The sequence below is a fragment of the Alteribacillus iranensis genome (genome assembly GCF_900113025.1).
GTDB lineage: Bacteria > Bacillota > Bacilli > Bacillales > Marinococcaceae > Alteribacillus_A > Alteribacillus_A iranensis.
In genome coordinates this window covers 57,672-115,342 of record NZ_FONT01000006.1, presented here as the reverse complement: position 1 = coordinate 115,342, position 57,671 = coordinate 57,672, and the positions used below count along the sequence as shown (strand labels likewise).

Here is a 57,671-nt window from a genome sequence, read left to right as displayed (position 1 = left end):
AAGAAAAATAATAAACATGTACAAACTCATATCTTGTTTTATAAAAAATAATCCTGTTGCTGCTACACCGTTCCCCGCAAGTATAAGCCATTTCATTCTATTTTTATCTTTCCCAGCCAATTTTCCGCCAAGGTAGGATGCGCCGCATAGAAATAAAAGTGGTATAGCCAGCAGTAATCCTTTGACATACCCATCAATATGATATTGTTCCTCTAATATCGAAGAAAAGTGAAACAAGAAACCAAATAGAATAAACATTAAGATGCCACCGATAAGGAAGACGGACAATAACCAACGTTTATTATATTGAAAGGTTTCTTTTATACCGGCCAAAAATTCCTTGAGGCCTTTTTCATTTTCATCTTTTTGGTCGCCAGGAGGAACTTTCACCAGGAACATGACAAGAGCGGCTGAAATAAAAGACAAAACAGGGATAGCTACAAAAGGCATATACCAAACAATCATAGCTAACAAAGCTCCCAATATAGGGCTTAATACTTTACCAAATGTATTGGATGTCTCTATAATACCTAAACCATGACTTGCTTCTTCTTCCTCCTTGAACATATCCCCTACTGTTGGCAGAACGACGGGAAAAGCGCCAGCTGCTCCTGCCCCTTGAAGAAATCGACCTATCATAATTACTGCATAAGGACTGTTCATCTTCCATGCAGCGATAGCTGAGACAATCCCCCCAATACCAACTAGGATAAGACTAGGAACGATCACTTTTTTTCTTCCAAATTTATCCGATATATATCCCGAGATGGGAATAAGGACAATAGCGATAATTGAATAAATGGTTATCAATAAGCTGGATTGGAAAGGCGTTATTTCAATTTCACGTTCCATGAGCGGAAGAATTGGTATTAACATTGAATTTCCTAATGTCATCATTAGTGGTATAGAAGCTAACGCTGCTAGATCCCATCTCTTTTGTCCCATGTTACCCTCCACTTGTTCCACTTATTGTCTTCTATTTTTTACACGATCGTCTGCTTTTTTTGCTCTTTTTTGGGCTTCCACATCATCCGTGTCAGCAAGCTCTTCAGAATACTCAACATAACGCCCATCTGCTTCTTTTAAAGCTTTCTCTTCAGGCCCCTCACTTTTATAAGACATTTTCTTCCCTCCTTAATTTAAAGTAAAATTAGTATTTGTCTTCCTCTCTGTCCTTATCCGTGGTTTTTACGTGGAGATTTCGTGGGATCAATAATGAAGATCAAAATCAAGCTTATACTGAAGGAGCATGTTACTATGGTACAGATTTAGACCTTGGTATCCGTATTTAAAAAACCCACGATGAAGTGTTTACCTAAAAATAAAATGGAGGCTGGGACAAAACTAGAATAGTCAACTCTAAAGACGAACGATCACATGTTGAAGGAGTCACCCGTTTCATAAACGCAGTGTATCAGCGTAGTCAAAATACGTAGACTCCAGCGGGAACAGCACGAGCTGAAGATCCCGCAAGAAAGCCGTTTTCGCTTTCCGAGGAAGCTGAAGCCGTGCCCGCGGAAAGCGAAGTATTTTGACAAAGCGACAACATAAGTTGTTCGGATTTATCTTTCATTTAAATACTTTTGTCCCAGCCTCTATCAGTGTCTTTCTCTTCATAAGCGATTAAAATGATTTCCTCATTGGAAATATCCTGAATCTCGTTCTCTAAATCTGTAAGCTTTTTCAGTAACTCAGGTCGTAGCGTCGCTGCCTTGTAGCGATTAAAATCATCCGCCTGGTTATGATGCATGTTATCCCTCCTCGTTCTGCTTATTATGTGAGGAGACAACTTTCTCTATTCTGATTCAGATTTAATTTTTCTCATTAAGAAAAGAGAAAGCGTGTAAGATGTTCGACTAAGAAAACGTCACGTCCTGTGACAACATCGAACTGACCCACGTTGTGTGGGCCTCCGAGAAGGCGTGCCGCCACAGTGCGGGTTGAAGCAACCTCGAGCCGATGGCGCCTGAAGCTAGACATCACTCCATGAATGCTTTTTCAACTTAAAAAAAGGCAGGGGGGGTTCCCTGCCCTTCTTTATGCTTTTTCAACAACGTATGCTTTCTTCTCACGGTAATACTTTTCACCGTTGTCCGCTGAATGCTCAAAAAAACCATTAAATTCGTGGGTCACTACATAATGACGATCGGGATCAGTGAAGAGATCATTATCATTTGTGGACAATACAACAGCCTCCGTTGTACTCACAAAGCTGTCGAGATCTCTTGCCGGATACTGGGTGCCCTTTTTTAACGTATTTAATCCTGGTTTGGACATCTGCATCTCCTCCCTTTGTCAAACGTTGTAGTGATCATTCCCATCCTATGATTTCTTAAAAGAAGGTTTTCATCAATTCATAATTAACAGACTGAGGGCCATCACAGCCATTCCACCAATCAGACCATAAATGGATAAGTGAGCTTCATCGTATTTTTGCGCCGCTGGCAGCAATTCATCCAACGAGATAAATACCATAATCCCCGCTACTGCGGCAAAAATAATGCCAAATACCATATCATTCAGAAACGGCATAAGAAGCAAATAAGCCAACACAGCTCCAACAGGTTCAGATAGTCCAGATAAAAAAGACAGGGTAAACGCTTTTTTCTTATCGTTTGTTGCAAAGTATACAGGTACTGACACGGCAATTCCTTCCGGGATATTATGAATGGCGATGGCAACCGCAATAGCGATACCAAGAGCGGGATCTTGCAAAGCAGATGTGAACGTGGCTATACCCTCTGGGAAGTTGTGGATGGCAATAGCTAACGCCGTAAAAGTCCCCATCTTTAATAATTCTGGATCTTTCACTTTTTTGCCAACACTTTTTACTTCCTCTACTTTTTTCACTTCATGAGGATTCCCGCTTTTGGGAATAAATTTATCAATAAGAGCGATGATAAGTATTCCACCGAAAAAACCACCAACTGTCAGCCAATTCCCTGTTCCAGGGCCTGCGTATGACACTAATGCCTCTTCGGCCTTCACGAAAATTTCGATCATAGAGACATAAATCATCACACCAGCAGAAAAGCCAAGCGCGAGTGATAAAAACTTTGTATTCGTGGATGATGTAAAGAAAGCCAATATACTCCCTATCCCTGTGGCTAGTCCAGCTATCAATGTGAGTCCAAATGCGAGTAATAAATTCTCTGTCACTTTCTATTCTCCCCTGGTTTATATCGTTTAAGCGAGAATGCTCCCTCTGTCCTTTTCATTTTATTCAAGTCACTGTCCAAAAATGAGAAGAGAGAGACCCTCTGATTACACAGTATAGTGGTTAGACAATATATTTTCTGTAATGTTGACCCTTTGAAATTAATTCTCAAGGAACGAAGAACCAAGTATTAGACAATTGCGTACATTCCATACCATTAGTACATGCTCCACCCGAGAACAGGGACAGACAGCCAGCTACCGTGTAATTACTGGAAACTGCTTAATTAATCGTTAGCTATGTTGTCTAATTCCTAAAGGTCTTCTCCTACGTTTTTTTCCTTAGGGAAATAATTTATCCTTTAGGAAAACTATACGTCTATTATACCAGTTGTTTGGTTCTCTCCGAAAGAAAAAACAGTGGAGAATCTTCCCCACTGTTTCATTTACACAGTTATAATAGCAGTATTTACATGTTAAAAATTACTATATATTCGTTCGATTCGTTGTTTCAGCTCATTTACTGGTATAAAACGTGCCCCTCGATAAACTTCTTGTCCATTCATAAAGATAAAAATTGCAGGCGCTGTGAATACTTCAAGGTATCCGGCTACTTCGGTTACATGGTTAACATTGGTTTTTCTTGCCTGTACCTTTGGAAATTCTGTTAACATTTCCTCCACCTGAGGAAGTAAACTGTGACAGACTGATCATTGTTCTGCCCCTACAAACAAGAGTGATAACGGTGTATTATTTACAAAAGACCTTAGTTCTTCCATAGATGTTATGTCTTTCACGTCCATCTTCCTTCCTTATTCGTATTGGTGGGTATGACCCGGTTGAGCTTTTTCATCTTTTATCCTAACGTCTACGATAACGGGTTTTACTTCTTTCGAAGCTTTTTCAAATACAGATGACACCTCTTTGTAATGATCTACTCGATAACCTACCCCTCCACAAGCCTCAGCGAACAAAGCAAAATCCATGTTTTCTAAGTTTGTCTCATACGAAGGATTTCCTGCTTCTTCCTGTTCAGATGTAATCATTGCGATTTGTGAGTTATTTAGAATAACTACCATGATAGGTAATTCGTATTTAAGAGCTGTTAGGAAATCATGCATGATCATACTAAAACCACCGTCTCCACATACCGCGATGGACTGGCGATCAGGGTAAGCCAATTTGCCTGCTATCGCTCCAGGTAGTCCGCACCCCATTGTAGCCATCCAACTGGATATGACAAACTTGTGATGTGTAAATGGAAAGTATCTTGCCATCCATACCGTCACATTTCCAACATCAACGGATACAGTAGCATGGTCCTCGATGACTTGTGATAACTGAGATATAACGTAAGGAGCTTTCAAAGGCTCTTTACTATTGTTTACCACTTCCTCAAGATGCCTATCCCACTTCATCTTTTCTCTCTGAGAATGATTAAGAAATTCACTATTACTATTCGTCTGTATCTCCTCTAACAACAAAGTTAACGTTTCCCCTGTGTCCCCCGCTAAACCGATATGAACGGGGTAACGTTTTCCAATCACATCAGGGTTGTTATCGATTTGGATGGCAGGCGTTGACTCCGGTAAATAATCTCGATAAGGATAGGATGTTCCAATCATAATTAATATATCCGCATCTTGAACAGCATGATATGCCGGCTTCGTTCCTAAGTCACCTAACTGGCCTAAATTGTACGGATGAGTGTCTGCTAAGACGCCTTTAGATGGCAAAGTAAAAATGATCGGAGCTTTTATTTTCTCGGCAAATTTTTCTAGTTCTTGTCTCGCCTTTTTTGTACCATTTCCAGCTAAAATGACTGGACGTGTCGCATTTTCAATAGAAGTCACTGCCCTCTTCACATCGCTATCTGCTGGACGAGACATTGGGACAGAGTAAATGGAAGAAGTTTGTTCTGTCTCTTCTTTTACCATATGAGAAGTGATATTATCAGGCAGTACTAAAACAGCTACTCCGTTATAAGTATAGGCACTTCGAATAGCTTGATTCAATAATTTCGGGAAAGAATCGGGCGTCGGGACTCTTTGGTTAAATACAGCTACGTCATCGAATAACCTTGTTAAATCTACTTCTTGGAAAGCATCCATCCCTATCTCTGTCGTCGGCACTTGACCAGCTAAAACAAGAACGGGTGCCCCATCAGCTTTTGCATCATATAGACCATTTAATAAGTGTATCGCTCCTGGGCCGCCAATAGACAAACATGCGCCAATGTTTCCTGTTAGCTTAGCATATGCCGAAGCTGCAAGCGCTCCTACTTCTTCATGCCTCACCTGTATAAAATCTATCTCATTCTTCTCTTGCCTTAAATACTCTACGAACTCATTAATTGAATCACCTGGCATTCCATAAATATGATCAACGTTCCAGTCTTTTAATATCTGAGTTGCTGCTTCACCTGCCATTACATGAGACATGCTCTCTCTCCTTTTCAACCTAATGATAGACATAGCAGGGAACGATTTTCATATCCTGCTTAATAAGCAAATACCCCTCTGTATCACATATATAAACAAAACACACGCATTTTCTTTTGAATAACCTTTTCCTACTTGTATCCGTCTATCGTATGGCTTCTCTTCTATGATTGGCTCAGTGCTCTTTCCTTCACAGAACAAATAAATTTCGTTATCATTACTATAGATTCAATGAAGGGAGAAGATAATATGTCAAAACGAATTGCTGTACTAGTGACTGATATGGTTGAAGAAATAGAATTGACAGATCCTGTAAAAGCATATGAGGATGCTGGCCACAAGGCAGAAATTATTAGTGATGAGGCAGGTAAAACCATAAAAGGAAAAAATGGAGATGAACTAACAGCAGATAAAGGAATAGACGAAGCAAAGGCAAGCGACTATGATGCATTGTTAGTTCCTGGCGGTTTCTCTCCAGACCTTCTCCGGATCAATCCAAAAAACGGCGACTTTGCGAAAGCCTTTATGGAAGCTGAAAAACCAGTTTTCGCCATTTGTCACGGTCCTCAATTCCTAGTAGAGACCGATTTATTAAAAGGAAAAGAAGTAACCAGCTTTGTTTCTGTTAGGAAAGATTTAGAGAATGCAGGGGCAACTGTAAAAGACGAAGAGGTCGTTGTCGATGGTAACCTTGTTACAAGCAGAACACCAGATGACCTTCCTGCTTTTAACCGTGAATCATTAAAGTTATTAAAATAAACGTCTAACAAAAAAGACTGTATGCAAAGGTCATAACTTGATCTTTCCATACAGTCTTTTTTGTTCCTATTCCTCCCTCTAAAATGTTTCACAAAGCACCTTGCCTCTCCCGCCTTGTATTCATAAGGGCTTTGTCACCCTTTTTGAATGGGGTTTTGCCATAAACTAAGTTCTGCAATTAATATAGAGCCAAAAACAATAAGAACGAGCTACAAAAAAAGCATAAAATTTCAAAACGAAATTTTATGCTTTCCTTCTATATAATGATGATGTCTGTACTGTAAGCTATGTATGGTGGAGACGGTGGGAATCGAACCCACGTCCAGAGATATCGGCACTTAAGCTTCTACGAGCGTAGTCACTATATTATCATTCACCGTTACCTTGGCCTAGTGACGGGCCTTGGTAAGGCTAGTCTGATTAATCTCTTCTGCCAGCCTCAGACGGCGGCTGGACAGCGTAGCCCACTCATTAGTGAGACCCCGGTCACTCCACATGGGCGATGGAGAGCGGGATCCGCTAGTAACTACTTACGCAGCTACTGCGAGGTTTTGTTCTGATTTGCCAGTTATTATTGGCGTAGGCCTTTTTCGAGACTGCCTAGCTCGGCTCGCGACTTAAGCTCGACCTATCCCTGTCGAAGCCGTGTCGTCCCCGTATTTTTAGCTGGAATGCTATTATATCACAACAATATAAAAATGCAACCCATGAATTAGCTGGAGTATTAAGCTATATGAAGAATAGTACCTCTACTCCCCACATACATTGAAAACATGGGGAGGATGCCTGTGAGAAAACGTCAATTTCGTGCTCCCGCTCCACGTCCCTTATCTTTTAAAAAAGTGTTATTGATCTCTTTGCTAATATTTGGACTCCTCACCGCGCAAGGAATCTGGTTGGTGAACCAACAGATTGCGGCAACTCTTATGCATATTGCTACAATGGAAACACAAAAAATCGCAACCTCCGCCATCAATCACGCCGTATCGAAAACCGTTGAAGACGTGGACATGAATGAATTAATCGAGATAGAAAAAGATGAAGATGGAGAGATTGTCTCCATCGGATTTGACGGGACCGTGTACAATCGCGTAGTTACCAATGCGGTTAACGAGGCACAGCACTATTTGATGAAAATGGAACGGGGCCAAGTACCAGAAGGGAGCTCAGGGATTGTTGCTCATTCCACTAGTGGTGAAGAAGGTGCTCTCTACAGTATTCCATTAGGCAGAGCAACGAATAACGCATTATTAGCTCAATTAGGACCTTTAATACCTATTCAACTAACTGCCATTGGGGATGTTGATGTAGAATTAAATGAGAGCATAAAAGAAAAAGGTATCAACAATACATGGGTCCGTGTGTCCTTAGATTTAGAAGTCGATGTAGAAGTGATCATCCCCTTTGCGACGAAAACCGATGTCGTCGTGACTACTGTGCCTGTAGGAATGTTATTCATTCCTGGAAAAGTACCTGATATTTACAGCAGCAGCAATAACGAAGGGATGAATCCGGCAGTCATCCATGATGAGAGCGATCCATAGGGTTCCTTTTGGTAAAGTCCCCTGCTTCCTGAGGCGCGGGGACTTTACCTGTCATTGGCACAACCTTGGTTACTCACCTTTCATTTGTCGCCGGATAGCACGATCCATCTCACGTTTCGCGTCTTTTTGCTTTAATGCTTCGCGTTTATCGTGTTTTTTCTTCCCTCTTGCTAGTCCTAGCAGCACTTTTGCTACCCCGTTCTTGATATAGACTTTTAAAGGGACAATGGAATAGCCTGTTTGCTGGCTTTGACCAATAAGCTTATTAATCTCTCGACGATGAAGCAAAAGCTTTCGGGTACGTAGCGGATCGTGATTGTAACGATTTCCTTGTTCATAATGGCCAATGTGTGCGTTATGGAGAAAAATCTCTCCATTCTCCACCCGTGCAAAGCTGTCTTTCAAGTTCATCCTTCCCGCTCGTATCGCTTTGATCTCCGTTCCTTTCAGAACCATCCCTGCTTCAAAAGTTTCTTCAACAAAATAATCATGACGTGCTTTTTTATTTTGTGCGATTACTCTTCCTTCATTTTTTACAGCCACTAGTTCTCTACCCTTTCTTCTCGTCATGAGAAAGACAGTTTCTCCTCTTACATTTCTCTGCTCTGTTTCTACTTCTACTTATACTAGCAAATCAGTTGAAAATACGTCAATGAAGAGTATAAAGCAGGACCTAACGTTTTTTACTTTTTTTCTTTGGAACATTTTCATAAAATGGCTTATTCCGTTTCGTTTTATTGCGTCCTTTCTGACGGCCTTTTTTAGATTTCGGTTGGTTCTGAGAAGCAGATGACTGCCGTTTTCCTCCCTCGATCACTTTTGGCCTATCTTTGCGACGCCGTGTTTTCGATCCTTTCATTCCAACCACTTCAAAGTCTATATCGGCTTCTTCTACGTTAACCTGGATCACACGGACTTCGACTTCATCCCCGATTCGAAACATATTGGCTGTACGTTCTCCAATGAGTGCATAAGCCTTTTCATCGAAATGATAGTAGTCATCTGTTAGATAACTAATGTGAACCATACCTTCAATGGTGTTTTCCAGCTCTACAAACATACCAAAGTTAGTAACTCCGCTTATAAATCCAGTAAATTCTTCGCCAACTTTATCTTCCATGTATTGTGCTTTCTTCAAATCATCGACGTCCCGTTCTGCATCAACCGCTCTTCTTTCTCTTTCTGAGGCATGTCGTGTAATATCGGGGAGTTTTTCTCTCCATGTGGACTGCGTTTTACCATCCATATTATTTTTAATAGCATATTCACGAATGAGACGATGAACGATTAAATCAGGATAACGACGAATGGGAGAGGTAAAATGGGTATAAAAATCTGAGGACAAGCCAAAGTGTCCCACGTTTTCTGGATCATATTTTGCCTGCTGCATGGATCGTAATAGCACTGTACTTATTACTGCCTCTTCCGTTTCTCCTTTTACTTCTTCTAATACTTTCTGAAGGGCACGAGGGTGGACGGTGTTCGCACTTCCTTTTACAACATAACCAAACGTCGTCACAAACTCCAGAAAACGTTCTAGCTTTTCAGGATCCGGGTCTTCGTGGATTCGATAAACAAACGGCAGCTTTAACCAATGAAAGTGCTCTGCCACTGTCTCATTAGCTGCCAGCATAAATTCCTCGATCAATCGTTCTGCAACTGATCGTTCTAATAATTTTACGTCTTCTGGCTTTCCCTCTTCATCAACGATAACCTTGGCTTCTTTAAAGTCAAAATCGATCGCTCCACGTTCAAATCGTTTCTTTCTCAGTATGAGAGCAAGCTCCTCCATTCGTTCAAATAAAGGCACTAGTTCTTTATATTTCTCCCTCGTATCTTCGTCTTTTTCTTCTAAAATTAACCGCACATCTGAATAGGTCATACGTTCGGAAGAGCGAATAACACTTTCAAAAATATCATGATTTACCACTTCACCATCAGGTGTAATTTCCATTTCACATGACATGGTCAGCCGATCCACCTTTGGATTTAAACTGCATATTCCATTGGATAGACGATGAGGTATCATCGGTATTACGCGATCAACCAGGTACACACTCGTAGCACGTTCGAAGGCTTCCTGATCAATAGGTGACCCTTCCTCTACGTAGTAACTTACGTCAGCAATGTGGACACCTAGCAAAAAGTTACCATTTTCTAACCTTTTTACTTGTACGGCATCATCGAGATCTTTTGCATCTGCTCCATCAATAGTAACAATTGTTTCCTCTCTCAAGTCACGTCTCTCAACTAAATCTTTCTCCGTTAATGTGTCTGGAATCTCATTAGCCTGATCAATCACTTCTTGAGGAAACTCTCCAGGCAAACCATGTTTATGAATAATGGATAAAATATCTACACCAGGATCATTTTTATGACCGAGAATGTTAACGACTTTTCCCTCTGCACTGAATCGTCCCTCTGGATACTTAGTAATCTCCACAACTACTTTGTGACCATCTACAGCTCCATTTTCTGCGTCCTGTGGAATAAAGATATCATTTGAGATGTGTTTATCATCCGCTTCAACTAAACCGTAAGATCGATAATCGACATACGTCCCGACAATTTTCTGTGTCCCTCTCTCAAGAATACGGACCACAACGCCTTCTGGCTTAGACCCGGAAGATTTACGTTGAACACGTACTAAAACAATATCTTTGTTCATCGCACCATTTAATTCATTGGCTGGTACAAATATATCGTCCTCTCCCTTGTTTTCTGGAAGAATAAAAGCAAAACCTCGTTGGTGGGCTTGTACTGTTCCTTTTACCAAATTCATTTTCTCAGGAACCCCGTAGCGATTGCTCCGTGTCCGGACTATCTCCCCTTGATCTTCAAGTTCGTTCAACGTTTTCATTAAATCTTTCGTTTCTTCTGCACTATGGGCATCCAATGCATCTTGAATTTCTTCCACAGACATCGGCTTTGCGGCCTCTTCACGCATATACATCATTAAACGTTCCTTCTGTGATTCTTCCATCTTTTCATCTCCTTCCTGTAACGGTCAAACATATCTACTTTTATATTATTTTTCTGTTTCCCATTCGAGTTGTTCTAGAAACTCATAGATATCTTCGTGAAGCTGGTCCTTTTCCGGTCCTATCGTAATCACGTGCGGTGAATCTTCATACCATTTCAGTTCTTTTTGTTCAGATCCAATGGATTCATAAATGATTTCAGCACTTTTTGGATCTACCATCTGGTCTTTTCCCGCTTGAACAACAAGTGCAGGTGCTTCAATATCCTCCAACAAACTTTGGACATCTTCAACCAGCTTGTTCACTGAGTCCAGTGTGTCCAGCGGAAGTTGTTCAAACTCCTCCATCTCTTTTTTTATTTGGTCTTCCTCTTTCTTTTCAAGCTGCTTCTGTTGTTTAGCATATTGGAGAACTCCCTTATGAAGACGTTGTTTATTATTATGGGTCGTCATGGGAGCACACATTGGTATGATCCCCTTTACTTCTTGCTCTTCAGCAAGTTTTAAAGTAAAGGCACCTCCAAGAGATAGTCCGGCTACAGCTATTTCCTCATACCCCTCATTCTTCAGTTTTTGCCAACCATTCTCGACGTCTTGCCACCAGTCTTTATAGCTTGTTTTCATTAATTCCTCTGGAGGTACCCCGTGCCCTTTATATATTGGAGCGTGACACGTGTAACCTCGTTTTTGAAGATAACGCCCTAATTGTCGTACGTCAGCGGAAGACCCAGTAAACGCATGTAATAATAAAACAGCTCGCTTTCCTCCCTCAAAAGTAAATGGTTTCGGTGGTATCACTTTCATTATAATGTCCCCTTTCCCTCTATCTTTTTCTAATCATTACTTTTCCATACGAGTTCCGAAGAAAGGTTCGTTGATAATAAAAAATGTTCTGTGTCCTGTATGACCTGTTCCTTATTCTCTCCATGGTACAAAAAGTGCTTGGACTGCTCGTATAGATATAATTGTTTAACAGGAGCCTCTATTTGTGAGTTTAGAAAATCCGCACTTCGCCTAGGCACAAGCCCATCTTTTACCCCCTGTCCCATAAATACAGGTATCTTTATATTTTTGACAAAAGGAGTTACTTCTTTCACTGCTTTTCTAAATTCTCCGACCGCATGTAAAGGTGTATGTATCTTTTCCTGGAATATCGGATACCAGGGGTGTTCTTTCATGTTTCCTTTTACTCCGTTTTCGATAATCACAGCCATGTCTTTCATTAATTGACCTACACCGATATACTGTGCTGCCGCACTTATTAGTACAAGTTTTTCAATTTGATACCTTGCTGCAATATAACATGCTAGCATTCCTCCCATTGAAAAACCGATAACATACACTTTCTCACACTGGGAGATCATATGCTTGGCAGCCATATCTGCCTTGTAAATCCAAGCTTGATAGGTTGTCTTTTTTAAATCCTCCCCTTGTCCATGCCCCGGTAACACGGGGGTATAAACCAGCCAATTATGATTCTGTTTCAAGCGAGTCGCAATGGGCTCTAATTCCCAAGGCGAGCCAGTAAAACCATGGAGACATAGGCACCCAATCATTTTACTTCATCCTTTACGGTTCCTTATTCTTTTTTCTTCCTCTATCAATATACCCTATTTTTCCCAAGACAAGCCAACAAATAACTTATTCAACGTATTCAAATAAGCGAAGGATAGCACATAAAGAACACAAATTAGTATGGCGTTATAAAGAATCATGCAAAAAAGCAGCGGGTCTTTATAGATCCGCTGCCTTTCTTATTTTTACGTATTATAGGAAATATGCCAGCAAAATAGCTAAGACGAAAAACAGGATAGATAAAATCACTGTCATTCGTGATAAAAACGCCTCAATACCTCGGGCTTTCTGTTTTCCCATTAGCTGTTCTGCTCCACCAGAAATAGCCCCAGACAATCCAGCGCTACGGCCAGATTGGAGTAAAACTACCGTGATTAAACCGATAGCAACTATAATCAATAAAACATAAAGCAAGGTCTCCACTCTTCCACCTCCGCGACCTATTTACATAACGTTAATTTACCATACTCCTCATAAAATGAGCAACAGGCAAAACGTTCAGTTCACATTTTCCACTCTTTTTAGACCCATCCATGTGTTTATAAAAATCTCCCTAATATAAGACACGTGCTTTATTTACGGAGGTTATAAAAAGCTGTCGCACCTGGATATACAGAGGTTGTCCCTAATTCATCTTCAATTCGAAGAAGCTGGTTGTACTTTGCTACACGATCTGTTCGCGAAGGAGCACCCGTTTTGATTTGACCCGCATTGACTGCCACCGCAATATCAGCAATGGTTGCATCTTCTGTCTCACCGGAACGATGTGAGATAACAGCAGTGTATCCTGCTCTTTTAGCCATTTCAATCGCATCAAATGTTTCTGTCAGAGTACCGATTTGGTTCACTTTAATAAGAATAGAATTCCCTACGCCTTTCTCAATTCCTTGGGACAATTTATTCGTATTCGTTACAAACAAATCATCGCCAACTAATTGAACTTGGTCACCTATCGAATCGGTTAATTTTTTCCATCCATCCCAGTCATTTTCGTCTAAACCGTCTTCAATGGAAACAATCGGATATTTTTCGGTTAATTGTTTATAAAACTCGATCATTTCATCTGCAGATTTGGTGACACCTTCACCTTTCAAGTGATACTTTCCGTTCTCATACATTTCGGAAGCTGCTGCATCCATAGCCAGCATTACTTCTTCGCCAGGCTTATAACCCGCTTTTTCGATAGCTTCCACTAAAGTTTGCAATGCTTCTTCGTTCGAGCCTAAGTTAGGGGCAAATCCGCCTTCATCACCAACAGCTGTGTTATACCCTTTATCCTTTAATACTTTTTTCAAGTGATGAAAAATCTCAGTTCCCATCCGAATGGCTTGCGGAAAGTTTTCAGCTCCCACTGGCATAACCATAAATTCTTGAATATCTACATTATTGTCTGCGTGTTCGCCACCGTTTAAAATATTCATCATAGGAACTGGAAGCGTTTTTGCATTAAACCCTCCTAAGTATTCGTACAAAGAAACACCGACTTCATCAGCGGCTGCATGAGCTATCGCCATCGATACACCCAATATTGCATTGGCTCCTAAATTTTCTTTGTTGTCTGTACCATCCAATTGGATAAGCATCTCATCAATACCGGTTTGATCCGTCACATCCATCCCTACTACTTCTGGGGCCACTTCTTCGTTTACATTTTCAACAGCCTGTAACACACCTTTTCCCATAAAGCGGTCTCCGCCATCTCGTAACTCAACGGCCTCGTATTCTCCTGTAGAGGCACCACTTGGAACTAACGCACGTCCAAAAGCCCCCGTTTCTGTGTATACCTCGACCTCGACAGTAGGATTGCCTCTTGAATCTAATACTTCGCGTGCATAAACATCCGTTATCATACCCATTTCATCTAGTCTCCTTTTTGTTGTTATATCTTTATTTTGCGCTATCTTCCTTAATTAAACTTGTACCTGTCATCTCTTTAGGTTTTCTTATCCTCAGCAAATCTAGAGCCGTTGGTGAAAGATCGGCCAAGATACCATGATCTCTCAATTCTATATTGTCTTTTGTCACAATAACCGGCACAGGGTTCGTTGTATGTGCTGTCATTGGTTCATCGTCAGGTGTGATCACTTCGTCTGCATTCCCATGATCGGCTGTTATAATCGCATATCCGTTTTTTTCTTTGAGAGCAGCCACTACTTTTCCCAGGCACTCATCCACCGCTTCTACCGCTTCTATCGTTGCTGATAGCTTCCCGGAGTGACCAACCATATCCGGGTTAGCAAAATTTAATACGATAAAATCGTGTGTATCTGTCGCTATTTCCTTTAATAAAGCGTCAGTCACTTCATAGGCACTCATTTCTGGTTTTAAGTCATAGGTGGCCACTTTGGGAGAATCGATCAAAACCCGCGTTTCCCCGGAAAACTCTTGCTCCTGTCCTCCACTGAAAAAATATGTGACATGGGGGTACTTTTCGGTTTCCGCAATACGAAGCTGCCGTAAGCCTGTATTTGAAACAACTTCCCCCATTGTTTCACTTAAATCCTGAGGCGGAAATGCTACATTGGCCTGTATAGAATCACTATATGAGGTCATCGTTACATAATAGAGATTTTGTGGTTTATCTCCTACATCGAACCCATCAAATTCATTTTTTGTGAATACTTCAGATAATTGTATCGCTCGGTCTGGGCGAAAATTGAAGAAAACGACAGCATCGTTGTCTTTAATTGTTGCCATAGGATTACCATTCTCATCCTTTAATACAGAAGGGATAATAAATTCATCTGAAATATCCTCTGTATAAGAATGCTCAATCATTTCTTCAGGGCTGTTAAATGCAGGACCTTCTCCAAAAACCATAGCTCGGTATGACTTTTCCACACGCTCCCACCGGCGATCTCGGTCCATGGAATAGTAACGTCCATGAAGCGTAGCAAGACTTCCAATTTGCAGCTCTTCCATTCGGTTCTGCAATGCTTCGGTATAAGTTTTAGCGGTGGTTGGACCCACATCCCTTCCATCAAGGAACCCGTGGACGTATACCCTCTCTATTCCCTGGTTCTTCGCTAACTCTAAAAGCGCGAATAAGTGATTGATATGACTATGAACTCCTCCATCAGATAATAAACCATACACATGCAAGTCGCTATTATGTTTTTTTACATGGGCACATGCTTCTACAAGAGCATCATTGTCAAAGAATGTCCCCTCTTTGATACTTTTATTAATTCGTGTCAAACTCTGATCGACGATTCTGCCCGCTCCAATATTTAAATGACCAACTTCAGAGTTTCCCATTTGTCCTTCTGGTAACCCCACTGCTTCCCCACATGCTGTTAACGTAGTATGTGGGTACTGTTCCCAATACTGATCAAAGTTAGGGGTTGCTGCCTGAGCCACTGCGTTTCCTTTAGACTCTTCACGAAGGGCAAAACCATCTAGGATAATTAATGCGATTGGTGACTTACTCATACTTTTGCCCCCTCAATAATTGCAAGAAAAGAATCTGCTTGTAGGCTGGCACCACCGACCAAAGCGCCATCAATGTGCTCTTTTTCCATTAAACTGCTAATATTTTCTGGTTTCACACTACCGCCATATTGAATGCGAACCGATTGAGCAGTTTCATTATCATAAAGCTGCTCTATCACTTGACGAATAAGTCCGCATGTTTTATTCGCATCCTCTGGGGAGGAAGTTCGTCCTGTACCAATAGCCCATATCGGCTCATACGCAACGATGGCACGCTTTGCTTGTTCTTTAGACAGCCCGTTAAATCCTTTTGTCACTTGTTCACTCACTACTTTTTCTGTGAAACCCTCTTCTTTTTGGTTCAACGTTTCTCCGCAACACATAATTGGAGTAAGATCTTCCCTAAAAGCAGCATGCATTTTCTTGTTTACTGTTTCGTCTGTTTCATTAAACATTTCTCGACGCTCCGAATGCCCTATAATGACAAATGATATCCCTATGTCTGCTAACGACTTGGGGCTGATTTCTCCTGTAAACGCTCCACTATTTTCAAAATGCATCGTTTGCGCACCCATTTGAAGCGGGGTATCTTCGGCCCTCTCCTCCATACCTTTTAGAAAAATGGCAGGTGCACAGATTACTGTATCCATAACATCTTCAGAGGGAATTTTTTGGTTCACTTCTCTTGTAAATGTCATAGCTTCCGAGTATGATTTGTTCATTTTCCAATTACCCGCGATAATTGGTTTACGCATCATTTTTCACCTCATGACTGTTCCATCCATAATTTACTTATCATCTAATACGGCAATACCAGGGAGAGTTTTCCCTTCCATAAACTCAAGAGAGGCTCCTCCTCCCGTCGAAATATGATCCATCTTATCCGCTAAGCCAAATGCCTCTACAGCTGCCGCGGAATCTCCTCCACCGATAATCGAATAAGCATCTGCCGCTTCTGCAAGTGCTTCACTTATCCCTCGCGTTCCATCAGCGAATGCTTCAAACTCAAATACACCCATAGGCCCATTCCAAATGACGAGCTTCGAATCATAAATAACCTTTTTGTATGTACTAATTGTTTTCGGGCCAATATCCAATGCCTGCCAAGTCTCTGGTATGCTGTCAATATCAGTGACCTTTTTATTAGCATCACGACTGAATTGATCAGCAAGAGCTGCGTCCTCTGGTATGTATAAATGAACGCCTCTTTTTTGCGCTTTATCCATAAATCGTTTTGCAGTAGAAATTTTATCCTTTTCTAAGAGCGAGTTCCCAATATCGTACCCTTGCGCTTTGACGAAAGTAAAAGCTAGACCTCCACCAATAATTAAATTATCCACTTTATCTAGTAGATTATCAATAACATCAATTTTGTCTTTCACTTTTGCTCCGCCTATAATTGCAGTGAAGGGGCGTTCAGGATTAGACAATGCCTTTCCTAATACGTTTAACTCACTTTCCATGAGCAAACCAGCTGCAGATGGCAGGTGATGGCCAATACCTTCTGTAGATGCATGAGCGCGGTGAGCGGTCCCAAAAGCATCGTTTACATAAAAATCCACTAAAGAAGCCATATTTTTTGCAAGAGTGACGTCATTTTTCTCTTCTCCCGGATCAAATCGGAGATTTTCTAACAGCAGTACCTCACCCTCTTTTAAGTCATTTGCCTTCCGCTTTGCTTCTTCACCATATACTTCCTGCGTTCTCTTCACCGGAATCGATAAAATTTCACTAAGTCGATCTGCGACGGGAGCTAGACGAAGTTCTTCCACTACCTTTCCTTTCGGTCGGCCTAGATGACTGCCAAGAACTACTTTCGCCCCTCGTTCCATTAAATATTTGATAGTAGGTAAAGAGGCTTTTATACGTGTGTCATCCGTTACTTTTCCCTCTTCCATAGGTACATTAAAATCAACGCGGACAAATACTCTTTTTCCATTTACATCCACGTCACGTATAGAACGCTTATTCATCCTAGTCTAGTCCTCCTTGTGCAAATACATTCTGTTTGTTTTACTCTCGATATATTCATCATACATCGAGCAGCTTCTTTGTCATTCCTTAACAGCATAAAAAGGGGGAAAGAAATATTAGTGTTTCTCCCCCTTTTTAGCATGTGATCACTTTTTTCATCCCTTGTCAGCCATGTAGGCTGCAAGTTCAGTGACACGGTTGGAGTAAGCATATTCATTATCATACCAAGCAATCACTTTTATGAGATTATCCTCCAAGACCATCGTGGAGAGCCCATCTACAATACTAGAGCGGGTATCGTCATTATAATCGCCTGACACCAAAGGCTCCTCGCTGTAACCTAAGATGCCTTGTAAGTCTTGCTCAGAAGCCTTTTGAAAAGCCGAATTCACCGCTTCTACACTTACATTTGTTTGTAACTCTGCTGTTAAATCGATTAACGAAACATTCGGTGTCGGTACGCGAACTGCCCCACCAGTTAATTTCCCTTCTAACTCGGGAAGGACAAGGGCTACTGCTTTTGCAGCTCCCGTGGAAGTCGGAATGATATTTTCGGCTGCCGCTCTGGCTCGACGATAATCTTTGTGGGGAAGATCTAAAATTTGCTGGTCGTTCGTGTAGGAATGAACCGTTGTCATCATCCCTCTTTTTAGGCCAAACTCTTCATGTAATACTTTTGCGACAGGTGCTAAACAATTTGTTGTACAGGAAGCGTTTGATACGATATGGTGATGGTCCGGTTGATACTCTTTGTGGTTCACTCCCATTACAAATGTAGCGTCTACTTCTTTCCCTGGCGCCGAAATGATTACTTTCTCGGCTCCCGAGACGAAGTGTTTTGAAGCATCATTCCTTCGTGTAAATCTTCCTGTTGCCTCCACCACAGTTTGTACTCCAGCATCCTTCCAGTTAATATCTTCCGGGTTTCTTTCCTGTGTGACTCTAATTTTTTTATCCCCGACTATGAGGCTGTTGCCTTCCACAGAGACACCTTCTTCTAGTTTACCGTGTACCGAATCGTACTTCAATAAGTGCGCAAGCATTTGAGCGTCAGTTAAATCATTTATTGCTGTTATCTCTACATCATTGCGGTGAAGAGAAGCTCTCAACACAAGTCGGCCAATTCTTCCAAAACCATTTATTCCTACGTTTACAGTCAATGAGTAACCCCCTTTTCAATACTTAATAAAAACATCCTTATAAAAGTTACTCTCTTTTACAGGTAATACCTCTTTTTTATGTTTTCTAAAATATTAGTTTAAACTTTATTGTTTCATTTATTCTGTTTGTTAATTTTTAAGGAAGAAGAAAAAGCGCAGCTATGGGAGACAATGCCTGGAAAGCTGTCGAAGAGAATGGGGGGCAGGTAAGGGGAAGCGTCCATAAACAAGCGACCGACGTCCTCTCTTTATCTCTATCATTTAGTACCACCCTGATTTATCAAAAAAACCTGATTTTCCTTCGTTACGTGGAAAATCAGGCTTATTGTTTACACTGTTTAGAAATGTATTAGTTTTTTAAGGTTAACAATATTAGCAAAGGTGCTGTACAAGACGAAACTTGGTATATTGTCATGTACTCCTATTAATTATAACGTTTCCGTTTCGATGAAGAAGGGATTTGTAATTCCCCTCTGTATTTTGCAATAGCACGCCGTGAAATCGAAATGCCGTGCTCTTTTTTTAAATGGTCCACTATCTTCTGATCAGAGAGCGGCTTTTTCTTGTCCTCATTATCCACAAGTTCTTTAATGATAGATTTAACTACGAAAGTAGAGGTTTGTTCACCTGAGTTCGTATTCATCCCTGCAGAGAAGAAGTATTTTAACTCAAATAAACCATGTGGAGTCTGCACGTACTTTTGGTTGGTTGTTCTCGACACAGTAGATTCATGAACACCCGCGGCTTCCGCTACATCCTTTAAAGTTAGCGGCTTCATTGCAGAAGGCCCCTTTTCAAAAAAGCCGTACTGAAACTCTACAATAGCTTCTGTAATACTGCGAATCGTTTGTTGACGCTGATCAATGCTCTTTAAGAGCCAAACCAATTGTTTATATTTTTGCTTTGCATACTCAGTCGCTTCTCCATCTTCATTTCTTTCAAGAAGATGACGGTATTGGCGGTTCATTCGAATTTTCGGAAGCCCATCGTCATTAAGGCGAACGATGAATTGATCACTATCTTTTTCTACATAAACATCAGGAAGAATATGTCCTGGGTGATCATTTCCAAAGTGAACTCCCGGATAAGGATCAAGGCATTGGACTTGATCATATGCATGTTGTATATCTTCCACTGAGACATCTAACTTTTTTGCTAATTCCTTCCACTTTCTAGATGCTAGTTCTTCCAAATACTCAGCGACAATGACTTCGATAAAAGGTTGCCGGGGTGACTGACGCTCTAATTGTAAGAGCAGACATTCTTGCAATGATCGGGCACCAATTCCCGCCGGCTCCAAACTTTGTATTTTACGTATACAAGATTCATAATCTTCCTCAGTTATGTCAAACAGGACAGCCATTTCCTCATATGTTCCCGTTATATAGCCGTCGTCCCCAACGTTTCCAACAATGTGCTCTAACACCCGTTTCTCCTTCTCATCGCATGGAAATAAACGGATCTGCTGGGCTAAATAATCGGTTACTCGTTCTCGGTCATCTTTAATGCGATCAAAAGGAGAAAAGCCTTCCTGCTCTTCCTGGTTATGAATCTCGTTCGAAGGTTCATCGTGCCACATAACTGGCATTTCGTACTTTGGCTCTTCTTTATGAAATAACTCTGGTTCTTCCATATCAATAAGTGGATTTTCCAATGCTTGTTCTTCTAAATACTCGGACAATTCTTGGGTGGAATATTGTAGCAAGGAAATCGCCTGGCGCAGCTCCTGAGTCATGACAAGCTTAATCGTCTGCTGTTGGTAAAGTCCCATCTCCAGATTCACGGCGTTTTCCCCCTCTCCTTGTAAGCGGTTACTCTATTCATTATACCATATGAGCAAACGCCTGTACTTTTTCATTTATTCTTTTTCTTTCCAAGATAAAATAAATGCCGTTTGATATTCCTTGCCTTGCTTTATATATTCTATTTGCAGCTGAACATTCTCAGCTGGAGTTATCGTGGTCTCTCCTTCTTGGTTTGCAACCCTACACTCTCCCTTGCTTCGAAGCATGGAAGCCAAAGTTTCTAACTTTTCGGCAGCGTCTTTTAGTCTAAGCTCTTCTTCATCCTCAAATCTCACATCTTTTCCTAAACGCTCCTGACCAAACACAATTGACGCCCCCTTTACTTAGGAACTGAACACTTGTCACTAATTTGTGATAATTTCATTATAGCCAAGTTCTCCAGTTTTGTAAAAAGTAATTTTAGAGATTTGTCCTCAATGCTTCTTTATTGCTTAAAAATCGTTAGTTTGAAATAATAAAAAAAAGGAAATGATACTTGCAGGGTTTTGCCTTTTATACAGCGAATGCTCTATTTATTGGCCGATGTAGAAAGCTTATCAATTGACCTTTTTTGACCATTGGGGTATGATAAAAAAACAGCATAGATACCGTCACCATTATTATAATAATAGGAGGAATTGAGATGAATTTAGTCCCAACAGTTATTGAACAAACAAACCGAGGTGAGCGTGCTTATGACATTTACTCACGTCTGTTAAAAGATCGAATTATTATGCTTGGCTCCGGGATTGACGATAATGTGGCAAATTCCATCGTCGCTCAATTGTTGTTCCTTGCCGCAGACGATCCGGAAAAAGATATCTCTTTATATATCAACAGTCCGGGTGGATCTATTACAGCGGGAATGGCAATTTATGATACGATGCAGCATATTAAACCTAAAGTATCAACCATTTGTATCGGTATGGCAGCATCCATGGGTGCCTTTTTACTAAATGCCGGTGAACCAGGCAAGCGGTACGCCCTTCCAAATAGTGAGGTTATGATTCACCAACCACTCGGCGGAACGCAAGGACAAGCAGCGGACATTGAGATCCATGCTCGCCGTATCATCCAAATGCGCGAGAAACTTAATAAGATTTTATCTGAGCGTACTGGTCAGCCTCTGGAAGTTATCGAAAGAGATACAGACAGAGATAACTTTATGTCAGCGGAGGACGCGAAAACATACGGTTTAATTGATGAAGTGTTATATAAGTAAGAATAAAACTCCGGTTCCAAAAATGGTGCCGGAGTCTTTATGTGTATGATCATTTAAAAATCTGTATCCACTTAAAACTTATTTATTCTTCTTTTTCCACGAACGCTGCTAATGCCTCTACTGCTTCCTCTTCATCTGAACCTTCCGCACTAATATGAATAGTCGTACCTGGACGAACAGCGAGACTCATAATTCCCATAATACTTTTGGCATTAATTTTCTTTTCCTCTCGTTCAATAAATATATCGGATTGAAAACGATTGGCTTCTTGAACGAACAGAGCTGCCGGCCTTGCCTGTAAACCTGTACTGATTCTTACTTCCACTGTTTTCTCGACCACTTCTATCTCCTCCATTGCAAGATATATTACACTGTCATCACGTTTTTTCTGACAGAACAGCTTCCCCTTTTCGGACTTTCTCAGCCAACTGGTCAATTTTACGTAATCGATGGTTGACACCTGACTTACTTACAGGCCCGCTAGGTATCATTTCACCCAGCTCCTTTAAAGTGACATCTTGATGATGCAAGCGTAGTTCCGCTATTTCTCTCACTTTTTCTGGAAGCTGTTCTAAGCCGATCTCTTGTTGGACTAATTTTATGTTTTCAATTTGCCGCATCGCTGCTCCTACCGTTTTATTTAAGTTCGCCGTTTCACAATTAACGAGGCGGTTCACTGAGTTACGCATATCTTTCATAATACGGACATCTTCAAAATAGAGAAGCGCTTGATGAGCTCCGATAACGTTTAGAAATTCAGTTATCTTTTCACTTTCTTTGATATAGAGAATAAATCCTTTTTTCCGTTCTAAAATCTTCGTAGAAAGCTGAAATTCTTCTAGTAGCTGTTGCAGCGCTTTCGTATGTTCCTCATAAAAAGAAAATACTTCTAGGTGGTAGGAAGAAGTCTCAGGGTGGTTTACCGATCCTCCCGCTAAGAAAGCACCGCGTAAGTATGCTCGCTTACAACACACCTTTTCTGTTATGGCAGAAGAAATATTCCGGTTAAACTGGTAACCCTCTTCCATAATGTGAAGGTCTTCTAAAAGTCTCTGTGCTTCCTCTGCAATGCGTACTAAGTAGACATTATTTTTCTTGAGACGCATTTTTTTTCTAACCATTAGTTCAACGTTTGTACTTTTGTACACTCGTTTAATGAGCATATATATCCGTCGTGCAATGGCTGCGTTCTCCGTCGATACCTCTAAATTTATGCGGCCTTCTCCAAATGAAATAGAACCGTTCATACGGATTAATGCTGCGAGCTCCGCTTTTGCACAACAGTCATCCACATCTAGTTGAGTTAATTCTTTTTTTGTCATTGCTGCAAAGGATGACATTGCCATCACCGCCTTTCCCCCGGCACTCTGTCCTATCGATTGGTTAATCGGTTCCGCCGTTCTTCTTTCAATTCCTCTAGTATGGCTTCTGAAACTTTTACTGCATCGTGGCGCAGTAACATGTCTCTAAAATGCATGAATGCTCCTAACTTCACATGACAACCTAGTTCCTGGAGTCTTTTCTCGTCGGCCACCACTGGTACAGCCTGCTCTCTTTCATATCGGTCAAGGACAGAATCAGGAATAGGTCCGTTATTCACTAATACAGTATCTATCACGCCAGAGCCGGCATGGGCATATATAGCTTCAACGTGATGAGAAGCAGCATAGGAATCGGTCTCCCCTTTTTGAGTCATGCCATTACAGACATATAACTTGCGGGCATTAGATTCCCGTATCGCTTCCGCAATACCGGGAACGAGCAAATTAGGAATAACACTTGTATACAAACTTCCTGGCCCTAGCACAATAAGATCGGCCTCTTGAATAGCAGTAATACTTTCCTGAAGTGGCTTTACCGTATTAGGTGATAAAAAAACTCTTCTTATACGTTTTCCCGACTCCGGTATGCTTGATTCCCCTTCAATGATAGAACCGTCCATCATCTCCGCATTCAAGATAATACTTTGGTTAGCAGCAGGTAACACCTTGCCACGTACATTCAAAACCGTACTCAGTTCACTGATCCCCCGCGCAAAATCTCCAGTAATGGAGGTCATTCCAGCAAGAAGTAAATTACCTAACGAATGGCCTGATAAGCCATTCCCATTCTCAAACCGATGCTGGAATAACTGTTCGATCATTGGCTCTACCTCAGCCAACGCAACGAGAACATTACGAACGTCACCGGGAGGAGGGATGTTTAATTCCTTTCTAAGTCTTCCTGAACTTCCACCGTCATCTGCAACGGTAACGATTGCCGTTATATTAACCGGGAATGTTTTTAACCCCTTTAAAAGTACCGATAACCCCGTTCCGCCTCCAATTGTAATGATATTTGCTTTGCTCACAGTTCTATTTCCTTTCCTTTACGTATATCCCGGTGACTTCGATGTACGGAATATTCATTAGAATAATATTCAGCGATCGTTTCTGTTAACGTAACAGAACGATGTTTCCCTCCTGTACAACCAATTGCAATGATTAACTGGCTTTTTCCTTCTCGTTTATACTGCGGTAACATATAATCAAGTAAACCATATAGCTTTTCAAGAAATTCTTTTGTCTCTATCCATTTTAACACATAGGAAGACACTTCTTCTTCTAATCCTGTTTTTGGCTGCAACGCAGCTACGTAATGTGGGTTAGGTAAAAAACGAACATCGAAGACTAAATCAGCATCAATAGGAATACCGTACTTAAAACCAAAAGACATAACATGCACGACAAACGTATCCTGAGATTTACCTGAAAAGTACTGAATAAGCGTTTCGCGTAGCTGTTTTGGTTTTAAGTCACTTGTATCTATAATTTGGCGGGCATGACCTTTTAAGTCTTCAAGCATCTCTCTTTCTTGGCGAATCCCTTCAAGCGGTGCTTCTGCACTGGCAAGTGGATGAGACCTGCGCGTTTCTTTATACCGCTGAACTAAAACGTTATCGCGTGCGTCTAAAAATAAAATATGACTGCTTAAATTAGATTTTAATCGTAAATAATCTACTGCCTCAAAGAGCTGGTCAAAAAACTCACGACCTCTTAAGTCTATGACTAAAGCTACTTTGTTCATCTTACCGCCTGAATTCTCGATCAGCTCTATAAACGTAGGAATTAATGCGGGGGGCAAGTTATCTACACAGTAATAGCCTAAATCTTCGAAGCTTTGAACGGCCACTGTTTTCCCTGCCCCAGACATACCTGTTATAATGACAACTTGAATATCTTCATGCTGATGCCCCACTATACGTCATCTCCCTCTCTCTTAGAAACGTCAGGAGTGTCGCTACTCAACTCGCATGAAATAAGCTTATATTCACTTGTGTAACGAAAAGTACCGTATAGTACACCATCCTCTTGTGAAATATGCTCAAAAATCCGACGGTCTCCCTCTGCCATGTCCAAACCCGTCACTGTACTTTCAGGCTGCCATGCCAATATTCCCTCCGGCGATTGCTCGAGAAGCGTGCCTTTCCAATTTTTTGCTAGAAACGTAAACATCATCCACTCTGATATGATCTTCTCTTGTTCCGTTATCAGAAACGTAAAAATCCCTCTAATGGAAGGGTTGATCACCGTTAGGCCTGTTTCTTCCCGGAACTCTCTTACAACTGCTTCGCGAACAGATTCTCCAGGTTCCATCTTTCCACCTGGAGCAACCCACCAGTTACGACTAGGTTTTTGGAGAAGAAGCAGGTTCCCTTTATGTTGTAATACACAATTCGTTACACGTTGCATAAACGACACCTCACAATTCATCTCCCCTTAGTATACATTTGCTGTTAAGATTGCTCAATTTTTAAAGCATATTCGCCAAACAAAATAGCAGAAATCTCAGAGAAGTTTAGATTCATCTTACACTTATTGGGAGAGTAAAGAATGACGAGACGAGAATAATAACGATATTCTTCAATTAGTAATTCTAATTGGCGCATAAAAAAAAGCACAGGTAAGGAACTACCTGTGCGAATCAGAACTATATAAAAAAGGGGGTCAATTACTTATCTTCATCATACGGCAAATTCATTTCATTTCCGTTACAATCATGTTAAAAATGGTTAAATTTTAGGCGTTTACTGCGTTTTTTAGTTCTTCTACATATTTTTGGGCGGTTTCTGCTGCTAAAGAACCGTCTCCTGTAGCTGTAACAATTTGACGTAAAGATTTATCCCTTACATCCCCCGCAGCAAAAATGCCTGGTACGCTCGTTTCCATTTCCTCATTTGTCACAATATAACCTTCATCATTTAAGATTCCAAGGTCTTTTACAGCTGCATTAAGTGGTAGCATTCCTATATAAATAAACGCACCTTCTGTTTCAAACTCATAATCTTCTCCAGCTTTTAAGTCGGTCAACGTTACGCTGCCTACTTTTCCATCCTTTTGATTTATTTCTTTAACTACGTGACTCCATTTAAATTCAATTTTGTCATTAACAAAGGCGCGCTGTTGAAGAATTTTTTGCGCTCTCAATTCATCACGACGGTGGATAATCGTCACTTTTGATGCAAAGCGCGTTAAATACACTGCTTCTTCTACGGCGGAATCTCCTCCACCTACGACAACAATCTCTTTGTCTCGGAAGAAAGCTCCGTCACAAACCGCACAGTAAGAAACGCCTTTACCGCCTAGTTCACTTTCACCAGGCACACCAAGTTTTTTATATTCGGCGCCTGTCGTAACGATAACAGCACGAGCTTTATATTCTTTTCCGCCCGCTTTCACAGTTTTATACTCTTTTCCGTCAATAATTTCTTGGACATCACCATAAGCGTATTCAGCACCAAATTTTCGAGAGTGCTCGAACATTTTGTTGGATAAATCAGGACCTAAGATATGATCAAACCCTGGATAGTTTTCGATATCTTCTGTGTTGGCCATTTGACCGCCTGGAACACCACGCTCGAGCATCAATGTGTCTAATTCAGCGCGAGACGTATATACAGCAGCTGTCATACCAGCAGGGCCGGCTCCAGCAATTATTACATCATATATTTTTTCTTCTGACATTGGTTTCACTCCTCTTTCTTAACCATAATATCCCCGAGAGTCTTTTTGTGATACATGCTTACTTTTTCTTTTCTGTCTTTATCCTAAGAAATATGAGAGGCGAAGTCCACCAATCTGCTCAGTAAGATATAAATGGTTAAGAAACAGCAGAAGAATCATCTTTCTTTATAAAACGTTGAAAGAGCCATTTCCATATCTTGTGAATCCAAACTACCGTTTTGATGTTTTAATAAGAGATCTTTGGCTTCTTGATGCATATTGTCTGCAGCAATTTCCCACCATTTCAATGCCTCTTGTAATCGTCCTGTATGATACGCTGCTGCTCCTGCGTTCACAAAGAAATCTTCATCCGGCATGGCTCTACGGGAAAGATACATCTTAAAAAATAGATAGGCTTCTTCATGTTCACCTATATGATTAAGAGCAGTGGCGACATGGTAAATATGCGATTCGTCCATCGGAACGAGTCGCTTTAGAACTTCTGCTGTTTCTGATGACTCCTTTTCCCGACCTTGTTCATAATAAAACACTGCTAATTGGCAGGCGGACGGCAAATAATGGGATTCTTTCCATAATTGCTCTGTCAGTATAATCGCTTTCTCTGTTTCTCCTTCCCAATACACCATTCGTGCTTTTTCATTTTGTGCCGGCCAATAAGAAGGATAATCAGCAATAATTTTTTCCAGTAAACTACGAGCTTCTCTATATTTTTTCCTTTTTCTCAGAAGAGTTGCTTGATCATACATCAGTATTAACTCATCTTCATATTTAGGATTTTCTGTGTCTTCGTCCTCTAAGTGTAGGATATCCAGTAATTCGTAGGTGTCAAGTGCAAACTCACCTTCTGGCTCATAATGAAGATAAAGAGTAGCCATTTCGGTGGCTTTTTCGAAAAGTCCCAGATAAGCATAGTTATTTGCAAGTAAAAAATAAGATTCATAGAGCGTGTTATCTAAATTCTTTAGAACGTGCTGCAGCAATTCATTAGAACGCTCATACTCTGCCAAGTCAGTATAAACGAGCGCAAGCTGACAATAATAAATAGCTTCCTCAGGGTTTAATTGAACAGCTTTTTCTATATATTTCGCCGCTTTGTTAAGTTCTTTCTTTTGGTAAGCATGAACTCCACGTTTGAAAAAGTGATGGTCACTCTGTGAAAACGCAATTACACCCTCGTGACTATTTTCCATTCTCATATGTTGTGATTTCCTTCCCCTCGGTGTAATCTTTTGCAGTAAGGACAGTATACCACCATAAAGAAAGGAGGAAAAGTTACTTACCATGTCGTTCTTCCAATACAGATAGAATCTCACTGAATGGAAGTTTCTGCTCTCTTAATAATACAAGGAGATGGTATAGAAGATCAGCGCTTTCCCACTTCAATTCTTCCGGGTCGCGGTTTTTTGCAGCGATAATTACTTCGCTGGCTTCTTCACCAACTTTTTTAAGGATTTTATCTACCCCTTCTTGGAACAAGTAAGTAGTATAAGCTCCCTCTGGCATTTCAGATTCCCGCTTTGCAATAATCTCTTCTAACTTATTCAGGATCGCGAACTTCTCGCTATTGGTATTCTTCTGTTCTACTGATGAATTCGAGAAGCAAGAATACGTTCCCTTATGACACGCTGGCCCGGCAGGATGTACTAGGACTAGAATTGCATCTTCGTCACAATCCAATCGTATATCAACGACTGCCTGAGTATTCCCGGATGTTTCACCTTTGTGCCACAATGTTTGGCGAGAACGGCTGTAAAACCATGTTTCTTTTGTATCTACCGTTTTTTGAAGAGATTCTCTATTCATATAAGCAAGTGTTAGAACTTCTTTACTAACAGCATCTTGTACAATGGCAGGAACTAGACCTTTTTCATCAAATTTGACTTCATCCATGTTCATCTTACGTTGACCCCCTGCTCTCTCAGATAGGATTTGACTTCTTCTACCGACGTTTCTTTGTAGTGGAAAATAGAAGCCGCCAAAGCTGCGTCAGCCCCCGCTTCTTCAAACACTTCCACAAAGTGGGATTTCTCTCCAGCCCCTCCTGAAGCTATCACTGGTACTGTAACAACTTCGTTCACTCTTTTTATGAGCGGCAAGTCGTAGCCATTTTTTGCTCCATCTTGATCCATACTCGTTAACAATATCTCGCCGGCACCTCTAGAAGTCACTTCTTTTGCCCACTCCGTCACTTCCCAATCGGTTTCCGTACGTCCACCATGAGTATACACTCTCCACGACCCAAGTGAATCATCATATTTAGCATCGATTGCAACTACGATACATTGAGAACCAAAGTAGTCTGCACCTTCCGTAATCAGTTCAGGGGATGTAACAGCAGCTGTGTTTAAAGATACCTTGTCAGCACCTGCTCTTAAAATTCGCTTCATGTCTTCGAGCGTATTAATTCCACCACCGACGGTAAATGGAATAGCCAAAGTACCTGCCACTTCATTCACTACTTCCACCATCGTTTTACGTCCCTCGTGCGAAGCCGATATATCAAGAAATACTAATTCATCAGCTCCTTGGTTATCATAAAAAGACGCAAGTTCTACAGGGTCACCAGCATCCCGTAAGTCCACAAATTGAACGCCTTTTACAACCCTGCCTTCTTTAACATCCAAACAAGGTATGATTCGTTTCGTCACCATTCGCTTAAACCTCCCGTACAGCTTGCATTAAGTCTACTTTCCCTGTATAAAGCGCTTTACCAATAATAACACCGCTGACTCCTTTGTTTTGATGCTTAGCTAATTCTTTTACATCATCCAACTTGCTCACACCACCAGAGGCTATCACGTTTTTCCCGGTAGCTTCGGCTAATTCTGAAATTGCTTTTATATTGGGACCTTCGAGCATACCGTCTTTTGCAATATCTGTGAAAATAAATGTCTCCGCACCAAAATCAGCCATTTTCTTTCCAAGTTCAACTGCGGTTACATCTGAGGTCTCTAACCACCCGTTCACAGCTACCCGTCCATCTCTTGCATCTAATCCGATAGCAATTTTTTCCTTATATTTTTCGAGCATTTCTTTTGCAAACTCCGGATGCTGAACAGCTACACTGCCTAAGATGACACGTTGAATTCCATTTTCTATGTAGTAGGCGATATCCTCTTCCGAACGGATCCCTCCCCCTACCTGAATATTTACGGAAAGCTGTTTAGCAGTTTCCACTATGACACGATCATTTATCCGTTTCTTTTCTTTTGCTCCATCAAGGTCTACCATATGTATCCAAGAGACCCCCGCCTCTTCAAACTTGGCCGCCATATCAAAGGGAGAGTCTCCGTAAACTGTTTCTTTATTATAATCACCTTGAAGAAGGCGCACACACTTTCCTCCCCGAATATCAATGGCTGGATATAACTCAAATTTGCTCACGTATTGTCCTCCTACCCGTAACTATTTTCCCGAAATTCTCTAAGACCTGTAACCCTAGCTGTCCGCTTTTCTCAGGATGGAATTGAGCCCCCATCGTAAGCCCTTGACCAACAACAGCTGGCACTTCGCCGAAATAATCACTCGAAGCTATAACAACATCTTTTTTTTCTGTCTCCACGACGTAGGAATGAACAAAATAGACATGTCCTTCCTCCGTACCCTTCAAAATTTGGTGGTTTGGTTGGTTAAAGGTGAGTTTATTCCATCCCATGTGTGGAACTTTATATCCTACTCCTTCGTCCGACACACCTTTAAACCTCTTCGCATAGCCTGAAAGCAATTTTAAGCCTTCTGTGTTTCCATTTTCCTCACTGCCTTCAAATAGAAGCTGCATTCCGAGGCAAATGCCAAGCAACGGTCGCCCATCTTTCGACCACGTTTTTATAAATCCATCTTGGCGATTATCTTTCAGTATAGTCATAGCATCCCGGAACGAGCCAACACCCGGGAGTATGAGACCTTCTGCTTTAATTAATTTTTCCGGTTCAGACGCTAAAAAATAGGGTAGTCCCAGTCGTTCTAATGCTTTACTTACGCTATGTAAGTTTCCCATTCCATAATCTATAATTCCAATCATTCCATCCCCGCCCTTCCAGCCGCTTATATCTGCCATCTATTTAACTTGATATAGAATTTGTATTTGAGTCTATTACATCATAGCATTCCTTTTGTGGAGGGTACACCTTTTACCCGATTGTCATGCTGTGTCGCTTCATCGAGAGCCCGGGCCAACGCTTTGAAAATAGCCTCAATCATATGATGCGTATTTGTTCCATAATGGACAATGACATGTAAGTTTATCCGAGCTTCAATGGCAAACTTGGAAAGAAACTCCTCTACTAACTCTGTATCAAACGTTCCTACCTTTTCTCTCGGAAACTCAGCCCTGTATTCTAAATGAGGTCGATTACTTAAATCGACAACCACTTGTGCCAACGTTTCATCCATAGGAACAAATGCATTTCCATAACGTCGTATTCCTTTTTTATCACCAATTGCCTCTTTAAAAACATGCCCTAAACATATTCCTATGTCTTCTGTAGTGTGGTGATCGTCGATTTCGGTATCGCCGTTTGCTTTTACTGTTAAATCGAACAGACCATGTTTTGTAAACAAATCCAACATGTGGTCCATAAATGGAACACCTGTTGAAATTTGGCTGTTTCCTTCTCCGTCTACATTCAACTCCAACCTTATTTCTGTTTCTTTTGTCTGCCTCTCAACTGACCCTTTACGGCTCATTTTCTTCTCTCCTCTAATATTTTATTTAAGTTATATGAACGACATATTAAGGCAACCAGTACTTCCGGTATCCCTCGTTTCAATCACTCGTCCATTTTACTCAACAAGCAGAAAAGATTACCAACATTATCAAATATGGAGGTACTATCGCTCATTCTGTTATTTTTTATTTGTCACTCTCTTTTCATTACCATCGCCAGCGGGGGGTTATTCGCAATGATAATCTTTAGAAAACCATGACTCCAAGGCGTCGTGAACCTTGCCTGTTTATTCATCGTCCGACTTTTTCTTTCGTATATCAATGGCACGTGCATGAGCTTCTAACCCTTCTAGTCTCGCAATGGCTGCCACGTCATTAGCATCTCTCATAAACGCTTCCTTACTATATGAAATAATGCTTGATTTTTTTGTGAAGTCATCCACATTTAACGGACTAGAAAAACGGGCAGTCCCATTGGTGGGTAAGACATGATTGGGTCCTGCAAAATAGTCTCCAATCGGTTCAGGACTATATGGGCCTATAAAAATAGCTCCGGCGTGGCGGATACTGCCTAGTAAAGAGTGGGGATTCTTGGTAATGATCTCTAAGTGTTCAGGTGCTAGTTTATTTACTGCTTCGACCGCGTCTTGCATCGTCTCAGCAACGTAGATCGCTCCGTAATCAGCAATCGAAGCAGATGCTATCTCTTTTCGCGGCAAACGAGATAGTTGTTTCTCTATCTCCAATTTCGTGCGTTCTGCTATCTCAGCGGAAGTAGTAACCATAACGGCAGAAGCCATCTCATCATGTTCGGCTTGCGAAAGAAGATCAGCAGCTACATATTCAGGGTTCGCTGTGTCATCCGTAAGTACGACGATCTCACTTGGACCGGCTATCATATCTATAGCTACATCCCCAAATACAGCTTGTTTTGCAAGAGCAACAAAAATATTGCCGGGACCGGTAATCTTATCTACTGCAGGCACCGTTTCTGTACCATAAGCTAATGCAGTTATCGCCTGCGCGCCCCCCACTTTCAGGATATGTTCCACACCTAGTTCGGCAGCTGTGACAAGTACAACCGGTGAAAGATTTCCTTCTTGATCTGGAGGAGACGCCATAATAATCTTTTCGACTTCCGCTACTTGGGCGGGTATCACATTCATCATAATGGTAGAAGGATAAGCTGCTTTACCACCGGGCACGTATACACCTGCTGAATCGAGAGGAGTAATTTTCTGACCGAGCATGGTACCATCATGATGAGTAGTAATCCATGATTCACGTTTTTGTTTGTAGTGAAAGGTACGTATGTTTTCAATCGCTTTTCGAAGTGCTTTTAAAGTAGTTTCATCTATGTGATCATATGCATTTTCCAACTCAGCTTCTGACACGAATAAACGGTCCAATACCGCTCCATCAAACTGCTTGGTTAAATCACGTAATGCACGGTCACCTTCTTCTCGGACCTTTCGAATAATAGTATGAACCGATTCTTTCTGGCTTTCCGTGCCTGTTTCAATATCCCGGGCTAAACTAACCTCGTTTGTCAGCTTGATGATCTTCACGCTTCTTCCTCCTCCACGACTTTAGCTAAACGTTCTATCAGGTTATCAATACGGACATCTTTCATGCGATAGCTGACAGGATTAACAATGAGCCGAGATGTAATCGGTACAATAGTTTCCAGCTCAACAAGTCCATTCTCTCGAAGCGTGCGCCCTGTTGAAACAATATCTACAATACGATCTGCTAAACCTACTAATGGGGCTAATTCAATAGAACCATTTAATTTAATGATCTCTACTTGCTCCCCTTGTTCCTTAAAATATTGGGTTGCCAGGTTCGGATATTTAGAAGCGACTTTTGGGTTAATGTCTGTTTTTTTATAGTCCGGTAATGCCGCTACAGCCAAATAACACTCACTTATTTTCAAATCTAGCACTTCATAGACATCTCTTGCTTCCTCAATCATCGTGTCTTTCCCGGCAACACCTAAGTCAGCAACGCCATGTTCAACGTATGTAGGAACATCCATTGGCTTCGCTAATATAAATCGGAGATCAGCTTCCGGTACATCTACAATTAATTTACGGGAATCGTCAAACTCCGGAGGTAAAGGAAAACCAGCTTCCCGAAGTAGATCAGCCGCTTCATCAAATATTCTTCCTTTTGGCATTGCCATGGTCAAAGGCTCACTCATCAATCTTTCCTCCTTGCTTATTTCCAATATAATATTGAACATCCGCAAATGCCTTGCTCAGTTCATCTATATTATCTACACCTTGTAAATCCTGAAGAACCACTCTCTTTCCTTCTTTTCTTAACTGACGTGCTTTTTCAATCGCTTCTAAACGCCTTTCTTTGCTAAATAAAATACAAGTCTGCTCTGGTAAAGCTTCAGTCTGGCCGAGTGCTTCTACTAATAAGTCAAGTCGGATACCAAACCCTGTAGCTTGGGCAGGACGGTTAAACCTTTGAAGTAATTCGTCATAACGGCCTCCACTGGATAGGGGCACACCAAGCCGGCTTCCATACCCTTCAAAAACAACGCCCGTATAGTAACTCATGTGCATAACTAAATTAAGATCGAGTTTAATGTGATGACTGACTCCATAGCCATCTAATACCTCCCATAGCTGTTCTAAATCTTCAAGAGCTTTCGAGGCTTCACCATTGGAAACAAGCGTTTTAGCGTCTTCTAATTTCTCTCGTCCCCCTCTTAGAGACAGCAGATCCATCAAGCGTTTTTCATCAATGGAAGAAAGAGGAAGACTTTTTACATGCTGTTTAAAACCTACGTAATTTTTCTCATATAAGTAACGCCGCAAAACATTTGCTCTTTCTTCACTTCCTACTACATCTAGTAAAAGAGCATTTACATAGCCAATATGGCCGATTGCTATTTGAAAGTCATCTAACCCGGATTCTTTTAACGTCTCTACCATTAAAGCAATAACTTCACCGTCAGCACTAGAGGTCCCGTCTCCAACTAGTTCCACACCTACTTGTTCAAATTCTGCAGGGCGACCTCCTTCACGCTGCTGGGCTCGAAATAATGAGCTGTGGTAGGAGAGACGCAGAGGAAACATTTGGTCTTTTAGACTTGAAGCCGCCACACGAGCAATGGGAGCAGTCATATCCGGCCGTAATACAAGAGTGTTTCCATTTTGATCTAACAGCTTAAATAGCTGTCTATCCAAAATAGCCGAAGCCATCCCTACGGTGTCGTAATACTCAAGAGCAGGGGTTTGAATAGGAAGGTATCCCCAGCTTTCAATCACCTTTTCCATAGTTTGTTTCACTGTATTTTTGGTCTGATAGAATGATGGCAATGTATCCCGCATACCTACTGGTTTTTCAAACATAAAGGGTGTACTCATATCCTACTGCTCTCCTTTTCATACATATATTTATGTATCTTACTAACTTTTACTTTAGTGTGCTAATGTGATAGTGTAGTAAAGAATATATCGTGTAGTCTACACCTGATTTACTTCACAGTCAACGTTTCTCTTCATAAAATAAAGCCTGCTGCAGAGAAACTCTACACCAGGAAACATTAATTTTCTTTATTGTTGTCACGAATGATCCGTAATGGATTTCCACCGACGACCGTGTTGGGTAAAACATCTTTATGAACAACGGAACCAGCTGCGACCGTTGCTTTATCCCCTATAGTAACTCCCGGTAAAATCGTTGTGTTAGCTCCTATCAATACATCATCACCTATAACGACTTCTCCAATCCGGTATTCTTTTATTAAATATTCATGAGCGAGAATCGTTGTATTATAACCGATCACACTATTGCTACCTACTTTTATCTTTTCCGGAAACATAATATCGGGCATTACCATTAAGGCAAAAGCTGTTTTATCTCCAATCTTCATATGTAGAAAACTTCGATACAAGCGGTTTTTCAATGGTAGAAAGGGGGTGTACCGAGCCACTTGAATAACGATGAAGTTTTTTACTACTTTCCAAAATGGAACTGTCTTGTACATATTCCAAAGTGAGTTAGCTGAAGAAACTTTATAACGCTCTGTTCTCCTCACGATGTCCTCACTCCGAGAAAATCAAGCAAGTCGGGCATCGTATCCAAAATAATGGTTGGTTCCAAAGAACGAAGATAATCTTCCCCTTTAATAGACCAGCCTACTCCCGCCGTCTTCACACCTGCATTTTTACCGCCTAAGATATCATATTGACTATCTCCTACCATGATCGTTTGGTCAGGAGAAGAGCCGGTTTGTTGTATTGCTTTTTCGATGGGCTCCGGGTGAGGCTTCACATTTTCTACGTCATCAAACGTGATGATGGTGGCGAAATAAGATAATAAGCCAGCTTCTTCTAATCCGGTATGAGCACTTTTCTTTCGTTTGGTAGTCACGACACCAAGCCGAAACCCACGTTCATGCAACACAGCAACTGTTTCTTTTACTCCCTCATACTCCTCCAAAAGTGTCGTATGGTTGGCAAGATTATGTTTCTGGTATAATTCGATCATTTCCTCTGCTCTGTCCGGATCGATTTTCCTGAAACTTTCATCCAATGGAGGACCGATGAACTGAATAATATCTTCTCGGTTATAAGAGCCAGGTGCATAGGTCTCCAGCACATGTTCAAAGGATGCAATAATTAATTCATTGGTGTTTATTAATGTACCGTCTAAATCAAATAGAACCGTATCAATAGTCATAGGTGGCCTCCTTGCGGACATATTGTCTCTTCTCCGCTCTTTTCCAAATGAATGCAATCAGCATGGTTAACAGCACAGCTGTTACCAAACGAATGAATAACAATGGCAAGACAGGAATACCGAGTGGGATGAAAATTAATGTGTCTTCTATAACCGCGTGACAAGCAACAAGAAATATAAATACTAGATACAGATCTTTCTTCTTAACATTATCTTCTTTCACCGCTTGAATCATAACACCTGCTCCAAAAGCAAGACCAAATACCAATCCGGAAGCTAAAGTGGTAGACGTATTTTCTCGAATGCCAAGCAATCGTGTAAACGGAGACATCCACTTAGAAAATACTTGAAGCCAGTTTAAATCTTTCATTACTTGAATAAAGACCATAATGGGGATAACAACTAAAGCAATCTGTAAGACTCCGATAAATGCACTGGAAAGTCCATCCCAAACGATGCCGCCCCAACTACTCGCTTGGGTCTCACCGCCGGATGATACGAAGCCATACTGGGCTTGCTGCTGCCCTCCTTGCCATATCCAATGTATGAATAAAGCAGATAGAAAAGCAAGGCCAAGCCGAACGGCCAAAATGACAGACATTCGAATACCAACCTTCATTGCTACTGCAGACTCCACAAATAAATTATGGGAAAAAGAGAGCATGACAGCTAGTATGAAAACCTCTTTAACGGCTAGATCCATGGAGAGAATAGCCCCTATTGCAGCATAGAGGTTTAAAACATTTCCTAAAACAAGTGGAATGGCAGCCTCTCCGGGAAGTCCAATCCATCCCATCAATGGGGAAAGAACATCAGCAACCCATTCAAGAACAGGAGTGTAACTTAATATTGTAATGATGAGAGTAATCGGAAATATTATTTTCCCCAATGTCCATGTCGTTTGCAAGCCAACAAGGAGACCTTTTTTCAGTGTTCCCATATGTTCCTCTCCTCCCGCATGACACACTTTCACTTTTTCTTAGTGTTCTTTTTCTTATGATTTGGCCGGTTTCGTTTGTCTCCCGGCAGTCCCGCCCCATCTTCATCTAAATAATGTGCGTGTGCTAAATCTGTTTTTCTTCTATATATCCACAAGACGATAGCACCGATAATTAGGACTAGCGACATTACCTGGGCAGCTCGCAGTACTTCTCCGATCATCAGACTGTCGGTACGTAATCCTTCAATAAAGAATCTTCCGAATGAGTACCAGATAACATAGCTTAAGAAAAGTTCCCCGCGGCGTAAGTTAACACGGCGCAAGAGGATCAACAATATAAACCCTGCTATGTTCCATAATGACTCATATAAGAAAGTGGGATGATAATACACACCGTCAATATACATCTGATTAATTATAAATTCAGGCAGCTGCAGGCTTTCTAAAAACTCTCTTGTAACAGGACCTCCATGAGCTTCCTGATTCATAAAATTGCCCCAACGACCGATCGCTTGACCGAGAATAATGCTTGGAGCCGCAATGTCAGCAAGCTTCCAAAACGATATCCTGCGGACCCGGCAGAAAATAATGGCAGTGATCACAGCACCGATTAATCCACCATGAATAGCCAGACCACCTTCCCAAACCGCCAGTATCTGGCTTGGGTTCTGTGAATAATACTCCCAGCGAAACAGGACATAATAGAGCCTTGCGCATAGAATAGAAATCGGGATCGCAAAAATAAGCAAATCAGCAAAAATATCTTTGGGCATCCCGCGTTTATTGGCTTCACGATTGGCTATAAGAAATCCAAGTAAGGCACCGATGCCAATTAGAACCCCATACCAATAAATGGGAATAGTACCGAGTTGAAATGCAACACGGTCTAAAGGCTGTATTGTGTAGACCATGAAAGTAATCGCTCCAATCCTTCTAAACCAGAATATTAGTATTCATCACGGTCTCCGTCTTCAATGACATTTGTTAACCGTTCTGAAAATTCTTGTGCGGCGTTAATCCCCAAGCGCTTCAAACGGAAATTCATGGCTGCTACTTCTACAAGAACAGCAAGGTTCCGACCGGGGCGAACAGGGAGAGTGTACTTTGGAATATCCGTATCTAAAATGGTGATTGTCTCTTCTTCAATACCTAATCGGTCATATGCTTTATTTTCATCCCATAATTCTAATTGAATAGACATGGAGATCTTATTATACGGACGTACGGCCCCTGCTCCGAATAACGTCATCACATCAATAATACCAAGACCTCTAATCTCCAATAAGTGTTTCAACAATTCGGGAGGGCTCCCTACTAGTGAGTCTTCCTGCTGCCTTATCTCAACCGAGTCATCTGCCACTAGCCGGTGTCCTCTTCTGACTAAGTCCAGAGCGGTTTCACTTTTACCAACCCCACTTGCTCCTGTTAAAAGTACCCCTATTCCATAAATATCTACAAGAACACCGTGAACTGCAGTGATCTTCGCTAATTTTGCCTCGAGGTACGTTGTCAGCTGACTAATGAGACGGGTCGTCGTATTTTCCGACCGGAGAATAGGAACACCGTTTCGTTCCGCGCTTTTCATTAACTCTGGGGGCGGGATAAGACCACGCGAAAGGATAATTCCAGGCGTATCATATGTACATAATTTTTCCATTCTTTCTCTCTTATCTTTATCGTTTAACTGGTGAAAAAATGAGAGTTCTGTTCTTCCTAGCAGCTGTAATCGTCTAGCCGGATAATACGTAAAAAAACCCGCCATTTCTATACCAGGCCGTGATATATCGCTCATCGTGATTGGCCGATAAATACCTTCTTCCCCTGCTAATATTTCTAAATTAAATTGCTTAATTAAATCGTTCGCTGTTACTTTTGGCATACTATTCCCTCCAACCTTTCCATCAACAGACATAACGCCCGGTTGGAATCTTCTAATTTTCACACTCCTCCATTGTAGCACGAAATGGGTAGGATGTGGATCGCACAACAAAAGCGCTCCTTTTAAGAGGAACGCTTTTCCATCCTTTTCAATTCCGTACTCAATCACTTCTTCCGCGGAGGGGATGAAGAATAAAGTTATGAAGCAGCATATTGACACCGGCAATAATAATAGATGCCAACAAGGCCATACCAAATCCTGATATCTCAAAGGCACTTCCCATTAATTCTGCCGTTAACATAAGTAACGCGGCATTAATGATAAAAATAAATAACCCTAGTGTAAAGACAGTGATAGGAAGAGTGAATAATATGAGCAATGGCCTAATGAGTAAATTTATAACAGTAAGAATAAAACCGGCCATAATCGCTGCACCTATCCCATCTAGCTGAAAACTAGAAAAAAATCCAGCAACAACCATAAGAGCAATGGAATTGATGAGAAGGGAAGCTATACATCCCATTACTCTGTTATATCTCCCTCATTAGGCATGATGAAAGCAAGAACTATATAAGCGATTAATATCGGGAAGCCGGATGTAATAAAACCTAATAAGACCGTTACTATTCGTACCAAAGTCGGATCTACGTTAAAGTAATCCGCTATTCCTGCACAAACTCCTGCAAGCATACGGTTTGTTTGACTACGTTTCAAGAGTTTCATTCGAGCACCTTCCTTTAGTTAGGCTTGACAGTGATTGAGCCTGTTTTTGTATCTGCGTCTACTCTCAAACGCGGAGAAGCAGTTGGGTTTGAAACAAACTTTAATGATTTCTGGATAAAATCTTTCTTTTCTTCTGCAACCTCTGTCTTGTCTAGCGTACAGTTGTAATTACCAACGTTTGTCTTCAACATTCCTTCGATCCTTAGATGATCCGGCACGGTAACATAAATACTACCCGTGGCTGCAGTTAGCTCTGCGCGCCCATCTTGGTTTGCTGTAAGGGAGCATTCTATGGTTCCATTCAATGACTCAGCTTCTAAATCTCTTATTTGCGAGTGAATATCGATGGACCCGTTCATTGTTTTAATATCAGCGATATCTAGATGGCTGTATTTCATTTGGATAGGTCCATTTACAGTTTCTGCTTCAAATTTTTTGACGTCCAGCCCATTCATTGTGATACTTCCATTGACAGCCTTAACGGAAAAGCGGTCCGAAGTTACTTGATCAGCTTGCAAATGGCCGTTGAAAGTATACAAGTGAATTTTTTCATATTCTTCCCGCGGAATATATATCACCGTATTTACTTTCACTGATTTTGTTTTTGTATAAAACCGCAATTCATCTTCGCCTGCTTCAAATACAGTATTGTCCAGGAAAGTTCGGCGAGCTTCCTCTGTCGTCCTCCCTCGGTAAACTCGTGCGTCACATACTACTTTCACGTCTGATTCTTCCCAAAGCTTCATTTCTACCGAACCATTTTCCAAGGATATATCAAGAGCTTTCTGCCGCATATCTTTATGTTGAAAAGTATGGTGAACCTCTTGATAGGTACCAAAATTAAAATCTAGATCCATATCCTTTATTTTCTTGATCGCACTATCTATAAAATCCGTAAAAGTAGTAGTGAAATCTGTTTTGCCTGTTTTCTCCCGGCTCCACTCGTCATCAAACCTTTTATTGCCTTCTTCCCAATTCACTTTCGTAGAGAGACTTTTTTTATCTGAGGGTTGTGACGAATCCTCTGAACGATTTTCAGAGGGTTCGGTATCTTGATGTTCGAACTCAAGCCGACCTTTCGTCTTGTCCTCTTTCGGAGGTTTAAGCGCTTCTAATAATTTAGCGCCATCCTCCGCCGAGATCTTGCCCTCTTCGATCATTTTCAAAATCATTTTCCGCTCTTCCATCGCCGATCCCTTCCTTTTGTAAAATGACTTACATACATACTAATCACCTGACAGGTTATATTTTCCTTAGTACTTAAATATAGTATCGGAATAAGATAAGAAGATCGGTCGCACTTATGCTTGTGACTCAGCTACTTTTTCTGCTTGATTGTAGCGCTCCACTGTACGCTTGTGGTCCCGTTCAAGTATAGGCCTTAAATAGCAGCCTGTATGAGAATGTTCCACTTGTGCTACTTCCTCTGGTGTTCCGCATGCTATGATCTTCCCACCTTTGTTACCACCTTCCGGACCAAGATCGATGATGTGGTCTACGGTTTTAATGACATCTAAATTGTGTTCAATTACTACAACAGTGTCACCATTTTCTACCAGGCGTTGAAGCACTCTAAGAAGCCTGTCAATATCATCAACGTGGAGTCCTGTTGTTGGTTCATCCAAAATATAAAGTGTTTTTCCGTTCGACCGCTTATGCAACTGACTCGCCAATTTCACGCGCTGTGCTTCTCCTCCTGACAGAGTCGTGGCAGGCTGTCCCAGTTTTAGATAGCTCAAACCAACATCGTATAATGTTTGCAGCTTACGCTTGATTTTCGGAATATTTTCGAAGAATTTCAAAGACTCTTCTACATTCATCTCAAGGACGTCGGCTATATTTTTTCCTTTGTAATGTATGTCAAGGGTATCTCTGTTATACCGCTTACCTCCACACTGTTCACAAGGAACATACACGTCTGGCAGGAAGTGCATTTCAATTTTAATGATTCCGTCCCCTTTACAGGCTTCACAGCGACCTCCTTTTACATTAAAGCTGAATCGCCCCTTTTTGTAACCACGCATTTTCGCTTCATTTGTCATCGCAAAGACGTCGCGTATATCGTCAAAAACGTTTGTATACGTGGCAGGGTTGGAGCGCGGCGTTCTCCCGATTGGAGACTGATCGATATTAATCACTTTTTCTAAATGTTCAATTCCCTGAATTTCTTTGTGTTCACCTGGCTTTTCTTTCGCACGGTGCAGTTTTAGAGACAGCGACTTGCGAAGAATGTCATTTATGAGAGTACTCTTTCCTGACCCTGACACGCCCGTGACGGCAGTAAACAGCCCAAGGGGTATGTCAGCATTTGTATTTTTTAAATTATTTTCTTTCGCGCCTTTAATTTTTAACCATCTCTTATCCGGCTTGCGTCTTTCCGCTGGAAGAGGGATAAATTTTTCTCCCTTTAAATACTGACCGGTTAAGGAATGAGGGTTTTCTTTAATTTCTTCAGGGGTGCCTTCCGCTGTAATATACCCTCCATGATGGCCCGCTCCTGGTCCAATGTCTACGATATGGTCGGCCGCAAGCATCGTATCCTCATCATGCTCAACTACAATAAGAGTATTACCCAGATCCCTCATTCTTTCCAATGTTTGGATAAGAAGATTGTTATCCCTCTGGTGAAGACCAATAGAAGGCTCATCCAAGATATACAATACTCCCATTAAAGAAGAACCAATCTGAGTTGCAAGTCTTATTCTCTGCGCTTCTCCACCGGAAAGGGTCCCGGCTGACCGGCTTAACGTTAAATAATCAAGCCCCACGTTTGCTAAAAATCCAAGACGTTCTTCTATTTCACGTAAAATTAAATTTGCAATTGCTTGCTCTTTATCAGTCAATTCTAAGTGCGAAAAGAAAGTTTTTGCTTCTTTTATCGATAAATGGGTTGTTTCTCCAATGTGCACGCCTCCAACTTTTACGGAGAGGCTTTCTTTTTTCAATCGGTGGCCTTTGCAAGTAGGGCAGCTTTTGCTAACCATATATTGTTCCATTTGCTCACGTATATAGTCAGACGAGGTTTCATGATAACGTCTCGAAATATTATTTAAGACACCTTCAAAATAGATGTTGCGCTTCCTTACCATCCCGCGGTCATTTTCATAACGAAACTCTATTTTTTCTTTGTTATTACCTCTAAGGATGATGTCCATTTGTTCTTTGGGTAGATGTTTGACTGGGGTCTCCATGTCAATATGGAAGTGACGGCAGACAGAAGCAAGAAGCTGAGGGTAGTATTGAGAACTTGTCGGTTCCCAAGCTGCGATCGCATGTTCTTTTAGCGTTCTTTCCCAATCTGGAACTACTAATTCCTCGTCGACTTCAAGCCGGCTGCCCAGCCCGTCACAGGTAGGACAAGCCCCAAATGGACTGTTAAATGAAAACAGGCGGGGTTCGAGTTCGCCAATGGAAAAACCGCAGTACGGACAGGAGTGATGCTGATTAAATAACAATTCTTCCCCATCTATTACATCTAGCAACACACGGCCGCCGCTCAACTCTAGAGCCGTTTCTAGTGAATCGGTTAAGCGGGTCTCTACCCCTTCTTTTATTACCACTCTATCTACTACAACTTCAATATTATGTTTTTTATTTTTTTCTAATGTAATTTCTTCATGAAACTCTCTCATTTCTCCATCGACTCGTACTCTGACGTATCCTTTTTTCTTCAAGTCTTCAAGTACTTTGGTGTGCTCACCTTTTCTTCCTGAGATGATTGGAGAAAGAATTTGCATTTTTGTACGCTCTGGAAACTCTAACATACGGTCCACCATTTGCTGAACGGTTTGGGAAGAAATTTCTATTCCATGCACAGGGCACACTGGCTTACCTATCCTTGCGAATAATAGACGTAAATAGTCATAAATCTCTGTTACTGTTCCTACCGTAGACCGTGGATTACGGCTTGTCGTCTTTTGATCAATAGAAATAGCCGGAGAAAGTCCTTCAATGGAATCAACATCCGGCTTGTCCATCTGGCCCAAAAATTGACGTGCATACGCAGACAAAGACTCTACGTAACGCCGCTGCCCTTCGGCATAAATCGTATCAAACGCGAGAGATGATTTACCAGACCCAGAGAGTCCGGTAAATACAATGAGCTTATCGCGCGGGATTGTTACATCTACATTTTTTAAATTATGCGATCGCGCACCTTTGATTTGTAAGTTTTCTAAAGCCATCAAGGTCATCCTTCCGCTTTAATTTCCAACAGCATATCGCGAAGTTCTGCAGCACGCTCAAACTGTAAATCCCTTGCCGCTTGCTTCATTTCTGATTCTAATTCATCGATCACTTTCTGACGTTCTTTCTTGCTCATTTTATCTAGAGCCGGTTTATCAAAATCTCCTTCATCCTCCGATGAAATAGTCGCTTGAATAACTTGCGGAATTGCTTTTTGAATAGTTTTTGGAGTAATGCCATGTTTTTCATTATATGCTTCCTGAATCTCACGCCGACGATTCGTTTCGCGGATAGCTGTGTCCATAGAATCAGTAATTCGGTCTGCATACATAACGACATGACCATTCGAATGACGCGCTGCCCTTCCCATTGTCTGTATAAGAGATCGTTCTGCACGAAGAAACCCTTCTTTATCCGCATCTAAAATCGCTACAAGTGACACTTCCGGAATATCAAGACCTTCTCTCAATAAATTGATTCCGACGAGGACATCAAACTCTCCTAACCTCAATTGCCGAACAATATCTATCCGTTCTAATGTCTTAATATCCGAGTGCAAATATTTCACGCGGATCCCTACTTCTTTTAAGTAAGCCGTTAAGTCTTCCGCCATCTTTTTAGTTAATGTCGTAACAAGTACGCGTTCACTTTTCTCTTTACGTTCATTAATTTCACCGATTAGATCATCAATTTGGCCTTCAATAGGGCGCACATCAATGGTAGGATCTAACAACCCGGTTGGTCGGATGATTTGTTCAACCATATCTGGCGTATGTTCGATTTCGTAAGGTCCCGGTGTAGCCGATACAAAAATAGCTTGATTTACTCGTTCTTCAAATTCTTCAAATCTCAGCGGGCGGTTATCAAGTGCTGAAGGCAGCCGAAACCCATGATCAACGAGTACTTGTTTACGGGCCTGGTCTCCATTAAACATTCCTCTGATCTGGGGCAGCGTCACATGCGACTCATCTACAACAATTAAAAAATCATCCGGAAAATAGTCTAAAAGAGTGTAGGGAGAATCTCCAGGCTTACGAAATGTTAAATGACGGGAGTAGTTCTCGATACCTGAACAAAACCCCATCTCCTTCATCATTTCAAGGTCATAGTTTGTTCGTTGCTCTAGCCGTTGAGCCTCCAACTCTCTGCCTTTCTCACGAAAACGAGCCAGCTGTTCTTCAAGCTCTTTTTCGATGTTTTTTATCGCTCGATTTAATTTATCTTCCCTTGTAACAAAGTGAGACGCCGGAAAAATGGCGACGTGATTTCGTTGCCCTAGAATTTCTCCCGTCAAAGCATCTACTTCCGTAATTCGGTCAATTTCATCACCAAAAAACTCGACTCTAATACAATGCTCGTCTCGTGATGCCGGAAATATCTCCACGACATCTCCGCGCACTCGAAAGGTTCCGCGAACAAAATTTATATCATTCCGTTCGTATTGAATATCTACTAACTCCCTTAGGACAGTATCTCTTTCTATTTGCATTCCTGTCCGAAGAGAGAGTACTAAGTCTCTATATTCTTCAGGAGAACCTAAACCATATATACAAGAAACACTGGCAACAATAATAACGTCGTTCCGCTCAAATAAAGCACTTGTAGCAGAATGGCGGAGCTTATCAATTTCATCATTAATGCTGGCATCTTTTTCAATATACATATCAGTCTGGGGAACATAAGCCTCAGGCTGATAAAAGTCATAATAACTGACAAAATACTCTACAGCATTATTAGGAAAAAATTCCTTAAACTCGCTATAAAGCTGACCAGCTAACGTTTTATTATGCGCTATAACAAGAGTCGGCTTAGTAACTTCCTTTATTACATTGGAAACAGTGAAGGTTTTTCCGGTTCCTGTTGCGCCTAAAAGTGTTTGGTGCTTCCTGCCTTCTCTCAACCCTTCTGTGAGCGCTTCAATCGCTTTAGGTTGATCCCCCTCAGGCTTATATTTGGAGACTAAATCAAATGTTTCACTCATCAACCATCCCTCACTTTTCCATTCCATTACAGTAGGATCTTCTATATACTACTGTACTATTATACCACACATTCTTGCGAATCAAACGGTTTTACGAATGAATGTTCGTAACAGTGACATGATTAACTTATGAAAAAAACAGCGGCATATCACCGCTGTTAAGGACCTTTCTTCTTTTTTTTAGCTATATTCCAAATAACCGGTATGGATAACAGTAACGATAACATAGTGACGACGCCTGTCCAAAGACTAATATCCCAAGGCTTGGTACCAATTGTTACTATAACTGTAACTAATATTCCGCCTAAAAAGCTATGTGTTAGTCGAACTGAAATATATAACATCAGGAATGGAAGAATAGCAGCTCCAATAATCGTCACGTAAGAACTCCTTCTTTCTCCGCTTACCCTTCTCTTGACATAGTAAAGGGGTAATCTTTTTCTTTTACTAACAAGACACCTATCTCGTGATGTTCATTATCATAAACAGTTGATTGGGTGTGTCGAACTTCTCCATTCATGTCTCTCACTTCCACTTTACTATACGCCGAGTTTTTTTGAAGAGCATGATAAAATTCTCTTTCATTATTCACAGGTAAACCATTCACTTTTATAATTGTTTCTCCAGGAAGCAATCCCATTTTTTCAGCAGGCGAACTTGGGAGCACCCCCAGTATTTTTACACCTTTACGCTGAAGTGTAAAAAGAGGGGGATTCCCTCGTTCCTGTCTTTTCACAAACAGCTGTAAAAACAGCCTGCCAGCTACTGCGAAAATAGTTACATAAAGAAGAATACCAGGATAGAAATAAGCTAAAATTGTTCCTGCCCCAACTATTATGGCTAGCATACAAATATATTGTCCAATGCGAGTAAATGCTTGTTGCGGCAAAGTATGATAAATAGTAAACCGAGAACCGATGGCCACCGGGACTAGAAATAGAGACAAGCCCCCATCCTCAAATGGCACAATTGGCCACACGCTAAACCCCTCCAACGGCCCTCCAGGAATAAATAGAAAGAGAGGTACAAACCATACTCGTTGGAGCCGGTGAGCGCCAACCCATTTGCCACGTGGGCTTTTGGATATCAGAGGGGAAGTGTGACGAGGACCATCCTTCCACACTAATATCGCTTCTCCAAACAGAAGAACCGTCATAACTGTCATTACAGCAAGAATATCCCCTTGGCCCAATCCTGTAATTTGAGAAGATATCCACGGTACTTCTGCTCCTGTAACCGTGATAAAATAAACAATCAGTATGCTTACACCTAGCGTCAAAGCAGGAGAGAGTAAGTTAGCCCTGCCAGTTATAGAAAACAAGAGAGTAAGAATACCTATAAGAAACAGGAATATAACAGAAATCACAGGTGCCAATATAACGGTTATAACTGACAAAACTATCCCTGCCAATAAACCTGGTAATATAGGAGCAGTAACATCAAACACTGCTTGTTGTACTTTCATATGAAAGTCAGCGCGTTCTCTTTTCACTCGAAAGTAACCGAGCATAAACATGACAAGTGGAAGAATATATGTAAGGGGATGTGTAAAAAAACGCCCGACACTTTTCAGCAATTCCCAGCCCAGTATTTCCATGAACGCCGCTCCTTTTCCTTATATATGCTATCAGGCTGTTTCCTTATCGGATGCTTTGATAAGAAACAGCCCATATTTGTTAAGCATCACTTAAGGTTATTGAGTTGAGATTAAATCAAGTGCTGCATCTAATTGCTTGTCATTAGAAGGATCTTGAATGAGTTCTAACAGGGCTTGGTTCATTTCACCAGCTGTGTTTTCATCAATTACACCACTAGTTTCCAAACCCTCCGTACTTTGTTGAAACGCGCGAACAGCATCCTCCGTTGCTTGATCAAAATATCCATCGGTTCGGCCAGGGTTATAACCTAGTCCTTCTAACATCTTTTGGGCTATACCGACCTGTTCCCCTATGTCATCCTTCGAAAGTTCATCCTCCGGGGACAACACGGCAGAATAAAAGTAATCAGGCTGCTTCACTTCAACAGTCGGACTCACACCTTCCTCATTTATCCAGTTGCCATCGGATGTTAACCATTTAAACATGGAAAGTTTCAGCTCACTGCCATCTCCTAATTGCACAGACTGTTGAACAGTTCCCTTGCCATACGTCGTCTCTCCCACGAGTTCATAACCACCAGCCTCTTTCAAAGCTGCTGCCAGAATTTCTGAAGCCGATACGCTTCCTTGATCAATCAGCCCTACAATGGGATAAGTCTTCTTCTCATGCAAAGCGGATACAGAACGAACGATTTCACCATTCGGATCTTCAATTTGAACAACCGTTTCTTGACCAGGTATAACTAAATCACCTATTTCTTCTACACTGGTGAGAAAACCTCCCGGATTCCCTCTTACATCAATAATTAAACCATCAATTCCTTTATCTTCAAGTTCATTTAAATGTGTCTCAAACTCAGAAGCTGTTTCCTCAGCAAAAGAGGTTAGCTCCAAATAACCAATCTTCTTACCATTTTCCTGGTATATGTCGGAATAAACGGTTTCTACCGGGATTTCATCACGCTCTACCTCAACTTTAAAAGGCTGCTCTGTACCTTGTCGTCGTACCGTTAGAACTACAGTAGTACCTTTTTCACCTCTAATTTTTAGTACCGTGTCATGTAATGAATCACCTTCTGTACTCTCCCCATCGACTTCCAAGATTTGATCGTTCGGACGGAGACCTGCTTCTTCTGCAGGAGAATCCTTAAAAGGCGAAACAATCGTTACCGTATCATCCACCATACTGACTTCTGCTCCAATACCTTCAAAAGAAGACTCTAGAGACTGAGTAAATTCTTCTGTCGTCTCTCTATCCATATAGGCTGAGTGAGGGTCTTCTAATTCGTCCACCATCCCCTCCAATGCCCCTTTGATCAATTCTTGTTCATCTACATCTTCCATATATTTTTCATTGATTATTTGATAAACCTGTTCTACTTTATCTAACCCGTCTGCTTCCGGCTCACTCTCTATCTCCGATTGTGAGCCTGAAGTGCTGGCCTCTTCATTCATACCCATGCCGGCAAAAACGCCGCCTGTCCCTGCAATCAAGGCAGCACCGACTACTGCAGCTGCAGCTTTTGGTTTCCATCTCATCTATGTACCACCTTTACACTTTCACTTATCTATTTCATTCTACCATGAAATGATAATTATCTTAAACTACTCTTACTCATCTACAACAGAAGCGGGGGATTTTTTGAAGCTTATCTACTTCAGCAGAGATAAATAAAAAAATCTCAAAGCTTCTAGATTGTTTAAAAAGTTTCCTCTCATATGCTTTCACCTCCTCTTATATAATGTATAAATTATAAGAAATTTAATTATTTGAAAATTTTGTATGTTATCCAGTCGGTTTTTTGTTATAATAAACTTACGTTTAAAAAATTTAAAACGGAGGTTTGTTATGAGTAAATTAAAAGAAAAAAGGAGAAACCAAATATTGATAGCTTCATTACAAGCTATAGCTGAAAAAGGATTTCATTCACTCACCTTACAAGACATAGCTGACTACGCTGGAGTTAGTAAAGGTGTAACCAATTATCATTTTAAAAATAAAGAAGATGTATTGCGTCATTTGCTAGAATGGGTTACTGATAAAATTTATGAAAACGAATACAATGCTATTCAACAAGAACACACAGCTATAGGTAAATTGACAGCTTATGTAGAGGCTGCTTTCTCTACTCCAGCCGAGAACAAGAGATTTTTTAGAGTTTATATAGACTTTTTAGGGCAAGTTCGTCATAATAGCAATTTCAAGGAAATCAATGATAAGTTTTATGATAATTGCTGGTCTATTGGGAGAGAAATTGTATCATTAGGACAAGAAGAAGGAATATTTCCAAGCAACATGGATATTGAAAAAGCTTCCATATCTATAAGGTCATTAATTGATGGCTGCTTAATACAATGGTTAATGAGAGAACAAGAGGACCTACATGACTACTATAAAACCATCTGCCTAGAGACTCTTATTGCCTCTTTGACAAATAATAATGTAGTTAATCAATAAAAATAGGCTGCTCAACATGATTTGTCCATGTTGAGCGACCTATCAAAATAAATTTATTCGGAGTTAAATCTAAATAAGGAATGAAATTATTGAGCAGTCTTTCTTACCTTTACTTTCGCGTCTCTTTCAAAGCTTTTGAATTTGATCATAGAGACAATTCCTAATATTGGTCCTATGCTTAAGAGAACAAACACCCATTCCCATCCGACCCATCTTTGAAACATTGGAATAATATTTATAGATACTATTGTTATAAGAAATCCTATACACATTTGAAAAGTTAGTGCTGTTCCTACATATTCTACTTCTGCAAACTCTGATACTGCCACTGAAAATTGTGCAGAATCAGCAATCACTGCCATTCCCCATATCAGCGCTAATACGATGGTTAACCATAATAGATGACCAAACACCATCCCTATTCCTATGGCACAAAAAGCACTAATAGCCATCGCAATAACAGTTAGATTAGAACGCCCTATCTTATCTGCTACTATCCCTCCTAATATACATCCTATTCCTCCTGCCACACCAATCGATAAAAAAGACACGAGTGTACCCATCCATGGCTCACTACTTGATTTTGTGAAGCTGGCTGTTAGAAAGACGGGAAGCCAAGTCCACATTGCGTAAAGTTCCCACATATGTCCAAAATATCCGTAATTCGCCAACATGACTGGTTTGTTTCGAAAAACTTGTACTAGCATCCCCATTGAAAAAGGGGTCCTTTTCGAAGAGACTGGGGCATCTTTGAGAAGTATAAATATCATGGCAGCTGCGATAATGGATAGCATGGAACTAACTGCAAGCACTAGTATATTATTAGTTGTTGGGATAAGTATTGTAATAAGATGAGGTAGAGCAGTTCCTAAAGTTAGAGCTGCAATAATAATACCTGTAGCAATTCCCCTTTGTTTAGGAAACCATTGCGCTATGAGTTTAATAGCAGGTGGATAAACCCCAGCAAGTGTAATCCCGGTTAGAATCCGAAGAGCTATTCCAAAAATAGCTTGATCCGAAAAAATAATTAGAAAGTTGAAGAGTGCTCCTAGAAGAGCGCTAAGAGCAAAAAGCTTTCTGACATTAAAACGATCGGCTATACCAAAATAAGCACTAATAAATGCTCCTATTACAAATCCAGTTGGTATGGATGCAGATAACCAAGCCTCAGTCAGCGGAGTAACATTCCAAATCACTTTCAATTGAGAGGTTATTACAGAAGCGCTGAACCACAAGCTTAGTGAAAAAAATACTGAAATTCCAATTACACATAGAGCAAACCACCGATTTTGTTTCATTTCCCCAAAAATCATTCTTCCTCCCTTCGCTGATGTGTAAACGACGGAGCTGGATCAAAGGGTGTTATTCAGTTGAAAAACATCCCGCTTTCACCAGAGGCACAAGTGCGACATCAGTTCAAACTACGTGCGCTTGCTCTTTCTCTGTGTGGTGCACCTATAGAATAAGAGCAACATCTGCTTGAACTTCACTTCGTTCTCGCAGTGTTTCTTTTACCGCAGAGAGGAGTCTCCAGTTTTATCAACTAAAGGCTTATAGATGTGTCGATGCTTTTGAATACCTCCATTTTCTGGAAAGTAACCATTCGATCATGTCTATAGCATTTGAAAACACTAATCATGATGACAATTGTATTTTAGCTCCTTATAGTTTCATACAAAGGTATTAAACTTCATTTTAAAGAGATGGGGTTTTCATTAGTCAATAAACGGACTTATAGCCAATTTGTTAATTGGTACTCCATAAGGACAAGGGATAGTTGGACTATTTTTATATTCGTGCAGTCCTAATTTTTGCGCTATCTCCTTGTAATTAATGTCTAGTCGGGGGTGGTAATATATTTGCGCCAACTTCACGAAAAATAGTGGACCTGCATTTTGATATCGGTTTTCATGGGAGTATATGTCAGATGAAGAGAGACAAGCTTGACAATCAGTACACTTAACAACTGCCATATACTCATCTGATACTAGTATAGAGGCTTCACCCTCTTTAACAGTAGGTATCAACTCCAAATCTCTAATCATTTTGGTAATATAGGAGCGTTCCACAATAAGGTCTTGAACGATTGGCACATGATCCAAGGGTTCCACTAACATTTCATTCTTTGCATTTGTTACACACGCCATTTTTTCTTTTCCATTGACTTTAACAGCACACAAACCACAATCCTTAAATCTACAGCCATATCTAATACCCAAGGTAGGTTCTTGCTTTTCTTGAATCTTTTTGAGTGCTTCTAACAACGTCATTCTTTCCTCAAAGGTGTTAACTAGATATGTTACCACTTCGTTAATTTCATCGGTTTTTCTTTTCACGTTGATTCTAATAACACACATTCTAATCCCTTCCAATTATGAAATACTTTTATCATATTTTTTAGCCTGAACTTCCCCATCCTTTAAATCAACTTTTACGTTATAATCTTCTGAATTATTTTCCGAAGGATAATCAAGTCTGTAATGACTCCCTCTCGATTCTCTTCTTATTAAACTACTAACTATGATTGCTTTCGAAGTAGTGACCATCATTTTTAACTCAATTGTATTTAAAATTAATTGGCGTTGCTCCGATTTTTTCCAATTTACAAATAATTCTTTTGATAATTTTTCAATCTTCTTAATTTGTTCCATGGCCCTGAGTAAACTTTTTTCCGTTTTGATAAGTCCAACATCTTTCCACATTACCTCTGCAAGTTTTTTCTTTAATAAGAACGGTGAATTTGAGCCTTTCCCATTACTTATTGTCTTCTTATATTCGTTAATGATCAGGTCAGATTCTTTTATAGGGAATGGATTATCTTTTGTTTTATCTATTTGTTCTGCTGCAATCTTTCCTACCTTCCGACCGAATACCAACCCCTCAAACAGAGACATTGAGCCAAGACGTCCTGACCCATGAACGCCACCAGCCGCCTCACCAGCTACCAACAACCCATCGACTTCTGTACAGCCTTGTTGATCTACTAACACTCCTCCCATGATATAATGAACTGTTGGAATTACTGAAAAAGGTTCTTCCCATTTATAACTTTTAACACCATAAGCATATTTAACGGCCTCTAAGGAACCTGAGTTGTTTGTATTTACCCAAGCTTCTTTTCCATCTTGTTTATTAATGTTAGCAGTAGGGTCTAACTTCACATTGTCTTTCAATTCCGTGCTTCCTCTACTCATTGCTAAAGCTATTTTACGACTTACCTCTTCCCTCGTTAATGATGGGATATTTCCTAAAATAAGTTTGCCATCTTCAGTTATTAACTTCCCATATGGCCCTGCGGCTGCTGTGTCTCCTATCTCTAACCCTGTCATCCCTTGTGGGTACGCTACACCAAATGGAATAAATTGTATTTGTTCCATGTCTATTAAAGAAGCTCCACACTGTAACGCTAGAGAATAACTATCACCAGTGGAACTTCTCATATTATCGGTGTGGGGATCATAAAGCATGCCTCCCCCGCCCGTCGCTAGGATTATTTGTTTTGCATAAATGATATACCAAGTATCTTTTATCCAGTTATAACATATTGCGCCATATACTCGAGAGTCATGAGTTAGTATTTTACATACTATCGTTTCTTCTATTATTTTTACATTCGTCTCCTCAAGTAAGCGCATCCTTAACACATTGCCTAGTGAAATACCTTTATAGGAGGATATATACGTACGCGCCTCAGAATGACCTCCTGGCTTAATTTTAATTTTTTTGTTGCCATTTCTTCTGTAAATGTGACCCCAACTTTCAACGGTTTCATGTATGTTTTCACTGTCGTTTAGTAATGTTTCTACCAATTCACTAGAATTTAATCTTCTACCTGCGTTTAATATATCAATGTCGAGAGAAGAGTCCTGATTGCTAGCAATAACCCCTCCTGAAATACGGGTATTTCCCCAGGAAAACGGATCTTTCGATACAATACAGATGTCTTTGTGCTCTTCTGAAGCAGCTATAGATGCCATTAATCCTGAGACACCACTTCCTATACAGAGAATGTCAAATTCATAAGTTCTCACTTTAAACCCCCAAGTACCCTTGTACAACATCGTCGCTATTCATTAATTCAGAGGAGCTGCCCTCTTTTATGATTTTCCCATTACTTAACATATAAGCTCTATCGGCAATTTTTAGAGATTGCTTGACATTCTGTTCAATGAGTAACACAGTTATTCTCATTGCTCTGAATTCCTCTATAATACCAAAAATTCTTTTTACTATGAGAGGAGCTAAACCGAGAGTGGGTTCATCGAGCATAATAAGTCTGGGATTAGACATCAACCCTCTTCCTATTGCGCACATTTGTTGTTCTCCCCCTGACATAGTGCCGGCTAATTGTTTCTCTTTATTTTTCATCTCAGGAAACAACGCAAAAACCCTTTCTAAGTTTTCATTTAACTTAGATCTAGCCTCTTTGGTAAACGCGCCCATTTCTAAATTTTCTCGTACTGTTAAAAAGGGAAATAATTGTCTCCCTTCAGGTACTTGTATCAAACCCATTTCTGTTCTTTGGTTTGGTGGAATGTCATTAATTAACTCTTTATTATAATAGATTTCACCTTCCATCCTATCTATTAATCCTGAAATAGCACGAACGGTGGTTGACTTCCCTGAAGCATTCACACCCAAAAGTGCAACGATTTCACCGTGTCCTACTTCCAAGGAGACATCCCTTATAGCTTGAAGATCTCCATAATATGCATTCAGACTTTTAATTTTCAGCATCATCATCGCTCCCTAAATAAGCTTCAATCACTTCCTGATTTGAAGATATTTCATCAGTTGTTCCATCAGCTAGTTTTTTACCATAACACAAAACAACTACTCTCTCAGATAATGACATCAAAGCATGCATATTGTGTTCTATCAATAAGATTGTTAACCCCTTGTTATGCAATGTCTTTACGAGGTTCATCATCTCGGCTGTCTCATCATCATTCAAACCACCCATCACTTCATCAAGCATGATCACTTCAGGATCTGTTGCTAGAGCTCTAGCCATTTCAAGTCTTTTTCGATGTCCCAGTGGAAGGGAACTTGCAGTTGTATCCATATATTTCTCTAAACCTACCAATTTCACTTTTTCCCGAGCAATTTCTTTCGCTTTATTCACATCTCTCTCGTATCTTAATACCCCTATGGTCACGTTTTCTAATACCGATAAGTTTCCAAATGGCTTAACAATCTGGAAGGTCCTTGCTATCCCTATATTACATATATTATGAGGTTTTAAATTAGCGATGTCTTTGTCTTTAAACCTTATTATACCTTCTGTAGGCTTTAGGAAACCTGTCACCATGTTAAATAATGTCGTTTTTCCGGCCCCATTTGGTCCTATGATGCCAAGTAACTCTCCCTTTCGAACTGTAATGTCCACTCCTTTAATAGCCCAGTTTCCTCCAAAACTTTTTCCCAAGTTATTTATTTCAAGAAGCTTTGATTTGCTTACCATCTGGATCTCCTCCTGTGAGGGCTTTTTTCTTCATAAATTTCGGCATTTTAAACCCTTCTACTAATCCATTAGGCTTGTACAGAACAACCAAAATTAAAATTAGACCAAAAAACATAAGATGAAGTCCTGCTACTTGCGTAGCGTAACCTCTTAAAATTATTTCTAAAGGAGTTAATAGTATAGAACCAATGATAGGTCCAGCAGGAGAGTTCATTCCTCCTACAATTGCAATCATTGCAATGTGAATGGATATCTGTAACTCTAAGACATTTTCTGGTTCAATAAATAGTAGATAGTTAGCTAACAATGTACCACCAATTGCTGTAAAAAAAGCACTTATACATGCACTTGTTGATTTAATTTTCTTGATATTAATACCAAGTGACTGTGCAGCGTCAGGATCTTCCTTAACCGCTGTTAAGTAAAATCCCATTTTTGAACGCTTAATATATGATGATAGAAGATAAACAATAATCATGAAGATAAACATAATAATCGCGTATGTTTTAGTTTCTACGAATATCATATTTGCAAAGCCTGGCTCATACGGAATGCTCATCCCCATTGAGCCTTGTGTTACTCCTCTTAATTGGGTGGCCGAAATGAATATTAGTTCAGCAAAGGCTATTGTAGCAAGTGTGAAAAAAGGTCCTTTTAAACGCAAACATAAAATGCTTATTACATAAGCTAATGCCGCCGCAATTATTCCTCCTATTAACATTCCTACCCAAGGAGAAATCCCAAAATTTACATATAATATTGTAGACGTGTAAGCACCTAGCCCTAAAAATCCTGCGTGCCCCAGTGAGAACTGTCCTGCATAGCCACCTGTAATATTCCATGCACTGGCTATTGCCGCCCAAATAAAAGTCATCACTAACATATCAAGAAAAAATCTTTCTTGAAAAATTATAGTTAGTAAAAATAGTCCTACAAATACCCATGTGAATTTAGGGATTTTGTTTAACATCTTTATCACAGCTCCTCAGCTCCGATTTGACCAAAGAAACCTTGTGGCCGTATGAGAAGAATTAATATGAAGATTACGAAATAAAATGCTTCTTTCCAGCCCGGATCAAAGTAAAAAGCACTAACCGTTTCAATTACTCCTATGATTATTCCACCAATCATGGCTCCGGGTATACTGCCTAGTCCTCCCATAACGACTACTACAAATGTCATTAATACAAAACCAAGTCCAATAGTAGGATAAGCAGGGTAAATAGGAAGTAAGATTGCTGCACATAACCCCGTTAAACCTGTTCCTATCGCAAACGTTAAAGCATATATTTTTTTTACATCTACTCCCATAAGAGTAGCTGAGCTTCTATTCTGTGTAGTTGCTCGAATCGCCTTGCCGATAAAAGTCTTCTTAAGAAATAAATAAATAATCACACTCACCATCATTGATATGATAAAGGCAATCACCTGTGGTACACCTAAGAGCACACCAACATCCAACACTTGTGTAGTAAGTGGACTACGTACACTTAAGTAATCAGCTCCAAAAATAATCAAAGCTAAACTCATAAGCAACATACTGAGACCAACTGTTACAAAAATTTGTGTTACATGAGGAGCTCCTATTAACCTTTTAATTAACAGACCATTCAACATCCAGCCTAATAAAAACATGAACGGAGTTACTATTAATACAGAAAGATATGGATCAATTCCTAATGAAGCGTAAAGAATAAAAGTTAAATACATACCTACCATGACAAACTCTCCGTGTGCAAAATTAACAATCCTCATAACTCCAAATATGAGTGTTAAACCTACAGCCATTAATGCATAAACCCCACCGATTAATATTCCTCCTGCAATTAATTGGAGAATCACTTTTGACACCCCCAAGTATTTGTGTTGATAAGAGGAGAAATTCTCTCCTCTTATGGGTTATCTTCTATTTCGAAAAGAGTAGGCTGTTGTCGGCTTTCTCTGTTGCAAAGTCACCCGGCCATACAAGGTTTAAATCTTCATTTTGCCATTGCATCATTACTATCTCCGCCCTGCTATTTTGCCCCGGCTGGCCATCTATTTCGTT

The 57,671-nt window shown here is 40.6% G+C and carries 58 protein-coding genes, 1 other RNA gene and 1 pseudogene (2 of these 60 cut by a window edge); 4 read left to right on the top strand and 56 right to left on the bottom strand.

Going from position 1 to position 57,671, the window contains the following annotated elements:
• From BM095_RS13350 to BM095_RS13325, 7 genes and pseudogenes are all read right to left on the bottom strand, one after another.
• Nucleotides 1-945: the 5' portion of an MFS transporter gene (locus BM095_RS13350; protein ID WP_091662819.1), read on the bottom strand. It extends 297 nt beyond the left edge of the window; only the first 945 of its 1,242 coding nucleotides appear in the window; the start codon lies at nt 943-945; the stop codon falls past the left edge of the window.
• A 21-nt stretch (nt 946-966) separates the two neighbouring features.
• The gene (locus BM095_RS13345) at nt 967-1,122 is read right to left on the bottom strand and encodes a YfhD family protein (protein WP_091662817.1); all 156 of its coding nucleotides are present in this window, start codon (nt 1,120-1,122) and stop codon (nt 967-969) included.
• 451 nt (nt 1,123-1,573) lie between these two features.
• The gene (locus BM095_RS16635; RefSeq protein WP_177194825.1) at nt 1,574-1,750 is read right to left on the bottom strand and encodes a hypothetical protein; all 177 of its coding nucleotides are present in this window, start codon (nt 1,748-1,750) and stop codon (nt 1,574-1,576) included.
• A gap of 287 nt (nt 1,751-2,037) precedes the next feature.
• Nucleotides 2,038-2,277, bottom strand: coding sequence for a hypothetical protein (locus BM095_RS13340; RefSeq protein ID WP_091662814.1), 240 nt, complete (start codon nt 2,275-2,277; stop codon nt 2,038-2,040).
• A gap of 72 nt (nt 2,278-2,349) precedes the next feature.
• Entirely contained in the window at nt 2,350-3,159 is an 810-nt protein-coding gene (gene zupT / locus BM095_RS13335; protein WP_091662812.1) for a zinc transporter ZupT, read from the bottom strand.
• Between the two features lie 473 nt (nt 3,160-3,632).
• A pseudogene (locus tag BM095_RS13330) lies at nt 3,633-3,848 on the bottom strand (thioredoxin family protein); the annotation flags it as partial.
• Nucleotides 3,849-3,968: 120 nt separating this feature from the next.
• Nucleotides 3,969-5,597, bottom strand: coding sequence for a pyruvate oxidase (locus BM095_RS13325; protein ID WP_091662807.1), 1,629 nt, complete (start codon nt 5,595-5,597; stop codon nt 3,969-3,971).
• Between the two features lie 249 nt (nt 5,598-5,846).
• Between BM095_RS13325 and BM095_RS13320 the strand changes: the two genes are divergently transcribed.
• The gene (locus BM095_RS13320; RefSeq protein WP_091662804.1) at nt 5,847-6,356 is read left to right on the top strand and encodes a type 1 glutamine amidotransferase domain-containing protein; all 510 of its coding nucleotides are present in this window, start codon (nt 5,847-5,849) and stop codon (nt 6,354-6,356) included.
• Nucleotides 6,357-6,648: 292 nt separating this feature from the next.
• Here the strand turns inward: BM095_RS13320 and ssrA are convergent.
• Nucleotides 6,649-7,012, bottom strand: a transfer-messenger RNA (tmRNA) gene (ssrA, locus tag BM095_RS13315).
• Between the two features lie 132 nt (nt 7,013-7,144).
• On the opposite strand from ssrA, the gene yunB reads away from it, so the two are divergent.
• Nucleotides 7,145-7,900 (top strand): sporulation protein YunB, encoded by a 756-nt coding sequence (gene yunB, locus BM095_RS13310; protein ID WP_245757909.1) that lies wholly within the window; start codon nt 7,145-7,147, stop codon nt 7,898-7,900.
• Between the two features lie 69 nt (nt 7,901-7,969).
• On the opposite strand, the gene smpB is transcribed toward yunB, so the two are convergent.
• The 12 genes from smpB to BM095_RS13245 form a co-directional block, all read right to left on the bottom strand.
• Nucleotides 7,970-8,470, bottom strand: a complete 501-nt coding sequence (smpB, locus tag BM095_RS13305) for an SsrA-binding protein SmpB (RefSeq protein WP_091662799.1) — start codon at nt 8,468-8,470, stop codon at nt 7,970-7,972.
• 103 nt (nt 8,471-8,573) lie between these two features.
• On the bottom strand, nt 8,574-10,883 hold the full coding sequence (gene rnr, locus BM095_RS13300) for a ribonuclease R (RefSeq protein WP_091662796.1): 2,310 nt from the start codon (nt 10,881-10,883) through the stop codon (nt 8,574-8,576).
• 45 nt (nt 10,884-10,928) lie between these two features.
• Nucleotides 10,929-11,684 (bottom strand): alpha/beta hydrolase, encoded by a 756-nt coding sequence (locus BM095_RS13295; RefSeq protein ID WP_091662793.1) that lies wholly within the window; start codon nt 11,682-11,684, stop codon nt 10,929-10,931.
• A gap of 29 nt (nt 11,685-11,713) precedes the next feature.
• Entirely contained in the window at nt 11,714-12,436 is a 723-nt protein-coding gene (locus tag BM095_RS13290) for an alpha/beta hydrolase (protein ID WP_091662791.1), read from the bottom strand.
• Nucleotides 12,437-12,647: 211 nt separating this feature from the next.
• Nucleotides 12,648-12,878 (bottom strand): preprotein translocase subunit SecG, encoded by a 231-nt coding sequence (gene secG, locus BM095_RS13285; RefSeq protein ID WP_091662790.1) that lies wholly within the window; start codon nt 12,876-12,878, stop codon nt 12,648-12,650.
• Nucleotides 12,879-13,027: 149 nt separating this feature from the next.
• Nucleotides 13,028-14,311: a phosphopyruvate hydratase gene (eno, locus tag BM095_RS13280; protein WP_091662788.1), complete on the bottom strand. Its 1,284-nt coding sequence runs from the start codon at nt 14,309-14,311 to the stop codon at nt 13,028-13,030.
• 31 nt (nt 14,312-14,342) lie between these two features.
• Entirely contained in the window at nt 14,343-15,887 is a 1,545-nt protein-coding gene (gpmI, locus tag BM095_RS13275; RefSeq protein WP_091662786.1) for a 2,3-bisphosphoglycerate-independent phosphoglycerate mutase, read from the bottom strand.
• On the bottom strand, nt 15,884-16,642 hold the full coding sequence (tpiA, locus tag BM095_RS13270) for a triose-phosphate isomerase (protein WP_091662783.1): 759 nt from the start codon (nt 16,640-16,642) through the stop codon (nt 15,884-15,886). Before tpiA ends, gpmI begins: the two co-directional genes overlap by 4 nt.
• Nucleotides 16,643-16,675: 33 nt before the next feature.
• Nucleotides 16,676-17,860 carry a phosphoglycerate kinase gene (locus BM095_RS13265; protein WP_091662781.1) on the bottom strand — a complete coding sequence of 395 codons (1,185 nt, stop codon included), beginning with the start codon at nt 17,858-17,860 and terminating at the stop codon, nt 16,676-16,678.
• A gap of 156 nt (nt 17,861-18,016) precedes the next feature.
• Nucleotides 18,017-19,021, bottom strand: a complete 1,005-nt coding sequence (gene gap, locus BM095_RS13260) for a type I glyceraldehyde-3-phosphate dehydrogenase (RefSeq protein WP_091662778.1) — start codon at nt 19,019-19,021, stop codon at nt 18,017-18,019.
• 424 nt (nt 19,022-19,445) lie between these two features.
• Nucleotides 19,446-20,804: an RNA polymerase factor sigma-54 gene (rpoN, locus tag BM095_RS13250; protein ID WP_245757908.1), complete on the bottom strand. Its 1,359-nt coding sequence runs from the start codon at nt 20,802-20,804 to the stop codon at nt 19,446-19,448.
• Between the two features lie 75 nt (nt 20,805-20,879).
• Nucleotides 20,880-21,131, bottom strand: coding sequence for an amphi-Trp domain-containing protein (locus BM095_RS13245; RefSeq protein WP_177194824.1), 252 nt, complete (start codon nt 21,129-21,131; stop codon nt 20,880-20,882).
• Nucleotides 21,132-21,448: 317 nt separating this feature from the next.
• Between BM095_RS13245 and clpP the strand changes: the two genes are divergently transcribed.
• Nucleotides 21,449-22,027 (top strand): ATP-dependent Clp endopeptidase proteolytic subunit ClpP, encoded by a 579-nt coding sequence (gene clpP, locus BM095_RS13240; RefSeq protein ID WP_091662770.1) that lies wholly within the window; start codon nt 21,449-21,451, stop codon nt 22,025-22,027.
• An 82-nt stretch (nt 22,028-22,109) separates the two neighbouring features.
• On the opposite strand, the gene BM095_RS13235 is transcribed toward clpP, so the two are convergent.
• The 28 genes from BM095_RS13235 to BM095_RS13100 all read right to left on the bottom strand — a co-directional run bounded on the left by BM095_RS13235 (nt 22,110) and on the right by BM095_RS13100 (nt 49,241).
• Entirely contained in the window at nt 22,110-22,367 is a 258-nt protein-coding gene (locus BM095_RS13235; protein ID WP_091662767.1) for an HPr family phosphocarrier protein, read from the bottom strand.
• Nucleotides 22,368-22,404: 37 nt separating this feature from the next.
• On the bottom strand, nt 22,405-23,367 hold the full coding sequence (gene whiA, locus BM095_RS13230; RefSeq protein WP_091662764.1) for a DNA-binding protein WhiA: 963 nt from the start codon (nt 23,365-23,367) through the stop codon (nt 22,405-22,407).
• A 32-nt stretch (nt 23,368-23,399) separates the two neighbouring features.
• Nucleotides 23,400-24,377, bottom strand: coding sequence for a gluconeogenesis factor YvcK family protein (locus BM095_RS13225; protein WP_091662761.1), 978 nt, complete (start codon nt 24,375-24,377; stop codon nt 23,400-23,402).
• Complete coding sequence (gene rapZ / locus BM095_RS13220) at nt 24,374-25,264, bottom strand: RNase adapter RapZ (RefSeq protein WP_091662759.1); 891 nt, start codon at nt 25,262-25,264, stop codon at nt 24,374-24,376. The genes BM095_RS13225 and rapZ overlap by 4 nt, the downstream gene beginning before the upstream one ends.
• Complete coding sequence (locus BM095_RS13215) at nt 25,264-25,758, bottom strand: NUDIX hydrolase (protein ID WP_091662756.1); 495 nt, start codon at nt 25,756-25,758, stop codon at nt 25,264-25,266. The genes rapZ and BM095_RS13215 overlap by 1 nt, the downstream gene beginning before the upstream one ends.
• A gap of 327 nt (nt 25,759-26,085) precedes the next feature.
• Nucleotides 26,086-27,030: a thioredoxin-disulfide reductase gene (gene trxB / locus BM095_RS13210; RefSeq protein WP_091662753.1), complete on the bottom strand. Its 945-nt coding sequence runs from the start codon at nt 27,028-27,030 to the stop codon at nt 26,086-26,088.
• Nucleotides 27,031-27,185: 155 nt separating this feature from the next.
• A complete protein-coding gene (locus tag BM095_RS13205) occupies nt 27,186-28,226 on the bottom strand; it encodes a tetratricopeptide repeat protein (protein WP_177194823.1) in 1,041 nt (346 codons plus the stop codon).
• A gap of 76 nt (nt 28,227-28,302) precedes the next feature.
• Nucleotides 28,303-28,926, bottom strand: coding sequence for a bifunctional phosphoribosyl-AMP cyclohydrolase/phosphoribosyl-ATP diphosphatase HisIE (gene hisIE, locus BM095_RS13200; protein ID WP_091662747.1), 624 nt, complete (start codon nt 28,924-28,926; stop codon nt 28,303-28,305).
• On the bottom strand, nt 28,923-29,681 hold the full coding sequence (gene hisF, locus BM095_RS13195; protein ID WP_091662745.1) for an imidazole glycerol phosphate synthase subunit HisF: 759 nt from the start codon (nt 29,679-29,681) through the stop codon (nt 28,923-28,925). Before hisF ends, hisIE begins: the two co-directional genes overlap by 4 nt.
• Nucleotides 29,682-29,685: 4 nt before the next feature.
• Complete coding sequence (gene hisA, locus BM095_RS13190) at nt 29,686-30,414, bottom strand: 1-(5-phosphoribosyl)-5-[(5-phosphoribosylamino)methylideneamino]imidazole-4-carboxamide isomerase (RefSeq protein ID WP_091662742.1); 729 nt, start codon at nt 30,412-30,414, stop codon at nt 29,686-29,688.
• Nucleotides 30,401-31,051, bottom strand: coding sequence for an imidazole glycerol phosphate synthase subunit HisH (gene hisH, locus BM095_RS13185; RefSeq protein ID WP_091662738.1), 651 nt, complete (start codon nt 31,049-31,051; stop codon nt 30,401-30,403). Before hisH ends, hisA begins: the two co-directional genes overlap by 14 nt.
• A 77-nt stretch (nt 31,052-31,128) precedes the next feature.
• Nucleotides 31,129-31,716: an imidazoleglycerol-phosphate dehydratase HisB gene (gene hisB / locus BM095_RS13180; RefSeq protein WP_091662735.1), complete on the bottom strand. Its 588-nt coding sequence runs from the start codon at nt 31,714-31,716 to the stop codon at nt 31,129-31,131.
• A 267-nt stretch (nt 31,717-31,983) separates the two neighbouring features.
• Nucleotides 31,984-33,264 carry a histidinol dehydrogenase gene (gene hisD, locus BM095_RS13175; RefSeq protein WP_091662732.1) on the bottom strand — a complete coding sequence of 427 codons (1,281 nt, stop codon included), beginning with the start codon at nt 33,262-33,264 and terminating at the stop codon, nt 31,984-31,986.
• The gene (gene hisG / locus BM095_RS13170; RefSeq protein ID WP_091662729.1) at nt 33,261-33,899 is read right to left on the bottom strand and encodes an ATP phosphoribosyltransferase; all 639 of its coding nucleotides are present in this window, start codon (nt 33,897-33,899) and stop codon (nt 33,261-33,263) included. Before hisG ends, hisD begins: the two co-directional genes overlap by 4 nt.
• Nucleotides 33,892-35,079 carry an ATP phosphoribosyltransferase regulatory subunit gene (locus BM095_RS13165; protein ID WP_177194822.1) on the bottom strand — a complete coding sequence of 396 codons (1,188 nt, stop codon included), beginning with the start codon at nt 35,077-35,079 and terminating at the stop codon, nt 33,892-33,894. Before BM095_RS13165 ends, hisG begins: the two co-directional genes overlap by 8 nt.
• A gap of 179 nt (nt 35,080-35,258) precedes the next feature.
• Entirely contained in the window at nt 35,259-35,753 is a 495-nt protein-coding gene (locus BM095_RS13160; protein WP_091662726.1) for an acyltransferase, read from the bottom strand.
• Complete coding sequence (ppaX, locus tag BM095_RS13155; protein WP_091662723.1) at nt 35,750-36,397, bottom strand: pyrophosphatase PpaX; 648 nt, start codon at nt 36,395-36,397, stop codon at nt 35,750-35,752. The genes BM095_RS13160 and ppaX overlap by 4 nt, the downstream gene beginning before the upstream one ends.
• Nucleotides 36,387-37,337: a nucleoside recognition domain-containing protein gene (locus BM095_RS13150; RefSeq protein WP_091662721.1), complete on the bottom strand. Its 951-nt coding sequence runs from the start codon at nt 37,335-37,337 to the stop codon at nt 36,387-36,389. Before BM095_RS13150 ends, ppaX begins: the two co-directional genes overlap by 11 nt.
• 29 nt (nt 37,338-37,366) lie before the next feature.
• Nucleotides 37,367-38,248, bottom strand: a complete 882-nt coding sequence (lgt, locus tag BM095_RS13145) for a prolipoprotein diacylglyceryl transferase (protein WP_091662718.1) — start codon at nt 38,246-38,248, stop codon at nt 37,367-37,369.
• A gap of 35 nt (nt 38,249-38,283) precedes the next feature.
• Nucleotides 38,284-39,216, bottom strand: a complete 933-nt coding sequence (gene hprK, locus BM095_RS13140; RefSeq protein WP_091662715.1) for an HPr(Ser) kinase/phosphatase — start codon at nt 39,214-39,216, stop codon at nt 38,284-38,286.
• Between the two features lie 160 nt (nt 39,217-39,376).
• Entirely contained in the window at nt 39,377-39,739 is a 363-nt protein-coding gene (locus BM095_RS13135) for a phage holin family protein (protein ID WP_091662713.1), read from the bottom strand.
• Entirely contained in the window at nt 39,739-39,939 is a 201-nt protein-coding gene (locus tag BM095_RS13130; RefSeq protein WP_091662710.1) for a PspC domain-containing protein, read from the bottom strand. Before BM095_RS13130 ends, BM095_RS13135 begins: the two co-directional genes overlap by 1 nt.
• 14 nt (nt 39,940-39,953) lie before the next feature.
• On the bottom strand, nt 39,954-41,126 hold the full coding sequence (locus BM095_RS13125; RefSeq protein WP_091662707.1) for a DUF4097 family beta strand repeat-containing protein: 1,173 nt from the start codon (nt 41,124-41,126) through the stop codon (nt 39,954-39,956).
• 114 nt (nt 41,127-41,240) lie between these two features.
• Nucleotides 41,241-44,123, bottom strand: a complete 2,883-nt coding sequence (uvrA, locus tag BM095_RS13120) for an excinuclease ABC subunit UvrA (protein WP_091662702.1) — start codon at nt 44,121-44,123, stop codon at nt 41,241-41,243.
• Between the two features lie 5 nt (nt 44,124-44,128).
• Complete coding sequence (uvrB, locus tag BM095_RS13115; protein ID WP_091663065.1) at nt 44,129-46,105, bottom strand: excinuclease ABC subunit UvrB; 1,977 nt, start codon at nt 46,103-46,105, stop codon at nt 44,129-44,131.
• A 158-nt stretch (nt 46,106-46,263) separates the two neighbouring features.
• Nucleotides 46,264-46,485 carry a hypothetical protein gene (locus tag BM095_RS13110; protein WP_091662700.1) on the bottom strand — a complete coding sequence of 74 codons (222 nt, stop codon included), beginning with the start codon at nt 46,483-46,485 and terminating at the stop codon, nt 46,264-46,266.
• A gap of 23 nt (nt 46,486-46,508) precedes the next feature.
• Nucleotides 46,509-47,702: a PDZ domain-containing protein gene (locus BM095_RS13105; RefSeq protein WP_091662698.1), complete on the bottom strand. Its 1,194-nt coding sequence runs from the start codon at nt 47,700-47,702 to the stop codon at nt 46,509-46,511.
• Nucleotides 47,703-47,798: 96 nt separating this feature from the next.
• Complete coding sequence (locus tag BM095_RS13100; protein ID WP_091662696.1) at nt 47,799-49,241, bottom strand: S41 family peptidase; 1,443 nt, start codon at nt 49,239-49,241, stop codon at nt 47,799-47,801.
• A 310-nt stretch (nt 49,242-49,551) separates the two neighbouring features.
• Between BM095_RS13100 and BM095_RS13095 the strand changes: the two genes are divergently transcribed.
• On the top strand, nt 49,552-50,160 hold the full coding sequence (locus BM095_RS13095; protein WP_091662693.1) for a TetR/AcrR family transcriptional regulator: 609 nt from the start codon (nt 49,552-49,554) through the stop codon (nt 50,158-50,160).
• Nucleotides 50,161-50,246: 86 nt separating this feature from the next.
• Here the strand turns inward: BM095_RS13095 and BM095_RS13090 are convergent, their stop codons facing one another.
• The 8 genes from BM095_RS13090 to BM095_RS13055 form a co-directional block, all read right to left on the bottom strand.
• Nucleotides 50,247-51,473: an MFS transporter gene (locus tag BM095_RS13090; RefSeq protein ID WP_245757907.1), complete on the bottom strand. Its 1,227-nt coding sequence runs from the start codon at nt 51,471-51,473 to the stop codon at nt 50,247-50,249.
• 402 nt (nt 51,474-51,875) lie between these two features.
• Nucleotides 51,876-52,517, bottom strand: a complete 642-nt coding sequence (locus BM095_RS13085) for a 2Fe-2S iron-sulfur cluster-binding protein (RefSeq protein ID WP_091662690.1) — start codon at nt 52,515-52,517, stop codon at nt 51,876-51,878.
• Between the two features lie 15 nt (nt 52,518-52,532).
• A complete protein-coding gene (locus BM095_RS13080) occupies nt 52,533-54,191 on the bottom strand; it encodes an FAD-binding protein (RefSeq protein ID WP_177194821.1) in 1,659 nt (552 codons plus the stop codon).
• 1 nt (nt 54,192) lies between these two features.
• Nucleotides 54,193-54,897: an ABC transporter ATP-binding protein gene (locus BM095_RS13075; RefSeq protein WP_218151635.1), complete on the bottom strand. Its 705-nt coding sequence runs from the start codon at nt 54,895-54,897 to the stop codon at nt 54,193-54,195.
• A complete protein-coding gene (locus tag BM095_RS13070) occupies nt 54,884-55,624 on the bottom strand; it encodes an ABC transporter ATP-binding protein (protein WP_091662682.1) in 741 nt (246 codons plus the stop codon). Before BM095_RS13070 ends, BM095_RS13075 begins: the two co-directional genes overlap by 14 nt.
• On the bottom strand, nt 55,599-56,594 hold the full coding sequence (locus BM095_RS13065) for a branched-chain amino acid ABC transporter permease (protein WP_091662679.1): 996 nt from the start codon (nt 56,592-56,594) through the stop codon (nt 55,599-55,601). The genes BM095_RS13070 and BM095_RS13065 overlap by 26 nt, the downstream gene beginning before the upstream one ends.
• Before the next feature lie 5 nt (nt 56,595-56,599).
• On the bottom strand, nt 56,600-57,466 hold the full coding sequence (locus tag BM095_RS13060) for a branched-chain amino acid ABC transporter permease (RefSeq protein ID WP_218151634.1): 867 nt from the start codon (nt 57,464-57,466) through the stop codon (nt 56,600-56,602).
• 64 nt (nt 57,467-57,530) lie between these two features.
• A protein-coding gene (locus BM095_RS13055) for an ABC transporter substrate-binding protein (protein WP_177194820.1) crosses the window boundary here: on the bottom strand, nt 57,531-57,671 show its final stretch. The gene runs 1,137 nt beyond the window's last position; only the last 141 of its 1,278 coding nucleotides appear in the window; the start codon falls outside the window, past its right edge — the gene reads right to left on this strand; the stop codon is at nt 57,531-57,533.

Excerpts from the sequence above, each read along its gene's own strand:
- BM095_RS13345 (WP_091662817.1), bottom strand. The coding sequence starts at position 1,122 with ATGTCTTATAAAAGTGAGGGGCCTGAAGAGAAAGCTTTAAAAGAAGCA.
- BM095_RS16635 (WP_177194825.1), bottom strand. The coding sequence starts at position 1,750 with ATGCATCATAACCAGGCGGATGATTTTAATCGCTACAAGGCAGCGACG.
- BM095_RS13340 (WP_091662814.1), bottom strand. The coding sequence starts at position 2,277 with ATGTCCAAACCAGGATTAAATACGTTAAAAAAGGGCACCCAGTATCCG.
- BM095_RS13325 (WP_091662807.1), bottom strand. The coding sequence starts at position 5,597 with ATGTCTCATGTAATGGCAGGTGAAGCAGCAACTCAGATATTAAAAGAC.
- BM095_RS13320 (WP_091662804.1), top strand. The coding sequence starts at position 5,847 with ATGTCAAAACGAATTGCTGTACTAGTGACTGATATGGTTGAAGAAATA.
- smpB (WP_091662799.1), bottom strand. The coding sequence starts at position 8,470 with ATGACGAGAAGAAAGGGTAGAGAACTAGTGGCTGTAAAAAATGAAGGA.
- rnr (WP_091662796.1), bottom strand. The coding sequence starts at position 10,883 with ATGGAAGAATCACAGAAGGAACGTTTAATGATGTATATGCGTGAAGAG.
- BM095_RS13295 (WP_091662793.1), bottom strand. The coding sequence starts at position 11,684 with ATGAAAGTGATACCACCGAAACCATTTACTTTTGAGGGAGGAAAGCGA.
- BM095_RS13290 (WP_091662791.1), bottom strand. The coding sequence starts at position 12,436 with ATGATTGGGTGCCTATGTCTCCATGGTTTTACTGGCTCGCCTTGGGAA.
- eno (WP_091662788.1), bottom strand. The coding sequence starts at position 14,311 with ATGGGTATGATAACGGATGTTTATGCACGCGAAGTATTAGATTCAAGA.
- gpmI (WP_091662786.1), bottom strand. The coding sequence starts at position 15,887 with ATGAGTAAGTCACCAATCGCATTAATTATCCTAGATGGTTTTGCCCTT.
- tpiA (WP_091662783.1), bottom strand. The coding sequence starts at position 16,642 with ATGCGTAAACCAATTATCGCGGGTAATTGGAAAATGAACAAATCATAC.
- BM095_RS13265 (WP_091662781.1), bottom strand. The coding sequence starts at position 17,860 with ATGAATAAGCGTTCTATACGTGACGTGGATGTAAATGGAAAAAGAGTA.
- clpP (WP_091662770.1), top strand. The coding sequence starts at position 21,449 with ATGAATTTAGTCCCAACAGTTATTGAACAAACAAACCGAGGTGAGCGT.
- whiA (WP_091662764.1), bottom strand. The coding sequence starts at position 23,367 with ATGTCATCCTTTGCAGCAATGACAAAAAAAGAATTAACTCAACTAGAT.
- BM095_RS13215 (WP_091662756.1), bottom strand. The coding sequence starts at position 25,758 with ATGCAACGTGTAACGAATTGTGTATTACAACATAAAGGGAACCTGCTT.
- trxB (WP_091662753.1), bottom strand. The coding sequence starts at position 27,030 with ATGTCAGAAGAAAAAATATATGATGTAATAATTGCTGGAGCCGGCCCT.
- BM095_RS13205 (WP_177194823.1), bottom strand. The coding sequence starts at position 28,226 with ATGAGAATGGAAAATAGTCACGAGGGTGTAATTGCGTTTTCACAGAGT.
- hisIE (WP_091662747.1), bottom strand. The coding sequence starts at position 28,926 with ATGAACATGGATGAAGTCAAATTTGATGAAAAAGGTCTAGTTCCTGCC.
- hisF (WP_091662745.1), bottom strand. The coding sequence starts at position 29,681 with ATGGTGACGAAACGAATCATACCTTGTTTGGATGTTAAAGAAGGCAGG.
- hisH (WP_091662738.1), bottom strand. The coding sequence starts at position 31,051 with ATGATTGGAATTATAGATTATGGAATGGGAAACTTACATAGCGTAAGT.
- hisB (WP_091662735.1), bottom strand. The coding sequence starts at position 31,716 with ATGAGCCGTAAAGGGTCAGTTGAGAGGCAGACAAAAGAAACAGAAATA.
- hisG (WP_091662729.1), bottom strand. The coding sequence starts at position 33,899 with ATGAGTGAGCCTTTGACCATGGCAATGCCAAAAGGAAGAATATTTGAT.
- BM095_RS13165 (WP_177194822.1), bottom strand. The coding sequence starts at position 35,079 with ATGAGTACACCCTTTATGTTTGAAAAACCAGTAGGTATGCGGGATACA.
- ppaX (WP_091662723.1), bottom strand. The coding sequence starts at position 36,397 with ATGACTATTGATACGGTTCTATTTGATTTAGACGGTACATTAATAAAC.
- BM095_RS13150 (WP_091662721.1), bottom strand. The coding sequence starts at position 37,337 with ATGGGAACACTGAAAAAAGGTCTCCTTGTTGGCTTGCAAACGACATGG.
- lgt (WP_091662718.1), bottom strand. The coding sequence starts at position 38,248 with ATGGTCTACACAATACAGCCTTTAGACCGTGTTGCATTTCAACTCGGT.
- hprK (WP_091662715.1), bottom strand. The coding sequence starts at position 39,216 with ATGCCAAAAGTAACAGCGAACGATTTAATTAAGCAATTTAATTTAGAA.
- BM095_RS13135 (WP_091662713.1), bottom strand. The coding sequence starts at position 39,739 with ATGGGATGTATAGCTTCCCTTCTCATCAATTCCATTGCTCTTATGGTT.
- BM095_RS13130 (WP_091662710.1), bottom strand. The coding sequence starts at position 39,939 with ATGAAACTCTTGAAACGTAGTCAAACAAACCGTATGCTTGCAGGAGTT.
- BM095_RS13125 (WP_091662707.1), bottom strand. The coding sequence starts at position 41,126 with ATGGAAGAGCGGAAAATGATTTTGAAAATGATCGAAGAGGGCAAGATC.
- uvrA (WP_091662702.1), bottom strand. The coding sequence starts at position 44,123 with ATGGCTTTAGAAAACTTACAAATCAAAGGTGCGCGATCGCATAATTTA.
- uvrB (WP_091663065.1), bottom strand. The coding sequence starts at position 46,105 with ATGAGTGAAACATTTGATTTAGTCTCCAAATATAAGCCTGAGGGGGAT.
- BM095_RS13105 (WP_091662698.1), bottom strand. The coding sequence starts at position 47,702 with ATGGAAATACTGGGCTGGGAATTGCTGAAAAGTGTCGGGCGTTTTTTT.
- BM095_RS13100 (WP_091662696.1), bottom strand. The coding sequence starts at position 49,241 with ATGAGATGGAAACCAAAAGCTGCAGCTGCAGTAGTCGGTGCTGCCTTG.
- BM095_RS13095 (WP_091662693.1), top strand. The coding sequence starts at position 49,552 with ATGAGTAAATTAAAAGAAAAAAGGAGAAACCAAATATTGATAGCTTCA.
- BM095_RS13090 (WP_245757907.1), bottom strand. The coding sequence starts at position 51,473 with ATGATTTTTGGGGAAATGAAACAAAATCGGTGGTTTGCTCTATGTGTA.
- BM095_RS13085 (WP_091662690.1), bottom strand. The coding sequence starts at position 52,517 with ATGTGTGTTATTAGAATCAACGTGAAAAGAAAAACCGATGAAATTAAC.
- BM095_RS13075 (WP_218151635.1), bottom strand. The coding sequence starts at position 54,897 with ATGCTGAAAATTAAAAGTCTGAATGCATATTATGGAGATCTTCAAGCT.
- BM095_RS13070 (WP_091662682.1), bottom strand. The coding sequence starts at position 55,624 with ATGGTAAGCAAATCAAAGCTTCTTGAAATAAATAACTTGGGAAAAAGT.
- BM095_RS13065 (WP_091662679.1), bottom strand. The coding sequence starts at position 56,594 with ATGTTAAACAAAATCCCTAAATTCACATGGGTATTTGTAGGACTATTT.